This window comes from Longispora sp. NPDC051575 (genome assembly GCF_040681875.1).
GTDB lineage: Bacteria > Actinomycetota > Actinomycetes > Mycobacteriales > Micromonosporaceae > Longispora.
Window position 1 is genome coordinate 1 of the sequence record NZ_JBFAZP010000013.1, and the last position, 56,354, is coordinate 56,354.

Genomic DNA, 56,354 nt, shown 5'->3' on the forward strand with positions numbered 1-56,354 from the left:
AACTCGGGCGGGAAAGCTTTCGGCACGAAGACATCCTTCCAGGAGGACCAAGATCCTCACAGATCAAGGAGTCAACCAAACCGGGTGCAGTCCCCGCGGCCACGAACGCGTAGACCGTTCGGGGCCGGGGCCTGCCCTTGCCGCTCAACAGGTTGCTGACACTTCCCCTGGACAGCCGCTCCCCGTCACCGCCGGACTTGTCGGCCACGGTCTGGTGCGATGGCCGCCCGACCTCCCCGTAGAGGCGGTTCAGCTCGGTGAGCAGGTGGTTTGCTGGGTCGGGCGTGGTCACGGGCGGGGGCCTCCGGGCGTTCGAAGGTGCTGCGCGGCGCGGTTACAGGTAAGCATTTCCGTGACCAGTTTCGCCAGTTGTCCAGTATGGCCGGAGTGGCGGAACTGCCGTCCAGCATCGAAGTCGACCCCGTCGCGGTACACGTCAGGAGACTTTCGATGCACACGTTCGCCACCACCGTTCTGGCCGTCGCCGAGGCCGTCTGGCCCTGGTTGCCGGAGCTCACCGTCGGCCTCAAGTTCGCCAGCGCGCTCATCGGCTTCGGCATGACCGTCGCGCCACTGGCCCGCCGCCGCTAGAGCCGCCACTCACGAACGGGTGACCTCCTGGGGCAGTTCGTTTCGCGGGGTCAGCTCCCACGAGCCGTCGTCGCGGGCCGGCCGGGTGAGCAACAGGGCCAGCACCCCGCACCCGACCCCGTACCCCAGGCCCAACGGCACGAGCGAGGAGTTCTCGTCCATCGCGAACCCGGGGATGTTCGCCAGCTCGGCCGCCAGTTCGCTGACTTGGGCACTGACTAGGTACAGCAGTCCCAAGGCCGGATAGTAGGTGGTCAGGGCGATCCCGCCGTGCACCGCGAAGGACGTCATGCTGGACTCGTGCGCCGTTCGCCAGCGGGAGACGACCGCCACCCCGACCATGGCGACCGCCGTCTGGACCATGCCGAGGACGCCGATTCCGGGCTCGAACGCCATCGCGGCGGCGGACGGCAGCACCACCAGGCCCACGGCTGCGAGCAGGCGCCGCCGACCGGGGTGGTCCGTGGCGGCGAGCGCGCACCCGGTACCGAGCACCGTCAGCAGGATCGCCAGCACCAGCCGCAATGCACCCGGAACGTCGCCGGCCCCCAAGGCGGTGCCGGGCAGGAAGGCCAGCGACGTCGCGGCCGAGCCCACGACGACCAGGCCCGCCCGGCCGGAGCGCGCGGCCGTGCGGTGGCCGAGGATCCCGAGCCCCGCCAGCAGTCCGACCGCCGCGAGGCCGAGCAGCACCGCCGACTCCCGGCCGGCCACGTCGGCCCGGTCCAGCCAGATGTCGGCGACCCACCAGCCGACCGCGCCCAGCGTGCCCGTGACCATGTTGTGCCGGCTGCCCAGGCCGAGCAGCACCACGGCGCCGACCGCCAACAGGATCGCCGTCCACCTCAGGTCGCGGAGCGTGAACACCTCGTCGGTCAACGGTCCGCCCGGCTCGACCGCGGGCTGGAACCCGGCGAGACCCCAGGCCCACAAGGCCGCTCCGGCCACCCCGAGCACGCAGGCAGTGACAATCCTCAGTACGACAGGCACAGTGCGGATCCTAGGCGCCCAGCCCCGCGCCGATCGTCCCGAAAGCCAAGGACGGAACTTCCAGATCACAATCGTCAGTTGGTTACGCCGCGTTCCTCACCCGACGCGCATCGGCACTTCTGCCGTCCCGTCACCGCAGGCCATCCGGGGCGGCAGGTCACCCGGCTCAGGGCTGTCCGAGGTGTTCGACCCGCGTCTGATACTCGGCCTCCGTCAGTTCGCCCCGTTCCCGCTGCCGCCGCAGCACCGACAGGCGGGACCGGATCTCCGCCGGGGTGAGGGGAACGGGCGGGGCGGGTGGCGGGGTGGGCTCCGGGGGCGGCGGGGACGCCGGTGACCAGTCCGCCCGGGCCACGGTGACGATGCCCGCGGTACCGGCCGCGACGGCGAGCCCGATCATCAGCGCACCCTGGTTGGACTCCCATCGGCCGCGCCGGCGCTCCTGTTCGGCGATGTTCTCGTGCCCTGGCACGTACCGGATCCGGATCCGCGAGCCGACCGCCGGCCGTCCGGCCGAGTCCCGGAGCCTGAGCTCCCGGTCGAGGGGCGCCGCGACGTACACCGTGAGATGGTTGCGTGCCCGGGCGCCGTACCGCGCGGACACGACCGTCGCGTCGACGACGGTGCCGTCGCGGTCCAGCCGGTTGCGTTCCGAGATCTCGGAGGCGCCGCCCAGCGCGACGACCACGGCGGCGACACCCAGAAACAGGCCGGCACCCAGCGGATTCCACCTGGACATCCGACGATCATCCCAGCGGGCGACCGTTTCCGCTGTCCCGAACCATCGACATGCGACGCTGGTCTGCCGGGGTTCGTCGGCGGGGTCGACACCGTGCTGGACACCCCGACGGAGGTGGCCCGCAAGGACTTCCCGACGACGACAGACGCGATCCGGGAGGCCCTACGTCCTCTGTTCCGAGCGGGTGGGGAGGTGGTCCGCCGGGCAGATCGGGTGCCCGTGGACAATCCGACGGGCTCGCGGAACGCGGGCGCGACCGGGGTCGCGGAGCGGGGGCGTGGTCCGCTAGATTCGGCCGGCCTGTAGCGCAGCGACCTGGGAGAACCCGATGACCACGCCCACGCCGGAGTTCCCCCCACCGGCACAACCTTCGCAGGACCCGTTGCCACGGGCGTCCGGGGACTCCGCGGCGCCGCTCGCCGGACCCGCGATGACGGTGCCCCCGGCAGGGCCGCCGGCCGCGCCAGCCGAGCCTGCCGTGACGGCCGCGCCTGCCGTGACGGCCGCGCCGGCCGTGGCGGCCGCGCCGGCCGTGGCGGTGCCGCAGGCGGGGCCCACGATGAGCCCTGAGGCTGTGCGGCAGTCGCGCTGGGCGCGGAGGAAGAAGCCCGCCCTGATCATCGGGGGCGTGGCTGCGTTTACCGGCCTCCTGAGCGCCTACATGATTTTCGGCGGGAGCCCGGACTTCGCGAAGGTCGGTCAGTGCATGAAGGGGGAGAAGGCCGACGGCAGGGACTTCAGGGTCGTCAAGTGCGATGACGCCGCCGCGACCTGGCGGGTCGTCGGCAAGATCGACTATGTCAGTGACGTCGAGTTCGAGGTGGTCTGCAAGGACTTCCCGACTGCCGAGGGCGGCTACTCGAAATCCGGGCGCAGTAGCTACACCCTCTGCCTGGAACCGATCACGAGGTAGCGGCACTGCCGGGACGCGGGAGATGAGTCGCCCCGCGCCCCGGGGTCTCGGCGATGACGCGCCACCTGGCGTCCGAACCTCGGCGACGGCCTCATCCGTCGAGTCGCGGATGGACGGACATTTTCGTCGAAGACGCTGTGGGTGTCATCCCTGGATGACCCACCCGCCCGTCCCGGGGTTGATGGTGCGAGCGCGTCGAGGCGCGGTCCTGGTAGGACTGTGGCATGAGAACTGTGCGGCCGGTCGAGCCCGGCGAGTTGCGGATGCCCGGGATCCGGGCGGCGGTGGGTCTGGGGCTCGCGATCGGCGTACTCCTCGTCGGGGTCCTCGCTCTTGCCTCCTGGGCCATTGCGGGCTACCCGACGCTGCGCCGGGACCCCGAAGTCACCGCCGGCACCATCTTCGAGCTGCTGAAACTCGTGTTCGGCGTGGTGGCGGGGGTGGGCGGGGTCGTGGCGCTCGTGATGGCGTACCGCAAACAACGGGTCGCCGAGGCCGCCGACCAGCGCGACGCGCTCGCCTCGGGCCGCGACGGGATCCGGCTGTTCAACGAGAGGTTCGCGGGCGCGTCGGAGCAACTGGGCTCGGACAAGGCCGCCGTCCGACTCTCCGGCGTGTACGCCATGGCCGGCCTCGCCGACGACTGGCCCACCGGCCGGCAGACCTGCATCGACGTCCTGTGCGCGTATGTCCGGATGCCCTACGCCACGGCCCTCGACGACGACCACCCGGACGGTGCGGACGACCGGGTCGCGTGGGTGAAGCAGCAGCACTGGGCGCGCGGGGAACGGCAGGTCCGGCAGACCGTGATCCGGGTGATCGGCGCGCACCTCCGCGAGGGCGCGCCGGTGTCCTGGGACGGCCACGACTTCGACTTCACCGAGGCCGTGTTCGACGGCGGCGAGCTGCACCACCTGACCCTGACCGGCGGACGGCTGACGATGCGGGGCGCGCGGTTCGTGACCGGGCGGACGTCGTTCGTGGGGACGCTGTTCGCGGGGGCGGACGTGGACTTCACCGGGGCCGTCTTCAGCGGGGGCAAGGTCGTGCTGGACGACGCGGTGTTCGCACTCGGGCGGATCGCGTTCATGACGGCCGAGTTCGTCGGGGGCACGGTGAGCTTCGCCCGGGCGGAGTTCACGGGCGCGGACGTCAACTTCAACGCGGCGAAGTTCGGCGGCCGGTGCTCGGTGGGTTTCCACGGTGCGGAGTTCCGGTCCGGGGTGGTGCACTTCGAACGGGCGACGTTCGCGGCGCCGCTGGACCTGGGCGTGGCCACGGTGACCGGCACGGAGTTCCGGGGGCTGCCGGCCCGGCCCGAGAGCTGACGACCCTCATCGGGAACCGCGCGGAACCGCCTTTCGGGTGGCGCCGGCGAGAACCCCCAGGGCGACCAGTTCGGGTACGCCGAGCAGCCAGCATTCCATGTAGGCCTCTACCAGCCAGGTCACGACGAGTACGCAGAGCGCGGCGGCCGCGTAGGTGTTCCACGACCCGCGAAGGCGGATCCGGACGGCGAGGATCGGCAGCGCGACGACGGCCAGCGCGTGCGCGAGGAAGACCACGGTGGAGACCCACAGCGCGGGTTTTTCGGGATGGATCCCCTGCGCGACGAGCCCACAGCCGGAGGCGGCGCACATGGCCGCTCCGGCGAGGTGGAGGCCACGCTGCCAGGGGGTGCGGCCGTTCCGGGCGGGGGCGAAACCGGTCAGCCACCCCGCCAGGGAGATCAGGACCAGGCCCCAGGAGATCAGGGCGAGGGACAGGGCGGTGTCGGCGAGCGACGAGTCGTCGGGGGCGGTCTTGGCGACGGTCACGATGAGGCAGAAGACGAGCTGGAAGACGATCGCGAGGTTCAGCCACCGGGGGCGGGGTGATCCGGCGTTCGTGGCTGGGGTCCCGCGTCGTGCGACGGCCGGCCGGGTCGATGATGTAGCTGGCGTCGAGGGTGCCCTCTGATGCGTGACGGCCGCGATGCCGTCCCGGATCGCCTGCCGGGTCGCTTGGACCGTGATGCTCTCCCCGGTGGTGGGCTCGGGCTTCAAAGGCTCGGGCTGCACGGGCTCAGGCTGCACGGGCTCAGGCTGCACGGGCTCGGGCTGCGCAGGCTCAGGCTTCATGGACGCGGGCATCGCGGGTGCCAGTGGATCGGGTGCCAGCGGATCCGGCGCCACCGACCCGGACCGGACCCCATCGCCCGCCGGCCCGGACGACAGCACCCGCAGCCGCGCCTCCGCCTCCGCCGACACCGCCCGGCTGTCGTCCCCGCCGAGCCGCCGGATCTCGCCGGCCACCCGCTCGCGCACCATCCCGTTGCCGATCCGGTGCAGGTGCTCCAGAGCGTCCAGGGCGCCGAGCCGGTCGGCGGCGATCGGGCTGGCCAGGGCGTTGCGCACATACCCCGGCAGCGTCCAGTGCACGTTGCGCGCGATCACGATCCGGCCCTCGACGTCGTCCTGCCGCTTGGGGCGCTGCTGGGGCAGTTCGGCGGTCACCCGGTCGTGCACGTAGCTGTACAGCTCGTCGAGGGTGATGTCCCCGTCGCCGTCGAGGTCGGCTGTGCCGTCGCGCAGGCCCGCCACCAGGTGCCGGGTGAACACGGACTGGACGGCGGAACCGGTGACCTGGTCGCCCTCGAAGGCGTACTGGGTGGCGTCCGAGGCCGTCAGCACGGTCCGCCCCCGGCCGCCGAGCCGTTCCAGCGCGTGCACCTGCGGGTCGCCCTTCGCGAGCCGGCCGGCGGGGAACGCCCCGCTGTAGCAGCAGTCGAGGATCAGCACCATGCGCCGGGAGACGCAGCCCTCCATCGCCTGGTCGAGCTGCTGCGCGGACAGCGCGGTGAACAGCAGGCTGTCGCGGCGGGTGTCGGTCATCGCGAGGTACAGCCGGCCGGCGTCGTCCTTCAGGCCGTGTCCGCTGAAGTACAGCAGCGCCAGGTCGTCGTGCCGGCGGTCGCGGTAGAAGTCCCCGATGGCGGCGCCGACCCGGTGGTGCGGCTCGTCGACGAGCGTGGTCACCTCGAAGCCGGCGATCTCCGGGTCGCCGAGGACGGCGGCGAGGGCCTCGGCGTCGTTCGCCGGGGCGGTGAGCTGGCGCAGGCCGGGGTCGCTGTACTGGTGGTTGGCGATGACCAGCGCCACGCGGCGGCCCATCCGGCGTCCTCCTCAGCACGGTCGGGACGGTTGCGGGCGTCCGTCGGGCACGGTGCAGACATCGTCCTCCGGGGCCGCCGGCGATGGGGGTGCTGTGTCACGGGGCCGACAGTTGGCGCGGCGCTACCCTTCGACGCGTGACGATCCTGTTGATCAGTGGCAGCCTGCGCGCCGGTTCCACCAACGCCGCCGTGCTCGCCACCGCGCGCGACCTCGACCCGTACACGGTGATCTACCCCGGGCTCGGGGCGCTGCCGCACTTCAACCCGGACGACGACCGCCACCCGCTGCCCCGGCACGTGTACGAGCTCCGGACGGCGATCAACGTGTCGGAGGCGGTGCTGTTCTGCACCCCGGAGTACGCCGGCGCCCTGCCCGGGGCGTTCAAGAACCTGCTGGACTGGACCGTGGGCGGCATCGAGATCAACGACAAGCCGTGCGGCTGGATCAACGCCGCGCACCGGGGCGCGGCCGGCGCGCACGCGGAGCTGCGGACCGTGCTGGGCTACACGGGGGCGGATGTCGTGGCCGCCGCGTGCGCGCACGTGCCGGTGACCCAGGCCGATGTCGACCCGGACGGGGTGATCCGGGTGCCACCGGTCCGGGACAAGGTGGCGAGGGTGGTGCGGGCGATGCGGCAGTACCTGAGCTGAGGGTCTATTCGAGGTGGGCGCCCGCCGACGGGGCCGCCACGAAGCACGACGGCGGCGTGAACCGGCCCCGGGCGAAGGCCGACTCGACGGACTCCGTCACGAAGGCCACGTCCCGGGGCTCGACCAGCGCGATCACGCACCCGCCGAACCCGCCGCCGGTCATCCGGGCCCCGTGCGCGCCGGCCTCCAGCGCCGCCGCGACCGCGATGTCCAGCTCGGGCACCGTCACCTCGAAGTCGTTCTTCAGGGAGGTGTGCGACTCGGTCATCAGGGGGCCGATGTCGGTGACCTTGCCGGCGGCGAGCAGGGCGACGGTCTCCAGGACCCGGGCGTTCTCGGTGACGACGTGCCGGGCGCGGCGGCGGGTGACCGGGTCGGCGAGCCGGTCCACGTCGGACAGGTCGGCGTCGCGCAGGGCGGGGACCAGCAGTTCGCGGGCGGCGGCCTCGCAGGTGGCCCGGCGCTGGGCGTACTCGCCGTCCACGAGCCGGTGCGGCGCCCTCGTGTCGATCACGAGGATCGTGGCGTCGAACGGGATGTGCTCGGTCTCCAGGGTGCGGCAGTCCAGGAGCAGCGCGTGGCCGGCCTCGGACAGGATCGACGCCGACTGGTCCATGATCCCGCAGGGCACGCCGACGAAGGCGTTCTCGGCGCGCTGGGCGATGGCCGGGCGGTCGGTGACGGGGATGTCGAGGTCGCCGAGTTCGATGAGCGCGGTGAGGACGGCGCATTCGAGGGCCGCCGAGGAGGACAACCCCGAGCCGACGGGTACGTCGGAGGTGATGTGCAGGTCGGCGCCGGGGACCTCGTACCCCTCGTCGAGCAGTGCCCAGACGACGCCGCGCACGTAGTCGACCCAGGTGGCGGTGCCGGGGGCCGCTTCGGGCCGGCCGAAGCTGGTGGACTGGCCGGGTGCCCAGGCGGAGGTGACCGTCCACTGCTGGCGGCGGCTGCGGACCCCGGTGACGGTGGTGCGGAACGGCAGGGCGAAGGGCAGCACGAAGCCGGCGTTGTAGTCGGTGTGCTCGCCGATCAGGTTGACCCGGCCGGGGGCGCTAGCTGTTACGCGCACTGTAGAACTCCCACGCGCTGCGGATGATGTCGTGCAGGTCGGGGCGCTTGGGCTCCCAGCCGAGCTCGCGCCGTGCCTTCGCGCTGGAGGAGATGCCGACCACGACGTCCCCGGGGCGACGGGCCTGCAGTTCGACGGGTACGGGGTGCCCCGTGACCGCGCGCACCGCCTCGATCACCTCGCGGTTGCTGAACCCGTTGCCGTTGCCCAGGTTGTAGATCTCGTGCCGGCCGGGCTTGATGGAGTCCAGGGCGAGCAGGTGCGCGCTGGCCAGGTCCTCGACGTGGATGTAGTCCCGGACGCAGGTGCCGTCGGGGGTGTCGTAGTCGTCGCCGTACAGGGCGAGGGTGTCCCGCTTGCCGGCCGCGACCTGGAGCACGATCGGGATCAGGTGGCTCTCGGGGTCGTGCCGTTCGCCGAGGTGGCCGACCGCGCCGGCCGCGTTGAAGTACCGCAGGGTGACCGCGCCCAGCCCGTGCCCGGCCGCCTCTCCGGACAGCATCAGGTCCACCATGAGCTTGGTGGCCGCGTACGGGTTCTGCGGCGCGACCTCGGTCTCCTCGGTGGACGGCTCGGCGGTGGCCCGGTACATCGAGCCGGTCGAGGAGAAGATGAACCGGGGGACGCCGGCCGCGCGCACCGCGTCGAGCAGGGTGAGGGTGCCGCGCACGTTGGTGTCCCAGAACCGCTTGGGGTGCTTCACCGACTCGCCGACCTCGATCTTGGCGGCGAAGTGCAGGACGCCCTCGAAGCCGGCGTCGGGGGTGAGCACCTTGGCGACGTCGTGGATGTCCATCTGGTGGAACTCGACCCCCGAGGGGATCACGTCCGCGTACCCGCTGGACAGGTCGTCGATCACCGTCACCTGGTGGCCGGCCGCGACCAACTGGTGGACGACCACGCCCCCGATGTAGCCGGCGCCGCCCGTGACCAGCAGCTTCATAGCGAGACTCCCCGTAGTAGCCGTGCGGCCTCCTCAGGTCGCACGTCGTTGACGAACGCGCCCATCGCGGACTCGGAGCCCGCCAGGTACTTCAACTTGCCCGGCGCCCGTTGGATGCTGAACAGCTGCAGATGCAGGTACGCGACATCGCGGTCGAGCCGCACCGGGGCCTGGTGCCAGGCGGAGATGTAGGGCATGGGCTGGTCGAACAGCCCGTCGAGCCGGCGCAGCACGTCGAGGTACAGCGGCCCGAAGGCGTCGCGCTCGGCGTCGTTGAGGGCCGGGATGTCCGGCACCCGGCGGCGCGGGAACAGCCGCACCTCGTACGGCCAGCGGCTGGCGTAGGGCACGAACGCGATCCAGTGCGCGTTCTCGCCGACGATCCGGTCGCCCGCGTTCGCGATCTCGTCCTCGAACAGGTTCGGGTGCCGGCGCGCCGCCGCGCGCATGGTCCGGGTCTTCGGCGTCACGAACGGGTACGCGTAGATCTGGCCGTGCGGGTGGTGCAGGGTCACGCCGATCTGCTCGCCCCGGTTCTCGAAGCAGAACACCTGCTCGACCCCGGGCAGGGCGGACAGCTCGGACGTCCGGTCCGCCCACGCCTCCATGACGGTCCGGACCCGCTCCGGGCTGAGCTGCGCGAACGCCGTCCCGTGCTCGTCGGTGAAGCAGACCACCTCGCACCGGCCCACGCCCGGGTTCTCCACCCCGGGGGAGACCCGGTGGCTGAAGCTGGGGAACCGGTTCTCGAAGACGACCACGTCGTAGGACGGGGCCGGGATCTCCGAGAGCCGGTCGCCGGTGGACGGGCACAGCGGGCACTCGTCGGCCGGCGGCAGGAAGATCCGGGACTGCCGGTGGGTGGCGATCGCGACCCACTCGTCGAGCAGCGGGTCGTACCGCAGCTCGGACGCGTCGGGCGGGGTGGGCAACCGGCGCCGGTCGGTGACGTCGCGGGTACTGGCGTCGGACTCGTCGAAGTAGAGCAGCTCCCGGCCGTCGGCCAGGTGGGTGACCGTCCGCTTCACTGTGCGGTCACCACGATCAGCTCGCCGACTTCCTCGGCCAGCTGGGTCTGCGCCTCGGCCGACAGGCCGGAGTCCGTGATCACCACGTCCGCGTCGGCCAGCGGAGCGATGGTCGCGATGCCGACCATCTCCCACTTGGTGTGGTCGGCGATCACGATCAACCGGCGCGCGGAGTTGACCAGCAGGCGGTTGGTCTCCGCCTCCATCAGGTTCGGGGTGGTCAGGCCGGAGCGCGGGCTCATGCCGTGCACGCCGAGGAACAGCAGGTCGACGTTGAGCGACCGGATCGCGCTGTCCGCGAACGGCCCGGCCAGCGCGTCGGAGGGGGTCCGGATGCCGCCGGTGAGCACCACCGTCTGGTCGGTGCGCCCGGAACGGTAGAGCGCGTCGGCGACCGGCACGGAGTTGGTGACCACGGTCAGCCCGGGCACGTCGACCAGGCGCTCGGCGAGGGCCGCCGTGGTGGTGCCGGCGGACAGCGCGATCGCCGACCCGGGGCGGACCAGTTCGGCCGCGCGGGCGACGATCGCCGCCTTCTCGGCCTGCTGCCGGACGGACTTGGCCGCGAAGCCGGGCTCGTCGGTGGAGCCGGGGCCGATGATCGTGGCCCCGCCGTGCACCTTGGCGAGCAGGCCGCGTTCGGCCAGGGTCTCCAGGTCGCGGCGGATCGTCATGTCGGAGACGCCGAACTCGCGGACGAGCTCGCTGACCCGGACGCCACCGTGCCGGCGGACGAGGTCGAGGATGGCGGCCTGCCGCTGGGGGGCGAGCATCTAGTTCCCTACCGTTCTCATGCCCCCCATTTTCCCTCACTTTCCAACAAAGTCAAACAGCGTTCCAACTCGGCGGCCACATCCGTCAACAAGGTGTCCGGAACGATGGGTACGCCCGCCAGAGTCGTGAACAGACTCGGGAGTCCGGGAAGGGGGAAACCGTCCTCGGTGAGCACCGCGCGGCCCGCCCCGTTGCCGTTGTTGCTGAGCGACAGCGACTCGCGGGTCCGGGCCCAGGCCTCGGCGACCTCCTCCGGCGACGGTACCCCGAATCCGTGCCCCACCGGGGCGGCGTGCCGCAACCGGACGATCGCCGAGTCGCCGAACTTCAGGGCCGCCGCCGCGTGGTGGGCGAGCATGTCGTGCTGCCCGGCCGCCAGCCGCTCGGTCACGGGGCATTCGGTGCGGCACTCGGCGGCGCACACGCCCAGGGCGTGCGCGACATTGCTGTGCTGCCGGTCCAGGTACGCGCGCCAGCCGGCCGGCGGCTCCGCGGCCACCCGCAGCGCCCGCGCGCACGCCGACTTCTCGGTCCGGGTGTGCGGGCAGGTCCGGTCCTCCATCTGGCCGAACCGGCTGTCCTGGAAGTGCTGGAGCCGGGCCGGGTCGGCCGCGTGCCCGAGCACCGGTTCCCAGACGAGCATCGGCAGGTACTCGCTCGCGATGTGCACCGCCGCCACCAGCGCGGCCATTTCCCGGCGCATCCAGCGCGCCTCGATCACCTCCAGCAGTAGCCGGTAGGCGGGCCGCAGCGAGCCGAGCGCGCCCCGGGGCTGCTCCCGGGGCGACTGCGGCATCCGGGACGCCAGGGCGCGCGACTTGAGCGAGTCGACGACGTCGTACGCGCCGAAGTCCTCCGCGTCGAGTTCCAGCAACCCCTGGCCGAACTCGCAGATGCGTTCGACCCGGGGGTCGTCGACGAGCGCGGCGACGTCCCCGAAGGCGAAGCGGCGGGCGAGCGCGACCAGTACCTCGTACCCCGTTTTCATAACGGAGTTCTACCAGGACACGTAAGCCCCGCCGTTGGCGTGTAGCACCGTTCCGGTCGTGTACCCCGCCGCGGGGCTCGCCAGGTACTCGATCGCGGCGGCGATCTCGTCCGGCGTACCCGACCGCTTGACCATGGTTTCGTTGATCTTCCGCTCCAGATCGTTGACCGGCCCGGCGAAGAACTCCGTGTCGGCCACATATCCGGGGGAGACCACGTTGGAGGTGATCCCCCGCGGGCCGTGCTCGCGGGCCACGTGCGCGCTCCACGAGGTCAGGGCCGCCTTGGCCGCCCCGTAGGCCCCGTTGCCCCGGTGCGCGGCGATCGAGCTGAGGTGCACGACCCGGCCCCCGGCGGACATCTTCGGCAGGAGCGCCTCGGTGAGCAGGATGGCGGTCATCGCGTTCGCCGCGAAGGTGCGCTGCCAGTTCTCGGCCACGCCCGCGATCCCCGGGGACAGCTCGCGCCGGTCGAGTCCGCCCGCGTTGTTGACCAGGACGTCCACCCGGTCCAGCCGGTCGGCGAACCCCTGCACGGCGTCCGGGTCGGTCAGGTCGATCTGGTACCACGCCCCCGAGCCGATGTCCTCGACGGCGCGGTGGAGCACCTCGGCCCGGCGGCCGAGCAGGATGACGTGCTCTCCGGCGCGGGCGAACCGGTGGGCCGTGGCCAGTCCGATCCCCGTCCCGCCGCCACTAATCACTACTGTGCGCATCAGGCTAGCCTTGCACGCATGGGGATCCGTGATGAAGAGCGTGAGGTCGACCTCACCGACGATGACGCTCCGCTGTTGCCGGAGCAGACGAGCGACGACACCGCCTCGGGCTGGGGCGAGCGCTCCGACCGGGACAGCAACGACGACCGGTTGATCCAGGACCGCCCGCCGCACTGGGACTGATTTACCCTTTTCTGTACCCTGGGCGGATGCTCAAGGGTTTCAAGGACTTCATCACCCGCGGAAACGTCGTCGACCTGGCTGTCGGTGTCGTGATCGGCGCAGCGTTCGCCGCGGTCGTCAAGGCGTTCACCGACGCGTTCGTCAACCCGTTGATCACGCTGGTCACCGGTGGCGCGACGACCGGCGGCAAGTTCACGATCAACGGGGTCGCGTTCGACTACGGCTCGTTCATCAACGCGATCATCACGTTCCTGCTGACCGCGGCGGTCGTGTACTTCGTGATCGTGCTGCCGATGAACAAGTACAACGAGTACCGCAAGCGCAACGACGAGGAGGTCGTGGAGAAGCTGTCCGCCGAGGTCACGCTGCTCCAGGAGATCCGCGACGAGCTGCGCCGCCGCTAGACCACTTCGATGGGTACGGGGAATCCCGTACCCATCGCATGATCTTGACCTGCGGTTTTGTTAGCTGGAGGCTGCCGGGGCGGCGGCCGGCGCCGGGGTCGACGGCTTGGACTCGCCGCCCTGCTTCGGCGTGGAGCCGGTCGACGGGGCGGCCGGGGTCGACGCGGAGGAGCTGCCGCGCGAGTCGGTCCGGTAGAAGCCGGAGCCCTTGAACACGACGCCGACGGCCGAGAAGAGTTTGCGCAGCTTGCCGGTGCACTCCGGGCAGGTGGTCAGGGCGTCGTCGCTGAACGACTGCACGGCCTCGAGCTGGTGACCACACTCGGTGCACGCGTACTGATAAGTGGGCACGTCCGCCTCCGTCTGGCACTCCGACACTGCGAGTGCCAATATTGCGTCAGCGTACCCGACTTCGTCTAGTCGACGTGAGGCAGAAGACACTCAAATCCCCCACTGGGGGTGATAACTCCGGTCACCGGGCGGTCGTGCGGCTCGGCCGGCACCCGGGACAGCAGCTCGTCGTCATAGACGATCGCCACCACCGGCACCCCCGGCCGGACCCGCGCCAGCGCCCGGTCGTACGAGCCGCCGCCCTTGCCGAGCCGGCCCCCGGCACGGTCCACGGCCAGCGCCGGGACGATCACCAGGTCGGCCGTGCCGATCGCGTCCACCCCGAGCCGTGGGCCCGACGGTTCGAGCAGGCCGCGCGGGCCGGGCACCAGTTCGCCGCCCGCCCAGTCGAGATCCATGTCATCTAACAACACAGGCAGTAACACTCGGGTACCCAGAGCGTTAGGCAACTCGGGTCCACCGGGCTCGCTGCCGACGGGGACGTAGCCGGCGACCGTTCCCGGACGTACCGTCACCAACAGCTCAGCCACCGCGGCCAGAATCCGTTCCGCGGTGAAAGACCTGGCAGTGGCCGGTGTGGCTCTCCGCACGGAGAGCAGGGTGGTGCGCAGCGCCGTCTTTTCCGCCAACATGGTGCCAAGCATGGCAGGCCCGGCACGCGGCACGGGCCCACGGCGGAGAGCCCGGACGGCACAGGGGGAGGACCGGTGACGCTACGGGCGCGACTGACCGCGGCCTTCCTGGCCGTCGTGCTCGGTCCGGTCCTGCTCGGCGCCGTGTTCGTCGGCGGTGCCGTCGCCGCCGTCGGCCGCAGCCGGTCCGCCGAACGCCTCGAACTCGCCGACTCCACCGCGCGGACCACCATCGAGGCCCTGTGCGTGAAGCTCCGGTCCGCCGCCGAGAGCGCCGCCGTGCAGTCCCACGGCGGCCGGACCCCCGGCGCCGCCGCCCAGCTCGTGGAGACCGGCCGGGCCGCCGGGGTGCGGATCCTCGACTCCGAGGGCGCGACCCTGGACAGCGCCGGCGCGCTGCCCGAGCCGTGGTCGGTGTGCGGCGCCGTCGAACCCCAGCTCACCGGCTCGCTCAACGCCCTGGTCGCCTGGGTGCCGATCCGCGACTCCACCGGCAAGGCCCTGGGCACCGCCATCGCCGCCGAACCCCTCGACCAGGCGTTCGTCAACCGGCTCGCCGCCGCCACCGGGGTCGGGGTCACCCTGCTCGACGACCGGGCGCTGAGCACCGCCCGGGAACAGCAGCGCGCCGAGATCCGGGCCGTGCACCGGCCCGGGGGCACGGTGGAGACCGCCGGCGGGCTGTACGTGCACCTCCTCACCGGCTCCCGCCAGCTCCCGCTCGCCCTGTTCGTGGAGCACTCCGACCCCCAGGGCCTGTACGCGGCCCTGTTCGGCATCGTCGCCGTGGCCGGCCTGCTGTCCGTGGTGGTCGCGTGGCTGCTGGCCCGCAGTACCACCCGGCCGCTCGTGGAACTCGCCCGCGCCGCCGACCGGGTGGCCGACGGCGACCTGGACGCCCGGGTGCCCGCCCGGGGCGACGACGAACTCGGCCGGCTGGCCACCGCGTTCAACCGGATGACCCGGGAGACCCAGGGCTACGTCGCTGCCCTCACCGCCAGCCGTGACCAGCTCCGCGAGGCCATGCGGCTGTCGCGGACCGACCCGCTGACCGGGCTCGCCAACTACCGGCACCTGGAGGAGTCGCTGCGCTGGGAGGTGGAGAAGACCACCCGGTACGCGAAGCCACTCTCCGTGATCGCGCTCGACCTGGACCTCTTCAAGGAGGTCAACGACACCTACGGCCACCCGGCCGGCGACGCCGTACTCGTCGAGGTGTCCCGCCGCCTGGAGGGCGAGATCCGCGACCTGGACCGCGCGTTCCGCCAGGGCGGCGAGGAGTTCGTGCTCCTGCTGCCCGAGACCGACCTGACCGGGGCCGTCAGCGTCGCCGAACGGCTCGGCTCCGCACTGCGCGACACGGCGGTGATCGTGGAGCCGCACGGGCACGCGATCAAGGTGACGGTGTCGATCGGCGTCGCGGTGTACCCGGAGCACGGCGACACGGGCCCGAAGGTCCTCGCCGCCGCCGATGACGCACTGTACGCGGCCAAGGCCGCCGGGCGGGACACGTACCGAATCGCGCGTGGCGGTGCGCTCAGCTGACCTTCCGGCCGATAGTCTCGGCACATGTCCGAGCAGCCGAACACCCCCAGTGCCCCCGTGGCGCACCGGCGCGCCGTCAAGGCGGTCATCCCCGCCGCAGGAATGGCCACCCGCTTCCTACCAGCGACTAAGGCCGTCCCCAAAGAACTCTTCCCCGTAGTCGACCGTCCGGTCCTGGAGTACATCGTGGGTGAGGCGGCCTCCGCCGGCATCCGCGACGTGCTCCTCGTGACCGGCAAGGGCAAGACGGCGATGGTCGATCACTTCGACCGGCGCGCCGACGCCGAGGAGCGGCTCCTCGCGAAGGGCGACCTCGTCCGGCTGGCGGCCGTGCGCCGCCCCGAGGAGCTCGCCGACATCTACACCTGCCGCCAGCCCGAACCCCTCGGGCTCGGCCACGCCGTCGGCTGCGCCGAGTCCCACGTCGGCGACCAGCCGTTCGCGGTGCTGCTCGCCGACGAGTTCACCGACGAGGGCGACCCGCTGCTCTCCGACATGATCGAACTCCAGGCCGAGAAGGGCGGCATCGTGCTCGCCTTCATCGAGGTCCCCTGGGAGGAGGTCAGCCGGTACGGCGTGGCCTCCGTCGAACCGACCGACACCCCCGACGTCGTCAAGGTGACCGGCCTGGTGGAGAAACCCTCCAGGGAGGACGCCCCCAGCAACCTCATCGTCGTCGGCCGGTACGTGCTGCCGTCGACCATCTTCGAGGCGATCCGCAAGACCGAGCCCGGCGCGGGCGGCGAGATCCAGTTGACGGACGCCATGGTGCGGCTGCTCGACGAGGGCACGCCCGTGCACGGCATCGTGTTCCGGCGGATCCGGCACGACACCGGCCAACCGGTCGGCTACCTGCAGGCACTCGTCCGCCTCGCCTGCCAGCGGGAGGACATCGGCCCGGAACTACGGGGCTGGCTGAAGAATTTTGTGAACACGGAGCTCTCATGACCCGTACCACCGAGCTGGTGCCACTCGCCGACTACCTGTACGGCGTGATGGCCCGGCTCCGCCCGCTGCCGCCGCTGGAGGTCGACCTGACCCAGGCGTACGGCAACGTGCTCGCCGAGGAAGTCACGTCCCCCGGACCGCTGCCCGCGTTCGACCACGCGGCGATCGACGGTTACGCGGTCCGGGCGGAGGACCTGCTCGGTGCGACCGCGACCAGACCGGTCCGGCTCAACGTCGTCGGCGACCTGTCGGCGTCCAGTTGGCGGCCGGTCCGGTTGACGGCGCACGCCTGTTTCTCGGTCGCGGCCGGCGCCCCGTTGCCGGCCGCGGCCGACGCGGTCGTCCCCCTGGACTGGACGGACCAGGGCATGGCCGTCGTCGAGGTGTACGACGCGGCCAAGCGCGGCCATGGCCTGCGCCGCGCCGGCGAGGAGATCACGGCCGGTTCCGTGATCGCCCGCGCCGGAGTGCAGATCACCCCGCCGATGGTGGCCCTGCTGGCGGCCTGCGGCATCGGCCACGTCGTCGTCCGGCCCTGCCCGCGCGTCGTGGTCCTCGCCACCGGTGACGAACTGGTCGAGGCCGGCCGGTCCAGTCAGGCCGGTCAGATCGTGGACGCCAACTCCCACGCGCTCACCTCGGCCGCCGCCGAGGCCGGCGCGCACGCCTACCGGGTCGGGATCTGCGACGACGACCCCGAGGCGCTGCGGGCCCTCGTGGACGACCAGACCCTGCGCGCCGACCTGATCATCACCACCGGGGGTACCGGCACCGGCCCCGGCGACATGGTGCGCCGCATCCTCGGCCGCGACGGCGTGCAGTTCACCGACCTCTCGGTGTACCCGGCCGGCTCGCTCGGCTTCGGCACGATCGGCCCCGAGGAGGTACCCATCGTGTGCCTCCCCGGCGACCCGGGCACCGCCCTGATGAGTTTCGAGATGCTCGCCCGCCCCGTGATCCGGCTGCTCGCCGGTGCCGAGCCCGTGTTCCGGCCCAGCATCAAGGCCCACCTGCTGGAGACCGTGGCCTCCCCGGTCGGGGTCCGCGAGTTCCGCCCCGCGCACGTGGCCGAGCGGCGCGGCGGGGGCTACACCGTGCAGCCGCTCGCCGGCGGCCCGTACACCCTGTCGGGTCTCGCCGAGGCCAACGGCGTGCTCGTCCTCGGCGAACGCGTCACCACCGCCGCCGCCGGCTCGACCGTCGACGTGCTGCTCGTCGACCGGCGGCGGTGACCCGTCGGATGCCACCCGGCTGGCCAGCCGTCCTGCGCGAGGGCGACGTCACGATGCGCCCCTACAAGCGGGGCGACGCGAAGGCGTGGAGCGAGTCCCGGCGCCGCAACGAGGAATGGCTGACCCCCTGGGAACCCACCCCGCTGGGCCCCTGGCAGGACGTGCACTCGCCGGCCGCGTTCCGGGGCCTGCACAAGGCGCTCAAGCGCGCCGGTGACGCCGGGAGCGCGATGCCGTTCGCGATCTGCCACCAGGGCGTCTACGTCGGCCAGCTGACCATCGGCAACATCGTCCGGGGCGCGTTCTGCTCCGCCTACGCCGGTTACTGGGTCGACGCCCGGGTGGCCGGGCTGGGCATCACGCCCACGGCCCTGGCCCTGGCCGTGGACCACGCCTTCGGGTCGGGTGGCCTGCACCGGATCGAGGTCAACATCCGGCCCGACAATCTGCCGTCCCGCAGGGTGGTGGAGAAGTTGGGCTTCCGGGAGGAGGCCTTCCACCCCCGGTACCTGCACAGTGGGGGCGCCTGGCAGGACCACATCGGGTACGCGTTGACCATCGAGGATGTGGCGGCCGAGGGTGGGTTGCTGGCCCGGTGGCGCAGGACCCGCACAATCTGACGGGTACTGGCTGGCGCGCGCCTCTGGTGGCCTGCCTCGGGGCGCGGGCCGGGGCACGCGGTCGTGGCGGTGGCCCGAGTGGTCGCGACCGCCCCTGGTGGCGCAGGACACGCCTGTTTGACGTCGCGTATCCGACCGCACGGTGTGGCTTCCCCGTTATTACCCAACGGCAACATAACCTTGGGTAACTAAGTGCGACGACTGTGAACGGGAGGGGTGAGGGTGCCGACTTCGGTGCTCCTCGCTGTCCTCGCCGCGGCCGGGTTGCTCGCGCTCGCACCGGCTCTCGTTCGCCGGTACGACGCCACCGAGCGACTCGTCGCCGAGAGGGCACTGTCGACGGCGCGGGTGATCAGTCGCCAGCGCCGCCGTCGTACTGTCCCGACCCGGCGCGGCTACCCCGACCCGGCCAGCCTCGTCCCCGCCCCCCGCCAGTCCTCAGCCCTCTCCCCGACGGCCCTCGCGGCGGCCCGGGCGGAACGCGCGCGCCTGTGGCGGTACCGCCGCCGTCGCCGGGTGCTGTCCGCCCTCCTCCTGCTCAACGTCGTGGAGCTCGTCGGGGTCGCGGTCTTCGACCCGGGACTCTGGATCGGCTTCGCGGTGTCCTCCCTGCTCCTCGTCGCGTACACGATCAGGCTCCGCAACCAGGTCGTCGCCGAACGCCGCAAGCGCCGGCTCGCCATCGTCCGCGCCCGCGAGTCCGCCCGCCGCGAGGCCGAGCGCCTCGCCTTCGAACGCGCGGAGCTGCTGGCGGCCGCCGAGCAGGCAGCGGCGGCGGCCCGCCGGGGCGCGGCGGCGTACCGGTCGTACCGGCGTCGGGTCGTCGCCCAGGAGCCCCGGCGGCTGTCGCCAGTGCGGGGTGAGGCTTATGAGGCCCGTGCGGTGAACTTCTGAGGTGCGTGCTAGGATTTTTTTCGACCCGAGGGGCTGTGGCGTAGTTGGTAGCGCGCCTCGTTCGCATCGAGGAGGTCAGGAGTTCGAATCTCCTCAGCTCCACTTCAGGTCAGGGGCGGTTCCCGGTAACGGGAACCGCCCCTTTCGCATCCGTACAGCCGCGAGGTACAGCCACGGCGGGTCACATCGCCCAACAGGCTCACACTGACGCGCTGCGGTTAGAACACCGCAGGGGGCCTGTTCAGTGCCTTTCTGGGATGCCTGGGAGGCCGGCTCGGGTGAGGGTGTTCTTGGCGGTGGTGTAGTCGGGGCAGGGCCAGTGGGTGCGGCAGCGTCGGCAGCGGCGGAGGAGCCACCAGGCGGGTCGGTGCATGAGGAGTTCCCCGAAGGCGTGGGCGAGGGTGTAGGGGTGGGGTTCGGCGCGGAGGTGTGCGGGGTTCATCGTTGCCACCATTCGAAGCGGGTGTTTTGGGCCTGGTAGGTCGGGCAGGGAAACCGGTATCGGCAGCCGAGACACAGACCGATCAAGACCAAGGATTCGATGTGTACTGGCAGGGGCGCGGTCATCGGGCGCCTCAGACGTGGGCCGGCAGGTGTCGCAGGGGCGTGAAGCCTCGGGGGATGGCGTGTTCGGGGAGCAGGTCGCCGAGGACGCGGTACATGGTGCGGCCGCCGGTGTAGGCGCGTCTGCCGTGCAGCATGCGGTGGTTGGCGATGGCGTAGCCCTGGCCGGCTTGCAGGGGCAGGACCTTCGTGTGGCGGGTGATGGCGTCGCGGAGTTCGGGGAGGCGCTGGTCGATGCCGGGGGTGAAGCGGGCGAGTTCGTCGAGGCGGAGGCGGATGGTCAGGCGGTCGGGGGCGGGGTGTTCGAGGACGGAGCCGAGGTGGCCGGGGCCGGTGCCGAAGTAGGCGGAGTGCGCCTGGTCGAGTACCCCCAGGAGGTCGGGGTTGTTGGTGGCGAGGTCGGCGTGCAGGGCGCGGCCGTCGACGATGAGGGACTCGCCGCCGCTGATGCCGGGGCGGGCGCAGACGAGGACGACGACCTCGGGCGGGTGCCGCACCGCCGAGCAACTCGTGTGCGGGGTCAGGGGGCCGGTTCCGAAGCAGGCATGCCCAGCTTTGCGGGCGAGGTCGCCGCGGTCGGTTATGAACGTGACTCCGTCAGGATCGGCGTCGCGATGTTCCACGATCAACATGAGGCGGCCGGCGAGTCGGAGGCTTTCGCCGCGGCCGAAGACGCCGTCGAACGTGGCCAGGCCGTCGCGGGCGAGCGCGGCCGCGAGTTTGTCGGCGGCGTCGGCGGTCGTGATGTTGACCCGGTGCTGGTCGAACGCGCTGAGCATCTCGTCACCCTTCGAAGTCTGTTGGTGACATGAGCGTCGGCCCGGTCGGAGGCATTCGTCCAGTGACAGGTTGTCAACATGCGGTGCCCGTTGCGACGGGTTTAGGCGTGTTAGCTTCCGAACAGATCAGTCCTCACGCGACAGGTGGGCCATGACTTACCAACCTCACGCCTTCCCCGTTTCCGTCAAGGGCGTCGTCGTCCAGCACGGCAGAGTGTTGCTGCTGAAGAACGAGCGCGACGAATGGGAGCTGCCCGGTGGCAAACTCGAACTCGGCGAGGCCCTCCCGGAGAGGTTGCGGGTGAGAATCGCTCAGGAATCCGGATGGCAGGTGACTGTCGGTCCGATCCTGGATTCGTGGCAGTACCACATCCGTGAGGGTGTCGATGTGCTGATCGTGACCTACGGAGCACACGTCGACTCGGATGCGGTTCCGACCCTTAGCGGTGACTATCCGGAAGCCGCGTTGTTCGATGAGTCTGAGGTCGCATGCCTCAACATGCCCGAACCCTACAAAAGATCCATTGCTGATTGGTACGGGCGGCTGCGCGAGTCGGTGCGGTAGCCGTGAAGTGCGAGGCGTGCGGGGCCAGCGTCAGTGGGTGGGGTGTGTCGCCGCTGTGTCCAGCGTGTCATGTGGTTGCTGGTGCGCCGCTGCCTGTGTCATCTCCCGTCGGAAATGGTTCGCCGTTGTGGTTGTGGACCGCGCCGGCCGCCCGCGCGGCTATTGCTACGCGCAATCTGGCGGTCATTCTGCGGACCTACCGGGCGGCGACGGGGCAGAGCCAGCGTGCCTTGGCGGAGGCGCTCGGGTATGACCCGACCTACGTGTCGATGATCGAGACGGGCCGGCGCGACATCACCGACGTTGGAACTCTGCGCCGGTTCGCCCGCCATCTCGGGTTGCCGCCGCACAGTCTCGGTGTCACCGATGCGGAGGCGGCCGACTTCGCTGCAATGTTGCAGTTCGGGGAGTCCACGATCCGGCTCGCTGGCCTGGCCAGGGAGTCAGGCCACGCAGCGAGTGCGGTCAACGAACTCTGGCCCTTGATCGCCCGACTCGAAGCCCGAACGGCCGACGGGGACGCTGACCGCGATGTCCTACTGCTCCTGGGCCGGGCCAGAGCCATGCTCGGGGTCGCACTGGGAGATGTGCTGCCTGAGGAAAGGTTGAACAGCGCCGCACAGTGGACCGGGCGCGCGCTCCGGATCGCCGAACGGCTCGATGATCCGGAGCTGCTGAGTCACACGCTCCGGGTGCACGGCAATGAACTGCGAAAAGTCGGCCGGAAGGCTGCTGCGGCTCTGCGGCTCCAACATGCGGCGTATCTGGCGCCGGACGGCGAGCGGGGGGCCGCGCTCATCCAACTCGCGCGAGTAGCAGGTGACCTTGGTGATCGGGAACTGTTCGACTCCGTGCTCCCTGACCTGCTCCGGTTCGTAGATGAGGCACCGCCCACGCTCATGGTCAATCCGTTCGCTGCCCGAGAGGTCCACCTACGCGGCCTCGTCAGCACCGGCCGTGCTGCCCTGGCCGCTCAACTTCTTCAGAGGCCCTCGATAGGCCCCGGCATCGCAGCGCCCACGTGGCGAGCCATCGAACGCGTCACCGCCGCCGAGGTATTCCGCGCCCAACGCGACACCGACGGAGCCGAAGCCGCACTCCGCGAAGCCATCACCACCGCCGTGACCTACCGCCTCCCACACCAGATCCAACGAGCCATCCGCGCAGCCAAAGACACACTCCCGACCATCACGGAACTGGGAGAAACGGCCCTCGCCGACCTCCGGCTATCGTTCCCAGCAAAGACCTGAGCCAGCGGGACAGTTGCCGAATTGTTCTCTACGGGATCAGGGCCGCGCCTCGCGGCGCGGCGGCCGGTGCGGCGGGCCGCCCGGCGGCAACCGCGCCCTGGCTCTCCCTCCGGTCGGCCGGCGCACGGGAAGCCGCCGAAGAACCGGCTGTGAGCCACACCGGCCCCCGCGATCAGCCGCGAGACGACACGGGGTCCTTCATCTTGAAAACCGGCTGGGGTGGCCGCCACGCCTGCCCGCTCCGACTGGTCATTCTCGGCGGTGCGAAGCCGCGGGCGGCCTGCCACGTCGACCGTAGTGGGCACGGTCAGGCCAAGACGCGAGGACGAAGAGGCCCGCCGTATTGGGGTCTGAGAGCGGCGGACAAGCTGTGCGAGTGGATCTAGCAGGCACGGGGCATGCTTCTCATTGACGTTTCGCAACGAACGCATGGGGAGCCCATGGAGAACGCGCGTCGGAACCCTCTCGTGAGGGTCCGGGTGGGAATCGGCCACAAGGAATGGCCAGGGGGTGCGCCTCAGGATCTGTACTACATCGAAGTGACGCTGCCCTATTCCGAGGCCAACGCCTTCAGGGAGGATCTCCGCGAGGTTGCAGCCGCAGAGTGTCCTGGTCGTCACGTCATGCAGGAATCGGCCGGCTACACGAGCTGGGGTGGGTCCGGGGGTGAGTACCTTGCGATTGCGTTGTGGCTCACTACCGTTCCGTTGGAGATTGTCGTCCACGCGGCCTATGCGCGACTGCGGGCAAGACTGGCTGCTGAGTCAGCTGCTCCCGCAGGTCGACAGTACAGCCGGCAGGAAGCGACGGAGTTCGCTCGGCGCACCGTCGTTCACGAGTTCGCGAGGCTGCCCGGTAGCGAGGACTCGGTTGACGCTGGCGAACTGGAAGTCGTCAGCCAGGAGCATGACCACGACAAGGGCAGCTGGACTGTCGTGCTGAGAAGCGCTGAGAAGGTGCACTATGAGGTGTCGACTGTCATCCTCGAAGGTCTGCCGGTTGCGACGCGAACCAAGCGCACGGCAGCTGAATCGCTGTAGTGCGTACAGCCACGGAGTACAGCCACGGCGGTAGCCGGGTTCGGCTGTAGATGGCCATCGACAGCCCGCTGACCTCGTGTTCGGCCAGGATCGTCGGCCCTGCGCCGAATTCGCATCGAGGAGGTCAGGAGTTCGAATCTCCTCAGCTCCACTTCAGGTCAGGGGCGGTTCCCGGTAACGGGAACCGCCCCTTCCACGTGTTGAGGCGTAAGTCCGACGCGCGTCGTGAACGGCGGTCTTTCGGACACCAGCTTCGCGGCCTGTGAAGCTGGTGTCACGGGCCGCCCAGCGTTCCACTGCGTCCGCGAGCCAGAGCGGGACCGTGCCGGGGAGGGCTTCCGCCCGTCGTTATCGTTGCGGTCATGAACGTCGAGGCCGTGACCGCCGAGCGGGCCTTTCTCGTGGCAGAGGTGTCCGACCCGGAGGACACCGGCTCGTGCAAGCTGACTCTGCGCCTCGACCAGCCCGTCTTCGTCTGGTCCGGCGACACGTGGTGGGTCGAGGACGACAGGCTGATGGTCCGGCGCGGTGACGGATCGACGAAGGCGCACCCGGGGGTGGTCGGGTATGAACGGCGGAACTGAACGCGCAGGTCAGGGGCCGTTGCCAAATGTCGGGCTAGGCTCGGCGGGTGGGTGAGGGCGCGCAGTACGCGAGGTACCGGGGCGATGCTGAGGTGCTCGCGCGGATCGGGACGCACGTCGCCGAGCAGGTCGGTCCGATCACCGTGCGGATTCCCCGGACCGTGGCCGATGCCGCCGTGGCAGCCTGGAACCGTGACGAGCTGGAGGACCTGGACGACGAGACCCCCGCGCAGGCGGAGCTCCGGGACCGGGCCGCGACCCTCGCCCTGATCGGCCTCGCGATCACCGAACGGGGCGTGCCGGACGGAGACGACCTCGTCCTGGACCTGGAGGTCACCGACCTCGGGGCGGCCATCCGCGCGGCCCAGAGCGCGGCCGACCCGCGAGTCTGAACGCCGGCAAGGCCGTCGGTGCTGGCCGAACGGGGGACCGGTGGGTCGGAGGAAGCTGTCAGATTTTGGGGACAATTTTCGTAAAGGTGCGCTTCCAGGCCTTAAACCTCGGCGCGTCGGGGTACCGACGTTGGGTGAACCCGACTCGACCTGGCAGCCTTGGGTCCGTGAAGGCCCCGTCGTACCGCAGGAGCCCCCGCAGGGCGCGTCTCATCGCCCTCGCGGTCGTCCTCGCCGTCATGGGCCTGGCCGCCGCCAGCCAGGCGCTGCCGCAGACCGCGCCCCACCAGCCGACCACCCTCGCACGCCCAGGGGCCGAGACCGGGCCGCCCGGAACGCAAACCGGAGCCAGGGACGGAGCCAGGGACGGTGCCCGGGACGGCGCCGGAACCGGAGCCCGGGACGGAGACGGAACCGAAACCGGGGCCAGGAGCGGACCCGACTCCGCACCCGTCACCTACCCACCCCGGGGCGCGGGCACCTTCGCCGTCGCCCAGGGTGACGGCCCCCCGCTCGGCCACGCGGGCCCCCTGCTCCGTTTCCAGGTGGTCGTGGAGAACGGCATCGGCAACCTGGACCCGGCGACCGCCGCCGTCACGGTGGAGGCGACCCTCGGTGACCGCCGGGGTTGGACCGCCGACGGCAGGTGGACCTTCCAGCGGGTCGGGCCGAACCAGACCCCGGACTTCATCGTGTACGTGGCCACGCCCGAGACCCGCGACGACCTCTGCGGGATGGGGCCGGACGGCTACACCTCCTGCCGGAACGGGGACCGCGTCGTGCTCAACGTGGCCCGCTGGGTGGAGGGCGTGCCGGGGTACGGGGCGCCGGTCGGGCAGTACCGGGAGTACATGGTCAATCATGAGGTCGGGCACCGGCTGGGCTTCGACCACGAGCTGTGCCCGGGGGCGGGCAAGCTGGCGCCGGTCATGCAGCAGCAGACCCTCGGGCTCCAGGGCTGCCTGCCCAACTCGTGGCCCCACCAGCCGGCCGGCTGACCGGGCCCCGGCCAGCCACTTCTAGCGCAACGGTGGCTGCTCCGCGCGCGGTTGCACCAGGAACGGTGCCGTCACCGGCCCGAACCGCGCCCCGGCCACGGACTCGGCCCGTAGGCTCCGTACCCCGAGCGGGTCGTGGTCGAAGACGAGTACCTGGGCGGTGAAGGTGCCGTTGGCGTCCACGGTCGCGGTACCCGGCGTGCGGTTGATTCCGTTTGTCCACGGCAGCCGGACCTGCGCGCCGGGCGGGAAGTCGGTGCCCCGGGCGTACGCGACCCGGCCGGGGCGGTCGCCGAGGTTGACGACGAGTACCGGCTGTTTCACGACGATCGGGGTGGTGGCCACGTTGTTGGCCGGGTTCGGGTCGGTGGTCGCGCTGGTCACCGTGCCGGTTCCGGTGCTGGTCAGAGCGATTTTGGGGGGTACGGTCACCCGCACCGTCGCCGTCCCGCCCGCGGGCAGGTCGCCGAGCGCGCACCCGGTCGGCTGGCAGGTGGCCGGGGTGACGGCGGTGGCCGGCAGCAGGGCGGCCGGCAGCGTGATGGTCAGGCGGACGTCCGCGAGCGGGATCTGCGAACCGTTGACCACGGTGAACTCGACCACGAGGGGGTCGCCGCCGACGTACCCGGGAGTGGGGGTCGCCGACGCCACGACGGCCAGGTCCTTGAAGGGTTCGCCGACGGTCACCCGCGCGGTGGCGGAGTCGTCGTCGGGCTGGCCGTCGGGGATGGAGCTGGTGGCGGTGCCCACGGCGTCGTGCGGGCCCTGGGCGGTGCCCTGCGCGGTCACGGCCACGGCGACGGTCTCGCCGGGGGCGAGGGCGCCCAGGTCGCAGCGGGCGGTCGGGACGTCGCAGGTGCCCCGGGCCGGTTGGAGCGCCGTCGCCTTCAGGCCGGGCAGGGTGAACACCGCCCCGGTGCCGGGCGCGGGGACCGGGCCCAGGTTGGTGACCGTGAACTCCAGGGTGGTGGCGCCCAGGAACGGGATCGTGGGCGGTGCGGCGGCGAGGGTGACGCGCAGGTCCGGTACCCGCTGGTAGACGGGTTGGGCCACGTCGCCGGGTGACGTGACGAGGTCGGTGGGCGCGCCGCCACCGGCGGGGACGGTCTGGATCACCGACGGGTACGTCTCGGTGGCCAGGCACTCGCAGGAGTACTCCTCCACGCTCGTGAACGCGATCGTGCCGCCGTCGGGGGACCAGGCCGGGTCGTGCACCCGGTCGGGGTGGTTGTCCGTGACCACCTCCCGGGACCGGCCGCCCGCCACGGGCAGCACACAGATCCCCCAGCCCTCGCCCTCGGTGTCGAACGCCAGCGACAGGCCGTCGGGGGACCACGCGGGGTGCTGGTGGTTCCCGTACTCCTCGCAGTCCCCGCTCGCGATCCTGGTGATCAGGTCGATCTGGTCCGTGACGCCGACCCGGCCGCCGGTCACGTCGAGGCTGGCCACCCAGATCCGGGTGTAGCCGGTCCGGGTGGGGTCGTACACGGTGACCTCGGCGGTGTCGGTTCCGGTCAGCCCGGCCGCGTCCGTCGCGGAGCACCGGAGCGGGGTCACCCCGACCGGGAAGGTCGCCCCGGAGGCGTGGTCGCAGGTCACCGGCAACGTGCGCCCGGCGGAGTCGGTGGCCGTGGCGGGGTACTGCACCGCCGCGCCGGCCTTGGTGCCCTGGGCGAGCTGGTCGTCCACGACCACGATCGGGGCCGCGTCGACCACGGCCACCCGGATCACCTGGAGGTAGTGGCTCGCGGTCGCCCCGTTCGCCGGCTCGGGCGTCAACGCGTAGTCGAGGACGCAGGTGCCGGACGCGGTCGCCGCCACCTTCGGCTCCACGTTGGCGTGGTACGCGGACGGGATGATGCCGCCGCCCGGGGGCGGGGTCACGGTGATCCCCGGGTCGCAGCGCGCCACGCTCGCGGTGAGCCTGCCCGCGGACGAGGGCAGGCCCCGCACGCCCGTCCGGAAGCCGATCGTGACCCCCGACCTGACCTGCCGGTCGACCCGGTTCGGGAAGACCCCCGCCGGGTAGACCGGGTCGGCGGGGAGCGGGATGAACGGGCCGCCGTCGTCCGGGGCCACGTTGACGATGACCGGGGGCGGCGGCGGGGGGCTCACGTCGTAGGGCACCACGGTCCGGGCGAAGGCGATCCGGGTACCGTCCGGCGACCACGCGGGCGAACGGTCCGAGCCGACGGAGTGCCGGGGCATGGGGATGGCGCCCACGACCGCGCGGTCGGCCACCCGGGCGATCCGGACCTGGCCGGCGGGGTCGAGTTCCCCGTCGCCGCTGACGACGAGGTTGTCGCCCACCACCCGGTTGCCGTTGCCGGAGACCCGGTTGTTGTTGCCGACCACGATGTTGTTCGCGCCGGTCACGGTGTTGCCGTCACCCGTGGCCGTGTTCGCGTTGCCGGAGACGTAGTTGTGGGAGCCGGTGATCTGGTTGGCGTGGAAGTAGTCGTAGTAGCTGCCGATCCGGTTGTCCTCGCCGGTGATGGCGTTCTGGCCGCCGTAGATCGTGTTCGAGCCGCCCGCGACCACGTTGTTGCTGCCGTTCACGCTGGTCGTGCCGTGCTCGGACGGGAGGCTGAACACGCTGTTCTCGTCGCCGGAGATGGACAGGCTTCCGCCCCGGGCGATGTTGCTGAACCCGTAGACCGCGCCGCTGTCCGAGACGTTCTGCGGACCGGGGACCGTGTCGGGCACCCGGGACTCCACATAGGCGATCATCGTGCCGTCCGGGGACCAGGCGGGCTCGGTGGCGGTGACCCCGGCGCGGTACGCGGTGAGTTCGCGGGCGTTCGCGCCGGACGCGTCTGCCACCAGGATCCGGCTCTGCGGGGAGCCGTCGGGGGCGGTGCGCCACTCGGTGTAGGCCAGCCGGGCGCCGTCGGGGGAGTACGCCGGGTCCTGTTCGCGGCCGTTCTGGCGCGCCGTCAGGTCGACCGGGTGCTCGCCGCGCTGGTCGGCGCTCCACACGTCGGTGCCCGGGCCCCAGGACCGTCGACTGTAGACGACCGTGGTCTCGGTCTCGCCGTCCCACTCGTAGCTGTACCAGCTCGGCCGGGTCTCGGCGAACCCGCGCAGGGTGCCGACCTTCTGGGGGGCGCCGCCCGCGACGGGGGCCGCGTACACGTCGCCCGCCTGGCCTTTCGCGATGTCCTTCGGGTTGTCGTCCTTGCGGGTCACGAACGCGATCCGGGCGCCGTTGGGGGACCAGGCGGGGTCGGCCGAGTCGCCCCAGCCGGCCGGCAGCAACCGGGTGGCCGTGCCGCCGGCCGCCGGCATCACGAACACGTCGGGACCGTTCACGAACGCGATCCGGGTACCGTCCGGCGACTGGGCCGGCTGGCCGCCCGCGCCGAGCCGGCGGTCGTCGGTGCCGTCCCGCTTCGCCGAGTGCACCGCGCCGTCGAGGCCGAACAGCAGCCGGGTGCCGTCCGGGGACCAGGACGGGTCGTTGCCCCGGGTGACGGTCTGGCCGTCCGTGCCGTTGGGCCGGATCAGCCGGATCTCGCCGTCCTGCTCGTAGGCGATCCAGCGGCCGTCGGGGGACAGGGTCGGGTGGCGCTGGACGGCGTCGTCGTCGGTGACCCGGCGGGGGGCGGAGTCCGAGCCCCGGTACCAGATCTCACCATCCGTCTCCCTGGCGTCACCACGGGTGCTGATCCAGGTCAGGGTGCCGGTCGGGTCGTTCCAGGCCGCGTCGTAGTCGTTGGCGGGCTCGACCACGTCGTCGACATAGGGCTCGCCGGGTACCGACGACACGATCGCCGACTCCTCCGTGCCGGTGTACCCGATCCGGGAGCCGCTCGGCGGGGCCGGGTCGGCCGCCGACACGGAGGGATCCGGGCCGGGGACCACGGTGAGGAGCCCCAGTGCCAGTACGACGACGGTCAGCCTGGTTGCGCGCACGAATGTTCTCCCCGCCCGTAGGTTCCCCCACGGTCTCCCGAACTCCCCGGCAGGTCAGGATCGTGCTGGGCAGCCGTTCGGGCGCCGACGGTTGCCCCAGAGTGCAGCTTGCCCCGCTCACGTAAGGTGGGTCCGGAATCGATCACCCCTGAAGAGAGTTGCCGATGCGGACCCGACGCGACCAGGTGCAGGCGTACCGGTTCGTGACCCGCCGGCTCGTCTCGGCCATGCTGTCGGGCGAACCGGAGACGACCAACCTCCCCCTCCGCAGGCTCCTGCTGGCCGCGATCGGCAGCGTCATGGTCGCGGTCGTCGTGTTCGCCGGGGTCGGGGCCTACGGGCTGTTCAACCCGGGCGGCAAGGAGTCCTGGAAGAAGGACATGACGCTCGTCATCGAGCGGGAGAGCGGCGCCCGGTTCGTCTACCTCCAGGGCAAGCTGTTCCCGGTCCTCAACTACGCCTCGGCCCGCCTGATCATCGGCTCCGCCAAGCCCGTCCAGGAGCTGGCGTCGCGCAACTCCCTCGCCGACACCCCGCGCGGCCGGCCGGTCGGGATCGAGGGCGCGCCCGACGCGCTGCCCGACCCGAAGGCCCTGCTCGGCCTGCCCTGGTCGGTGTGCAGCGCCCCGAAGGTCGCCGACACCGCCGACCTGGCCACCCACCTGGTGATCGGCTCGTCCCTGACCGGCGGCTCCCCGCTCGGCACGGAGGGCCTGCTGGTGTCCAGCGGCTCCGCGACCTACCTGCTGTGGGGCGACCGCCGGCTGAAGGTGCCGGACCGGACGGCCCTCGCCGCGCTCGGCATGACCATGACCCCGATGCCGGTCGGCCAGGCCCTCGTCGACGGCATCACCGCTGGCCCCGACCTCGCCGCGCCCGGCATCCCCGGCGTCGGCGGCGAGGGCCGCAAGCTCGGCACCCAGACCTCGAAGATCGGCGCGGTGTACCAGAGCGGCAGCCAGTACTACGTGATGCTCGCCGACGGCCTGGCCCCCGTGCACGAGGTGACCGCCAACCTGCTCAACTCCGAGGCGCGCACGTTCATCCAGATCTCGCCCGCCGAGGCCGCCTCCGCGAGCTCCGCCACGAAGATCGAGCCCGACGGGCTGCCGCACACCGCGCCCAAGCTCCGCGCGATGGACGGCGGCACCCAGCCGGCCGTGTGCGCCGGTTACCGAGGCGAAACCGACAAACCCGTCACCATCGAGGTGTACGCGAAAGCCCCCGAGCAGTTCGCCAAGCCCCAGGAGCCGGCCGTCAGCACGGGCCGCGACTCCGTGCGCACCGCCGACCGGGTCGTCATGCCCGGCGGTCGCGGCGCGCTCGTCCAGGTGCAGCCCGCGCCCGGGGTGCCCGCGTCCGGCACGGTGTTCCTCGTGACCGACCAGGGCATCAAGTACGGCCTGGCGGGCAACGCCCAGGAGGCCCTCGGGTACGGCGGCGTCAAGGTGATCGGCGTCCCCGCCGCCCTGCTGGCCCTGGTGCCCACCGGCCCCGGCCTCGACCCGACCGTCGCGCAGACCGCCGTCGGGGGCGCGACCCCGGCCCCGGGCGCCTCCGCCCCGGCCGCCCCCGCCCCGGTCCCGGTCCCCGAACCGACCCCCACGCCGACCCCCACCCCGAGCGCCAAGCCCTCGGCGACGGCGACCCGCAGCCCCACGCCGACCCCGAAGAAGACCTGACATGCGCCGGCTCGCGTTCTGTCTCGCGGCGGGTGCGCTCGCCGCCCTCCTCGCGGTGCCCGCCCCGGCCCAGGCCGCGCCCCGGCCCAACAAGGACTGCGGCGTGGCCAACCCGAACGCCCACCCGCTGACCCAGAAGCCGTGGCCGCTGCGCCGGCTCGCGCCCGCCAACGTGTGGGGTTTCAGCCGGGGCCAGGGCGTCACGGTCGCCGTGATCGACTCGGGCGTGTCCCCGGACCACCCGAAGCTGAACAACGGCAAGGTGCTGCAGGGCCAGGACTTCATCGAGCCCGGCCCCGGCGGGGACTGCGACGACCACGGGCACGGCACGTTCGTCGCGGGCATCATCGCGGGCTGGGAGAGCCGGAACGACAGCGACAGCCCGTACACCGGGATCGCCCCCGACGCGCGGATCCTGCCGATCAAGGTCATGAAGGGCGAGGAGCACCTCAGCGTCGAGGAGGGCCGCAGGCGCGCCGACCTGGTCGCCGGTGCCGTGGACTTCGCCGTGCAGAAGAAGGTCCAGGTCATCAACATGTCCCTGGTCCTGGACAACACCCCGGCGCTCGCCGCCGCCATCGACCGGGCGCTGAAGGCGAACATCGTGGTCGTCGCGGCGGCCGGCAACACGGGGGACTCGCCCGAGGCGGCCGGCAAGGACCTGTTCCCGGCGGCGTACGACGGGGTGCTCGCCGTCGGCGGCGTGGACGAGGCCGACCAGCACGCGCCGTCCTCCACCCCGGGCAAGTACGTGGACATCGCCGCGCCCGGCGTCAACGTGGACGGCCCCACCCTGCACGGCGGCGGCTACGTCACCGAGAGCAAGGGCACCAGCTACGCCGCCGCGTACGTGTCCGGCGTCGCCGCCCTGCTCCGGGGCTACTACAAGGACATGCCCGCCACCGAGATCGTCAACCGGCTGGTCAAGACGGCGGACCGCCCGGCGCTCGGCAAGGACAACCTGGTCGGCTACGGCGTCGTCAACCCGTACCGGGCGATGACCGCGATCCTCGACCCGACCGCCGAGCAGGCCAGACCCGTCGAGGGGGGCATCGCCCGGCCCGCCGCCCGGGAGGATCCCCTGCACGCGGCCAAGACGTACGGGCCGGCGCTCGCGGGCGGGTGCCTCGGGGCGACGGCGCTACTGGCGGTGCTGGCGTTCGCGTTCCCCCGGGGCGCGCGCCGGGGCTGGCGGCCGGGGCGGGCGGTCCGCGCGAAGGACGCGACGGCGACCGCCGAGGACTGACACTCCGACCATCGCGCGGCCGGAATCGTGGCCGACAACGCACCCGGCACGCGCGGACTTCCGGCCCGGCGACCGCAGCTCGGGCCCCGGCGACCGCAGCGCTCGGCGCGCAGGTGCCAGGGTCAGTGGACGCCGAGGCGGCGCCAGGACATCCCGTCCGGGCTGAACGCCGTCCAGTCCATCCCCCACACCCCGAACGCCACATACCCCGCGCCCGTCCGGTGCACCCTACTGACCTGCGGCAACGCGGTCACCTTCGTGCCGCCCTGCTGCCCGGAGGCGGCAACCCACCACGTGCCCGGGTCGGTGTCCACGGCGGTGAGCACCCGGCCGTCGGGCAGGGGCACCAGGTCCCCGGCGGCGGCGGGCGGGAAGCCCTCGAACAGGGAGAAGGTCTGGCCGTTGTCGGTGGACCGGAACAGCCCGAGGATGGGGCTGGCGGCCTGCCGGGTGCCGTCGGCCGTGGTCCGGCCGGTGACGACCGCGTAGATCTGGTCCTTGCCGACGGCGACCCGGATGCCGCCGACCACGCCGCTCAGCACGGACACGGGCGTGAGCTGCCAGGACCGGCCCGCGTCCCGGCTGACCGCGATCTGGGGCTTGCCGCCGCTGAAGCCGGTGACCCACCAGGCGCCGTCCCGGGAGGGGCCGGGCGCGGCCCAGTTGACGGCGAACCCGGACGGCAGGGTGCCGAGCTTGGCGGCCCGGCCACCGGCGGCGGCCTGCCGGACCCGGAGGCCGTCGGGGGCCAGGAACAGCCGGCTGTTGGCGGGGATCGCGGTCAGGGGCGCGTCGTCGACCGGGGTGGCCGCCCAGGTCCGGCCGCTGTCGGGGCTGTGCCACGCGCCGCCGAGCACGAGCTCGGTGCCGTTGAGGACCATCAGGTCGGGCAGGGTCTCGGGGGTGGCGGACGGGACCGGGGTCTGGAGGGTCTGCCACTCGTCGCCGCCGTCGTCGCTGCGCGCGAGGGTCAGCGTGCAGGTGGGCAGGGCGTGGCAGTCGGCCGCCAGCGCGTACCCGTGGCGGTCGTCGGCGAACTCCACGTCGTAGAGCAGGCCGGGCACGTTGAGGGTCGGCCGGTCGGGGGCGAGCACCTCGATGCCCTCGCCGGACCAGGTGGAGGTGTGGCTGGTGACGGAGGTGTTGATCGCGTACTGGTTCGGCGCGGCCGGGCCGGGCGTCGGCTCGCCGGGGGTGGACGCCAGCCGCACCCCCGTGATGGTCAGGACCGCGAGTGCCGTGCCCCCGGCGGCGGCGAACAGGCGGCGACGGCGACGGACGGCGTCGGCGCGCGCGGACACGAAGCCGAGACCCGGCTGGGGGATGTTGCCCAGCAGGTGGGAGCGCGATTCTGCGAGGGCCCGTTCGATCCGGTCATCGGGCTCAAACGGGTCGAGTAACTCAGGCATGGCGGGACGTCTCCGCCTCGGCCGGCCGGAGTCTGGTGGCCAGTGCGGTGCGCCCGCGCGACAGCCGGGACTTCACGGTGCCGACGGGGAGGTCGAGGGTCGTGGCGACCTCGTCGACGGGGAGGTCGGCCAGGTGGTGCAGGACGATCACCTCCCGGTACGCCTGGGGGAGCTGGGCGAGCGCCGCGAGCAGGTCGGTCCGGTCGGGCTCGGGGCCGGGCTCGACGGTGCTGGTGACCGGGCGGGTCCGCATCATGATCGTGTCGAACAGGCGGCGGCGGCGCCAGCGGCGGCGGACCAGGTTGACGGCGACGGTGCGCAGCCAGGCTTCCGGGTTCTCGATGTCGGAGATGTGCTTCGGGCGGGCCAGCGCGCGGGCGAACGCCTCCTGGACGGCGTCCTGCGCCTCGGCCAGGTCACCCGTGAACGCGTAGAGCTGCGTCACGAGCCGCCGGTAGCAGTCGTCGTACAGGTTCGCGATCGCCACTTCGCCGTTGTTGCTGCCCACCAGGACACCTCCATGCCGACTGTTCACCGAGCCCGGGGCGGTCAGGACCCCTGCGCGGTGACTCGAGAGTACAGAGTCGCCACCGGGTCGGCGGGTTCCGGATCGGAGCTGACAGAATCGACGGCATGCCTCGTGTCCTGTCCGGAATCCAGCCGACCGCAGACTCCTTCCACCTGGGTAACTACCTGGGTGCCGTGCGTAACTGGGTGGCCCTCCAGGAGACGCATGACGCCTTCTACTGCGTCGTGGACCTGCACGCGATCACCAGCGGCCACGACCCGGCCCTGCTCCGGCAGCGCACCCGGGTGTCGGCGGCCCAGCTGCTCGCGATCGGGATCGACCCGGAGCGCTCGACCCTGTTCGTGCAGTCGCACGTGCCGGAGCACGCCCAGCTCGGCTGGGTGATGGGCTGCATCACCGGGTTCGGCGAGGCGTCGCGGATGACCCAGTTCAAGGACAAGTCGGCCAAGCAGGGTACCGACCGGGCGAGCGTCGGCCTGTTCACGTACCCGATCCTCCAGGTCGCCGACATCCTGCTCTACCAGGCCGACGAGGTGCCGGTCGGCGAGGACCAGCGCCAGCACATCGAGCTGACCCGCGACCTCGCGCACCGGTTCAACACGACGTTCGGCCAGACGTTCACCGTGCCCAAGCCGCACATCCTCAAGGAGACGGCGAAGATCACGGACCTGCAGGACCCGACGGCGAAGATGAGCAAGTCCGCGTCGAGCCCGAACGGCATCATCGAGCTGCTGGACGAGCCGAACAGGTCGGCCAAGAAGATCCGCAGCGCGGTCACGGACACGGGCCGCGAGGTCGTGTTCGACGCGGAGAACAAGCCCGGGGTCTCCAACCTGCTGACGATCTATTCGGCGCTCACGGGTGAGACGATTGCGGCACTCGAGACGCGTTACGCCGGCCGCGGGTACGGTGACCTGAAGAAGGAACTCGGTGAGGTGGTGGCGGAGTTCGCCCGGCCGATCCAGGAACAGACCAAGAAATACCTGGACAATCCAGGCGAGCTCGATGAGATCCTGGCAGTCGGGGCCCGCAAGGCCCGGGCCGTCGCGTCGGAGACCCTCCGGACGGTCTACGACCGGATCGGTTTCCTGGCGTCCACCGCCAGCTAGGACGGCACGGTAGGGACGTCGACGGGAGGCGCGGTGAGTCAGACCATCGGGGTCGCCTTCCCGATTCCGGAACCCTGGGCCGCCGAGCTGGCCCGGGCCCGGGAGGCGGCGGGTGACCCGCTGGCCCGGTTCGTCCCGCCGCACCTAACCCTGATCGGCCCGACCGAGGTCCCCGCAGGGGAGCGGTCGGGCGTCGAGGACCACCTGCGCCGGGTCGCGGCCACCGGCACGCCGTTCACGCTGCACCTGCGCGGCACGGGCACGTTCCGGCCGCTGACCGACGTGGTGTTCGTGATGGTCGCCCAGGGGATCAGCGAGTGCGAGCGGCTGGAGGAGGCGCTGCGCAGCGGCCCGCTGGCCCGGGAGCTGCGGTTTCCGTACCACCCGCATGTGACCGTCGCCCACGACGTGTCGGCGCCGGCCCTCGACCGCGCCTTCGACGACCTGGCGGGTTTCGACGCGGCCTTCGAGGCGGCCGCGTTCACGCTCTACGAGCACGGCGACGACGGGATGTGGCGGCCACAGCGGGACTTCCCGCTGGTCGGCCCGTGAATCCGATCACCGTCGTCATGGGGTGGTGGGACCGCTCGATCGCGGCCCTGCGCCGCTGGTCCCCGAAGTTCGACCACTTCTGGCGGACCAAGGAGCGGTACGCCGACGTGCACGCCGGCCGGATGGCCGCCGCGATCTCCTACTACGGCTTCTTCGCCTGTTTCGCGCTCGCCCTGCTGGCGTTCTCCGTGCTCGGCTTCATCCTGGACAACAACAAGGACGTCGTCACGGCCGTGGAGAACTGGCTGCGCGCCAACCTGCCGTTCCTGGAGGTCGCCAGGATCACGGACGCGAAGGGCGCGGTGGGTACCTTCGCGCTGGCCGGCTTCCTGCTCACCGGCATCGGCTGGGTGGAGGCGATGCGGGCCTCGATCCGGGCCGTCTGGCTACTGGACCAGGAACCGGGCAACTACTTCATCCGTCGCGGCGTGGACATCCTCGTCCTGATCGGCCTGGGCCTGCTGCTGGCGCTGTCGATCGGGTTCTCGGTCGGCGCGCAGGCCGGGATCGGCTGGCTCAAGGGCCATATCGACATCGGTCCGGCGTTCGACGACCTGCTCGGCGTGCTGGGGGTCGGGGTCGCGGTCTTCATCAACTGGGTACTCGCGGCGGCCATGCTCACCGGCCTGCCCCGCCTGAAGATGCCGCTCGGCCGCTGGCTCCCGGCGGGGCTGCTCGTCGCGGTCGGGTTGGAGCTGCTCAAGACGGTCGCGCAGTTCTACATCATGAGGGTGAACCAGAACCCGGCGTACACCGTCGTGGCCGGCGCCGTGGGTCTGCTCGTCTTCCTGAACTTCTTCAGCCAGCTGCTGCTGTGGGGCTCCGCCCTGGCGGCGACCTCGGACCGCGGTGCGGTCCGCGACCTCGCGGCGGGGCCCGAGCAGGCGCTCGCCGAGGAGGAGGGATGATGGCCGGTATGGGAGCCATCGTGACGCTTGACCTGCCGGACGACTCGCCGGCATATGACCTGCCCTGGATCATCACCTTCGGCCCGGCGTCGGACGACGAGGACGAGGTGTGGGAGCCGGTCGTCTGCGGGCCGTACTCCCGCGAGCACGCCCTCGCCGTCGCCAACGCCGTGGTGACCGACGAGGAGCTGCTGGCGGTCGTGGAGCCGCTGCAGCCGCACACCGAGATCGACGCGATCAAGGCCGAGATCGCCAAGGCGAAGGAGCTCGCCGCGTCCTACGACGACGAGGACTTCGCCGAGGACGACCACGAGGGCCACGACCACGGCCCCGACGGTCACGACCACGACCACGACGACGACCACCTCGCGCTGCCGGAGCCCTCGGCGCTGCCGACGGCCGCCGAGCTGAAGGCCGGCTTCACCGCGATCGCCGCCCGCCTGTCCGCCTAGTCCTCCGATGCCCGCGCCCTGTCGGGGCGCGGGCATCTCCGTGTCCGGGACCCGCCTGCGAGAGCCTCGGCGGCCCGCGCCCGCTTGGCGGGGCGGCCACTCATCGAGCCGTGCCGGCCGCGCGGGCGGGCGCTCTGCCTGCGGCGGTGTGCCCCGCCGAACATGAACCGACAGGGCGTCGGGAACCCATCTTCGACCGTGCGTAGAATCTCGCCCGTGGTGTTGTCCCGGGCCTGGTCGGCCTTTCTCGTCGGCGTCGGTGTGTGGAGCTGGATCATCTGGCCGCGGTTCGCGGTGGCGATCTGGCGGGACCCGCGTGCCTGGACAGGTGACACGCCCACGTCGTTCCTCTGGGTGCACGCGCTGCTGATCGCGGCGTCGCTGGCCATCGGGACGACGGTCGGTGTACTCGGCATCCGGGGCTGGCGCGCGGCCAGCCGGACCAGAAAGGTTTGAGCCTGTGGAAGCCCTGCGGCGAATTCTGCTGTTTGTCCACCTGATCGGCTTCGCGCTGCTGTTCGGCGGCGTCGTGGTGCAGTACCTGTCGGGGAGGATCCGGATCAACACGGCGATGCTCGCCGGCTCGGCGGTGCAGCTGCTGACCGGGGTCGCGCTGGCCGCTCCGTTCAAGCGCGAGGTGGACCTGGACCCGGCCAAACTGGCCGTCAAGGGCGTACTCGCCCTGCTGATCTTCATCATGGTGTGGGTGGTCCGGAAGAAGGAGTCGGTCGCGACCGGCCATTTTCTCGCCATCGGCGGTATGACCTTGATTAATGCCGGCGTCGCGACGTTCTGGCACTAGATCCTGTCGGGCGCGGGTTTTCTCACAGCGCAATGCGTCCAAATCGCCTAAACCCGTCATGATCGCACAGTAAAGTCACAGTCAAATAACGGATCGATAACAGCGGGAACGTCGTACGGCCGCGTGCGTGCGCTACTGGGCGGTAGAACCCGCTAGTCTCCGTCCGTTGAGATCACCGCGGATTCCTGCGGTGGAACCTGTGTGGAAGGAGACCGCCTTGCGCCGAGTGCGTGGGATGAGGGTCGTCGCCGTACTGGCGATCGGTGGCCTCGCTCTGTCCGCTGCTGCCTGCGGCAGCAAGCCGGAGAGCAACAACGGCTCGTCGAGCGGCAAGAAGTACAAGGCCTGCATGGTCACCGACACCGGGGGCATCGACGACAAGTCGTTCAACACCTCCGCGTGGGCCGGTCTCAAGGCCGCCGAGAAGGACAACTCGGCGATCGAGACCAAGTACGTGACCTCGGCCGCCGAGACCAACTACGAGCCGAACCTGAACGCTCTGGTCGCCGAGAAGTGTGACCTCGTGGTCGCCGTCGGCGGTCTGATGGGCGACGCGACCAAGGCCGCGGCGGGGAAGAACCCGAACCAGAAGTTCGCGATCATCGACTCGAAGATCGATCTGCCGAACGTCTACTCGATGCAGTTCAACACCGCGCAGGCCGGCTTCCTCGCCGGTTACCTCGCCGCGGGCACCAGCACTTCGGGCAAGGTCGCCACCTGGGGCGGTCTGAAGATCCCGCCGGTGACCATCTTCATGGACGGCTTCGCCGAGGGTGTCGCCGAGTACAACAAGGTCAAGGGCAAGACGGTCACCGTCCTGGGGTGGAACAACAAGACCCAGGAAGGCACCTTCGCGGGCAGCTTCACCGACCAGAACAAGGGCAAGCAGATCACGGACGGTTTCGTCGCCCAGGGCGCCGACGTCGTGATGCCGGTCGCCGGTGGCGCCGGGCTGGGCACCGCCGCGGCCGCGCAGGCCTCCGGCGGCAAGGTCAGCGTCATCTGGGTGGACCAGGACGGCTGCGAGTCGGTCAAGCAGTACTGTTCGGTGTTCCTGTCGACCGTCGTGAAGAACATCTCCGACGCCGTCAAGGACGCCGCGCTCAAGGGCGCCAAGGGCGAGGGCCTGACCGGCGGCTTCGCCGGCACGCTGTCCAACAACGGCGTCTCGCTGGCCCCGTTCCACGAGTTCGACAGCAAGGTCTCGGCCGAGCTGAAGAAGGAGCTGGACCAGCTGAAGACGGACATCGGCTCGGGCAAGATCAAGATTGAGTCCCCGGCACAGCCGAAGTAGTACCAGAATGTGAGCAGGGGGTGCCGGGACAACCCGGCACCCCCTGTATCCGGTGAGGAGGACGATGAAACTCGAACTGCGCGGCATCACCAAGACGTTCGGTGAGCTGGTCGCCAACGATCACATCGACCTCACCGTCGAGCCCGGCGAGATACACGCGCTGCTCGGAGAGAACGGCGCCGGCAAGTCCACCCTCATGAACGTCCTCTACGGACTGCTCAAGCCCGACTCGGGCGAGATCCTCGTGGACGACAAGCCCCTCACCCTGAAGTCGCCCGGCGACGCCATCGCGGCCGGCATCGGCATGGTGCACCAGCACTTCATGCTCATCCCCGTCTTCACGGTCGCCGAGAACATCATGCTCGGCGCCGAGGACACCCGGCTCGGCATGCTCGACCGCGCCAAGGCCAGTAGGCACGTCGTCGAGGTGTCCAAGCGCTACGGCCTGCCGGTCGACCCCGACGCGATCGTCGAGGAGCTGCCGGTCGGCATCCAGCAGCGGGTCGAGATCGTCAAGGCGCTCACCCGCGACGTGGACCTGCTGATCCTCGACGAGCCGACCGCCGTGCTCACCCCGCAGGAGACCGACGAGCTGCTCGAGGTCATGCGCGGGCTCAAGGCCGCCGGCAAGTCGATCGTCCTGATCACCCACAAGCTGCGCGAGGTCAAAGCCATCGCGGACAAGATCACGGTGATCCGGCGGGGCAAGGTCGTCGGCACCGCCGACCCCGGCGCCAGCCAGGACGAACTCGCCGCGATGATGGTCGGCCGGCACGTGAAGCTCACCGTGGACAAGGCCCCCGCACAGCCGGGCGAGCCGGTCCTGGAGATCGCGAACCTGACCGTCGTGGACGAGCGCGGCCACCGGGCCGTGGACGGCGTGGACCTGACCGTGCGGGCCGGCGAGGTGCTCGGCATCGCCGGGGTGCAGGGCAACGGGCAGACCGAGCTGGTCGAGGCCGTGATGGGCCTGCGCGCGGTACTGGAGGGCACGATCACGCTCCAGGACCGGGACCTGCACGGTCGTACCCCGAAAGAGGTGTTGGAGGCCGGGGTCGGCTACGTCCCCGAGGACCGCAGCACCGACGGGATCGTCAAGGACTTCTCGGTCGCCGAGAACCTCGTGCTCGACCTGTACGACCGCGAGCCGTTCGCCAAGGGGCTGGTGTTCCGGCCGGCCGAGGTGCAGCGCAACGCGGCCGAGCGGATCGCCGAGTTCGACATCCGGACCCAGTCGCCGGACGAGGCGGTCGGCTCGCTGTCCGGCGGCAACCAGCAGAAGGTCATCGTGGCCCGGGAGATGTCCCGGCCGCTGAAGCTGCTGGTCGCCTCGCAGCCCGCCCGGGGCGTGGACGTCGGCTCGATCGAGTTCATCCACAACCGGATCGTCCGCGAGCGCGACCAGGGCGGTGCCGTCCTGCTCGTGTCCACCGAACTGGACGAGATCCTGGCCCTCGCCGACCGGATCTCCGTGATGTACCGGGGCAAGGTCATCGCGACCCTGCCGGCCGCCGAGGCGACGGCGGAGAAGCTGGGACTGCTCATGGCTGGAGTGACTGGTGACTGACCCGACCAAGGACGAGCCGCAGCCGCCCCGCGAGGGGGAGGCGACGCCGGCCGGGGCGCGGGCCGAGCGCCCGGCGGCGGACGGCGCGGGGTCGGACGCGGCCCCCAAGGCCGGCCCGGATTCGGCGAAGGCTGACAGCTCGGCGGCGAAGGCTGACGACCCGGCGGCGGGCGCTGTCCCGGCCGCCGCCGCGAAGAAGGACGAGCCGCCCGCGAAGCGCTCCCTCGGCCGGCTGTTCGTCGAGGAGCTGACCACCGCGAACTCGTTCATGGTCACGTTCCTGGCCATCGTGCTCGCCATGGTCGTCGGCGGACTGCTGATCATCATCGTGGACGCCGACGCGCGTGAGGCCTGGGGCTACTTCTTCTCCGCCCCGGGCGACGCGATCAGTTTCAGCTGGTACGCGGTCCGCGACGCGTACGTGGCCCTCTTCCAGGGCGCGGTGTTCGACCCGTCGACCCTGTCGGGCGGCAGCGCGTCGCAGATCTTCTACCCGATCACCGAGACGCTCACGTACGCCGCGCCGCTGATCTTCACCGGTCTGGCCGTGGCGCTGGCGTTCCGGGCCGGCCTGTTCAACATCGGCGCCGAGGGCCAGGTGATCTTCGGCTGCATCGGCGGGGCGGTCGCCGGCTTCGCGGTGCCGCTGCCGTACGGACTGCACCTGGTCTTCGCGCTGCTCGCGGCGGCCGTGTTCGGCGCGCTCTGGGGCCTGATCCCCGGCTTCCTGAAGGCCAAGACCGGCGCGCACGAGGTCATCACGACCATCATGCTCAACAACGTGGCCGCGATCTTCCTGGTCTGGCTGGTCACCCAGAAGGGCGTCCAGGACCCGTCGCGGACGGACGCGATCAGCAAGAAGGTCGACGAGACCGCCAAGCTGCCGCACATCTTCGGGGACGCCTACCGGCTCAACCTGGCCATCATCCTGGCCATCGCTGCGGCGTTCGGGGTGTCCTGGCTGCTGAACCGGTCGACGCTGGGCTTCGAGTTCCGCGCGGTGGGCGCGAACCCGGACGCGGCGCGGACGGCGGGCATGAGCATCTCCAAGGCGTACATCCTGGTGATGGTCGTCGCGGGTGCGCTCGCGGGCCTGGGCGGCGGCAGCGTCCTGCTCGGGACCGCGCACGCGCTCACCCCGTCGGTGAGCGCCGGGATCGGCATCGACGGCATCACCGTGGCCCTGCTGGGCCGGGCGAAACCGTGGGGCGTCGTCGGCGCGGCGCTCCTGATCGGCGGGTTGCAGGCCGGGGCCGTGAAGATGCAGGCGGCGGCCAACATCCCGATCGACATGGTCAACGTGCTCCAGGCCCTGATCGTGGTGTTCATCGCCGCGCCGGCCCTGATCAAGGCCATCTTCCGACTCCGCGCGGTCACCACGAGCGGGACCACGACGACCCTGGCGAAGGGGTGGTGACCATGGGCTTCTGGAACCGCTCCCGGAAGGCCGGGGCCGTCTACGTTGTACTCGGACTGTTCGCGTTCGCGTTCTTCGGGCTGATCAAGCCGGCGACCGAGCAGGTGGTGCTCAAGTTCACCGACGACACGTCGCTGACGTTCGGTCCCCGGGCCGTGATCCTGGTCCTGGGCCTGCTCACCGTCGCGGCGGGCGGGGCGCTGCTGGCCGGCCGCGACTGGTTCCCGACGGCCACGGCGGTCGCGCTGCTCGGCTTCGTGGGCGCGTTCATGCTGTGGGCGGTGTCGCTGGCCAAGGTCGGGCACACGATCTACGCCGTGGACCTGGTCAACGGCACCCTGATCGCCGCGCTGCCGCTGATCTTCGGTTCGCTCGGCGGGGTGCTGTGCGAGCGGTCCGGCGTCGTGAACATCAACATCGAGGGCCAGCTGCTGATCGGGGCGTTCGGCGGGGCGCTGGTCGGGACGCTGACCCAGAACGTGTGGGCCGGGATCGTCGCGGGGGCCGTGTTCGGCGCGCTGATGGCGGCGCTGCTCGCGGTGTTCGCGATCAAGTACCTGGTGGACCAGGTCGTGCTGGGCGTCATCCTGAACGTGCTCGCGATCGGCATCACCGGCGTGATCTACGAGCGCCTGATGCAGCCCGAGGCGACCACGTACAACCAGCCGCCCAAGCTGGACAACTGGAACATCCCGCTGCTGTCGGACATCCCGTTCCTCGGCCCGGCGCTGTTCCGGAACAACGTCTTCGTGTACCTGGCGCTGATCCTCGTCGGCGTGGTCACCTTCGCCCTGTTCCGCACCCGGTGGGGGCTGCGGACCCGGGCGGTCGGCGAGCACCCGACGGCGGCGGACACGGTGGGGATCAAGGTGCGCGCCGTGCGGTACCGCAACGTGATCCTCGGTGGTCTCGTCGCCGGACTCGGCGGCGCGGCGCTGACCCTGGGCTCCGGTCTGGCGTTCAACAAGAACATGACCGCCGGCAAGGGCTTCATCGCCCTGGCGGCCGTCATCTTCGGCCGGTGGAGCCCGACGGGCGCGCTGGGCGCGGCGCTGCTGTTCGGGTTCGCCGACAAGCTCCAGACGGTGCTCAGTTCGACGCAGAGTCCGATCCCGTCGGACTTCCTCCGGATGGCTCCGTACATCGCGACGTTGTTCGCCGTGGCCGGCCTGGTCGGCAAGGTGCGCGCCCCGGCGGCGGACGGGAAGCCGTATGTCAAGGGCTGAGATCGACTGGGACGCGCTGCGGACGGCGGCCCGGGACGTGATGACCAGGGCGTACGCGCCGTACTCGAAGTTCCCGGTGGGGGCCGCCGCGCTGGTCGACGACGGCCGGATCGTGGCCGGCTGCAACGTGGAGAACGCGTCCTACGGCCTCACGCTGTGCGCGGAGTGCGGCCTGGTGGGCGCGCTGCACGCGACGGGCGGCGGCCGGCTGGTGGCGATGTCGTGCGTGGACGGCGCGGGGGAGGCGCTGATGCCGTGCGGCCGGTGCCGGCAGCTGCTGTTCGAGCACGGCGGCCCGGACTGCCTGATCGACCACCGGGACGGCCCGATCCCGATCCGGGACCTGCTGCCGCACGCGTTCACCTTGTGATTTTCCGCCCATCTGGGACGAAGGCGCGCGAATTTTGTCCGTAATGCATAGGTAAGCGGGTGCCGATAACCCCGTGATCCCCACAGGGCCGCCCCCACGCGTGGATAGGCTACTCACCGTGATGAACGCTGTGGACGTGATCCGGACCAAGCGGGACCGGCAGGCCCTGACCGACGAGCAGATCGACTGGGTGATCGACGCCTACACCTCGGGCGTCGTGGCCGACGAGCAGATGTCGGCCCTGGCGATGGCGATCCTGCTCAACGGCATGACGCCCCGCGAGATCGCCCGGTGGACGGCCGCGATGATCGCCTCGGGCGAGCGGCTGGACCTGTCGAGCGTTTCCCGCCCGACCGTGGACAAGCACTCCACGGGCGGCGTCGGCGACAAGATCACGCTGCCGCTGACCCCGCTGGTCGCCGCGTGCGGCGCGGCCGTGCCGCAGCTGTCCGGCCGGGGGCTCGGGCACACCGGCGGCACCCTGGACAAGCTGGAGACCATCCCCGGCTGGCGGGCGAAGATCTCCAACGCCGAGTTCCTCCGCCAGCTCGGCGAGTCCGGCGCGGTGATCTGCGCGGCCGGCGACGAGTTGGCCCCCGCCGACCGCAAGCTCTACGCGCTCCGCGATGTCACCGGCACCGTCGAGGCCATCCCGCTGATCGCCTCCTCGATCATGAGCAAGAAGATCGCGGAGGGTACGTCGGGCCTGGTCCTGGACGTGAAGGTCGGCTCGGGCGCGTTCATGAAGGACCTGGGCACCGCCCGCGAGCTCGCCCGGACGATGGTGGAGCTCGGCACCGCGCACGGCGTCGATACGGTCGCGCTGCTCACCGACATGTCCGTCCCGCTCGGCCTCAAGATCGGCAACGCGCTGGAGGTCGAGGAGTCCCTGGAGGTCCTCCAGGGCGGCGGCCCGGCGGACGTCGTCGAGCTGACCCTCGCCCTCGCGCGCGAGATGCTCGCCCTGGCCGGGATCGACGCCGACCCGGAGAAGGCGCTGAAGGACGGCCGGGCCATGGACGCCTGGCGCGCGATGATCGCCGCGCAGGGCGGCGACCCGGACGCGCCGCTGGCCCAGGCCCCGGTCACCGAGACCGTGAGGGCGACGGAGTCCGGCGTGCTGGCCGGCCTCGACGCGTACCAGGTCGGGGTCGCAGCGTGGCGGCTCGGCGCGGGCCGGGCGCGCAAGGAGGACCCGGTGTCGGCGGGCGCGGGCATCGTCATCCACCGCAAGCCCGGCGACCGGGTCGAGGCCGGCGACGTGCTGCTCGAACTGCGCGCCGACGACGAGAGCCGGCTCGCCGGGGCGCACGAGGCGCTCGAGGGTGCCTGGACCATCGGCGCCACCGGACAGTCCCCTTCCCTGATCCTGGAGAAGATTCATGCCTGAGCTGATCAAGAGCCCGACCCGCATCCCGGTACCGGGCGGCAAGGTCATCGACGAGTACGTCGGACGCGTCAACACCGGTCACGAGGCCGTGTCCGTCGCGCACATGATCGCCCCGGCCGGCTGGGACGAGCCCGCGCAGACGCCCGAGTTCGACGAGATCACGGTCGTCCTGAAGGGCACCGTGCGCGTGGAGCACGACGGCGGGGTGCTCGACGTGGCGGCCGGTCAGGCGGTGGTCACGAAGGGCGGCGAGAAGGTGCGGTACACGGCGCCCGAGGGGGCCGAGTACCTGGCGATCTGCCTGCCGGCGTTCAGCCCGGACGCGGCACACCGGGACGAGTAGCACCCGTGGACCCAGCCGCCCTCCGGTCCGAATCCGTGCTCGAACTCCGCCGGCTCGGGGCACCCGCCCCCGGCCGCCGGTACCCGCTGACCTACCGGCCCGGCGCGTCGATCGGCGTGCGCCCCGTGGCCGAGCTGGAGGCCCGGGTGGCCGTCCTGCACATCGCCTACGCCCGCACGCTGGGCATGCCCACCGAACGCGCGATGGACTGGCTGCTCGACGCGCACATCCTGCGGTTCGTCGAGCAGGGCGAGTGGCGGTTCATCGTGCACGGCGACGGGGACAGCCGGGAGCACGCGGCCGGGATCGAGGCCGCCGCCGCCCTGTGCTGGGTGCTCGGCCTGCGCGACGACCTCGACCCGTTGGCCCGCGCGGACGGCCGGGGCCTGCCGGACCTGCGCGGCGGGGAACGCTACGCCGACTGGCGGTCGCGGACCCTGACGGCCGTGCGGGAACCGGCGGAGGCGGCGGCGCTGCTGGACCTCTACTCGTGCCTGGACTGGTCCTGCCACGAGGCGCGGACCCCGGGGCTGGACCCGGTGCTGGTGGCGCGGCGGTTGGGGGCGCTGGAATGGGCGGTCACGTTCGACCAGTACCCGTCGGACGGGGTCGATCGGGCCCCATAATGAGCACGTGACCTCGCCCTACCACCTCGAACCGCCGGCCGACCGGGTCTCCAACCTGGAGCTGTTCTTCGACCTGGTGTTCGTCTTCACGATCACGCAGCTCACCACGAAACTCGCCGCCGACCTGACCTGGCTCGGCTTCGGCCGGGTGACGCTGCTGCTGTTCATGATCTGGTGGATGTACAGCGGCTACGCCTGGGTCACCAACTCGGTCCGGGTGCACTCGATGCCCCGCCGGGTGCTGCTGATGACGGCCATGACCGCGTTCCTGGTGCTGGCGCTCGCGCTGCCCGGGTCCTACGCCGACACCGGCCTGTACTTCGGCCTCGCGTACTTCGTCATCAACGCCGTCCACTCCGGACTGTTGTTCCTCGGCGGCGGCCGGAACGTGGCCCGCACCATGGCCTGGATCGGCCCGCTGAACCTGGCCTCGGCCACCCTGGTGCTCGTCGGCGGCTGGCTGCACCTGCCATGGCTGTGGGTCGCGGCGGCGGCCCTCCAGTTCTGCACCCCGTACCTGCACCCGGTCAGCGGTTTCGACGTGCGGGCCGGCCACTTCGCCGAACGGCACAGCCTGGTCCTGATCATCGCGCTCGGCGAGTCCGTCGTCGCGATCGGCGTCGGCGCCGCGAGCAACGAGCACCTGACCTGGGCGACGGTGGGGGCCGCGGCCCTGGCCCTGACCCTGGCCTACCACCTGTGGTGGGCCTACTTCGCGGGCGACGAGAACCGGGCCGAGCACGCCCTGGAGGCCATCGCGGACCCGGCGCGGCGGTCCCGGCTGGCCCTGAACGCCTTCGGCTACGCGTACCTGCCGATGCTGCTCGGGATCGTCGCCATGTCCGCCGGGGTGAAGAAGGCCCTGGCGCACCCGACCGACCACGCGCACCTCGACGCCGCGCTCGTGCTGGCCGGCGGGGTCGCGCTGTTCCTGGTCGGCGAGGCGCTGTTCCGCGGCGTGCTGCGGATCGGGCTGCCCGTCTGGCGGCTGGTCGGCGCGGCGGCGGCGATGGCCACCGTCCCGATCGGCACGGCGCTCAACCCGCTGGCCCAGCTCCTGGCCCTGATCGTGGTGTTCGTGGCCGTGTTCGTCACCGAGGAAGTGGCGCGTAGAGGGCGCACCGCACAGCCAGCGTCACACTGACCCGCTCCGGCAGCTCCGCCAGCCCGACCGCCTCGGTGTGGTACGCGCTCGGCCCCATCCCGACCAGATCCGCGACGGCCGCGTGGTCCAGATCCAGGGACAGAACCAGATCCTCAGAACCGACAACCTCGAAATCCTTGTCGGTTACGGATGCCATGCGCTCGGCCTTCGTAGGATCCACGGCCAACATGCCCAACGGCTCCCGGATCTCCGCCAGGTGCTCCGGCAGCGGGGTCACCACGGCCAGCCGGCCACCCGGGCGCAGCACCCGGCGGAACTCGGGCACGTTCCGGGGCGCGAACACGTCCAGCACCAGGTCGACGCTGCCGTCGGCCAGCGGGAGCTTCCCCCAGCAGTCGGCCACCGCCGCCATGGCGTGCTCGTGCACCCGGGCGGCCCTGCGGGCCGCGTACACCGACAGGTCCAGGGCCAGGCCCTCCGCCCGGGGTGAGCGGTCGAGGACGCGGGACAGGTAGTACCCGGTGCCCGCGCCGACCTCCACGACCACGCCGCCCGGGGCCGCCGGCAACAGGTCGGCGACCGGCTCGTAGTAGCCGGCGCCGAGGAAGGCGGCCCGGTGCGCGATCATCTCGGCGGTGTCCCCGGTCCCGGGGTCCTTCCCGGCCAGCAGGTTCACGTAACCCTGCCGGGCCCGGTCGAAGGCGTGCCCGTTCTCGCAGGTCAACCCCCCGGCCCGCTCCGCGGCCCGGGCCTGCCGGACGAACTCTTCCCCGCACACGGGACACCGCATCGCACCGATCAGCATGCGGACCATCATCCTCGGGCCCCGACGCCGGTCGCGCCCGAGGCGGCCGGAACGCGAAAATGCGCCCGACGGACTCGGTACACACCTATAGCGTTTGATTCTGGTTCTTCTCTATCGTTTCCTGTGCGGGCCGCCCCTTCCGGTTGGGTAGGCCGGTACTTCCCGCCGACAGCCCCTGCGCCGAACTGGTCGATAAACGCACAGGCACCGGCAGGGGCGGCCCGCACCCGGGTACGACTCATGGATTTAACAATCGGGAAATGGTCGGGAAACCGGGTCCGGGAACCCTCAGGGTGTAGCCGCCACCCACGCAGGGATAGGACTTCGCACATGGTGTTCAAGGCCGAGTACATCTGGATCGACGGCACCGAGCCGACCGCCAAGCTCCGCTCGAAGACGCGGGTCCTGGCCGACGGGGCGGAACTCCCGCTGTGGGGCTTCGACGGCTCCAGCACCAACCAGGCCCTGGGCTCGGCCTCCGACTGTGTGCTCAAGCCCGTGTTCAGCTGTCCGGACCCGATCCGGGGCGGCGACAACCTGCTGGTGCTGTGCGAGGTGCTCGACACGGAGATGGCCCCGCACCCGACGAACACCCGGGCCCGGCTCACCCAGGTCGCCGAGCAGTTCGCCGACCAGGAGCCGATCTTCGGGATCGAGCAGGAGTACACGTTCTTCGCGGACAACCGCCCGCTGGGCTTCCCCGTCGGCGGCTTCCCCGCCCCGCAGGGCGGCTACTACTGCGGCGTCGGCTCCGACGAGATCTTCGGCCGGGCCATCGTCGAGAAGCACCTCGACCACTGCATCGCGGCCGGCCTGGCGATCTGCGGCATCAACGCCGAGGTCATGCCCGGCCAGTGGGAGTTCCAGATCGGCCCCGTCGACCCGGTCACGGCGTCCGACCACCTGTGGGTCGCGCGCTGGCTGCTGTACCGCACGGCGGAGGACTTCGGCGTCGCCGCCACCCTGGACCCGAAGCCGGTCCGGGGCGACTGGAACGGCGCGGGCGCGCACACCAACTTCTCCACCAAGGCCATGCGCGAGGGGTACGCCCCGATCATCACCGCGTGCGAGGCGCTCGGCGAGAACGTCCTCGAGCACGTGCACAACTACGGCGCGGGCATCGAGGGCCGGCTCACCGGGCAGCACGAGACCGCCCCGTGGAACGTGTTCAGCTACGGCGTGTCCGACCGGGGCGCCTCGGTGCGGATCCCGTGGCAGGTCGAGGTCGAGCAGAAGGGCTACCTGGAGGACCGGCGGCCGAACGCGAACGCCGACCCGTACACCGTGACCCGGCTCGTGGTCAGCACCTGCTGCGCAGCGCTGGAGAAGTCCGGCCAGGTCTAGGTCCGACTCCGGCCGACTGTAGGGCCGTGCTCACACCGCGTGCGTGAGTTGTCTCGCTATCGCAGGTGCGGGCACGGCCCGAGCACTAAAGTCTGACCATGGCACCGACGTATGAGGACATTCGTTCCGCTCCCAAGGCCCTGCTCCACGACCACCTCGATGGCGGCCTGCGTCCCGCGACGATCATCGAGCTGGCCGCCGGGATCGGGCACCAGCTGCCGGCCACCGAGCCCGAGGCGCTGGGCCGCTGGTTCGTGGACGCGGCGAACTCCGGTTCGCTGGTCCGCTACCTGGAGACCTTCGACCACACCGTGGCCGTCATGCAGACCGCCGACGCGCTGCGCCGGGTGGCCCGGGAGTGCGCCGAGGACCTGGCCGACGACGGCGTCGTCTACGCCGAGGTCCGCTACGCCCCCGAACAGCACGTCTCCCAGGGCCTGAGCCTCAACGAGGTCGTCGAGGCCGTGCTGGAGGGCTTCCGGGAGGGCACCGCCAACGCGGCTGACCGGGGCCGGCAGATCCGGGTCGGCACCCTGCTCACGGCCATGCGGCACGCGGCCCGGTCGATGGAGATCGCCGAACTTGCCGTGCAGTACCGCGACTCCGGGGTCGTCGGGTTCGACATCGCCGGGGCCGAGGCCGGGTTCCCGCCCACCCGGCATCTGGACGCGTTCGAGTACCTCCAGCGGGAGAACTCGCACTTCACCATCCACGCCGGCGAGGCGTTCGGCCTGCCGAGCATCTGGGAGGCCATCCAGTGGTGCGGGGCCGACCGGCTCGGGCACGGGGTGCGGATCGTGGACGACATCGTCGACGGGCAGCTCGGCCGGCTGGCGTCCTACGTCCGGGACAAGCGGATCCCGCTGGAGCTGTGCCCGTCCTCGAACCTGCAGACCGGCATCGCCGACACGATCTCCGAGCACCCGATCGGGATGCTGCACGACCTGCGGTTCCGGGTCACGGTCAACACCGACAACCGGCTGATGAGTGGTACGAGCATGTCGCGGGAGATGAGCCTGCTCGTGGACGCGTTCGGCTACGGCTGGGGTGACCTGCAGTGGTTCACGGTCAACGCGATGAAGAGTTCGTTCATCCCGTTCGACGAGCGGCTGGTGCTGATCAACGAGGTCATCAAGCCGGCGTACGCCAAGCTGATCGCGGGCTGATCCGGGGCTGGCTCCGGGCCGGCCGGGTTTACCCGGGCTGGCCGGGCGGCCCGGGCCGATCCCGGCGTGGCTCCGGGGCGGCCGGCTTTCGGGCCGGCACCCGGGTCCGCGGTCGCTTCGGGCCGGCGCCTGGCGGCGCCGGCCCGAAGCCTCACACCCTGTCCCGCTCCTGCGCCCGCAAAGCCCGCACCACATCGTCCCGACCCTCGATGAGAATCCGCCGCAACGCCGGCGCCGGATCGTGCTCCGCCAGGAACGCGTCCGTCTTGTCGATGGTCGACTGCTCGATCCACAGCCGCGGGTACAGCCCGTTCACGAGCAGCCGGGAGATCTCCCCGGCCCGGCCGGCCCACACGGCGGGCAGCGCCGCGAAGTACTTGTCGACGTAGCCGCTGAGCAGGTCCCGCTGGCTGGCCTGCATGAACCCGCCGCCCGCCCCGCCCCGGAAGCCGATCACGGCCTCCTGGGTCCCGTTGGGCAGGTCGGAACGGTCGATCACCGAGGCCCACGCCTCGGCCTTGGCGCCCGCGTCGGGCAGGGCCGCCAGCGCGCCGGCCGCGTTCTGCCGGCCCGCCGTGGTCTCGTCCGACGCCAGCTCGGCCTCGATCTCGGCCCGCCCGACCCGGCCGTTGCGGGCCAGCGCGGACAGCAGCGCCCAGCGCAGGTCCGTGTCGACCGCGAGCCCCGCGACGACCACCGAGCCGTCGAGCAGGGCGGCCACGTGGTCGAGGTCCGCGTCGCGGCCGGCGACCCGGGCGAACAGCCGGGCCCAGGCGAGCTGGTGGTCGCTGCCCGGTGCGGCGGTGTCCAGGTGGCCGCGGGCAGCGTCGGCGACGAGCCCGGCCGGGGCGTCGGTGGTCACGTACCGCTCCAGGGACGTGACGAGGGAACGGAGCAGTAGCTCGACCACGCCGATGTCCGTCTCGCGCCCGATGCCGTTCAGCACGAGCCGGATGTAGTCGCGGGCGGCCAGTTCCCCGCTGCGGACCATGTCCCAGGTCGCCGTCCAGCACAGGGCGCGCGGCAGCGACTCGGCGAACTCGCCGATCCCGGTGATCAGGGTGTCCAGCGAGCGCTCGTCGAACCGGATCTTCGCGTACGTCAGGTCGTCGTCGTTCAGCAGCACCAGGTCGGGCTGCGGCTGGCCGACGAGGGCCGGGACCTCGGTGACCGGGCCGGTGACGTCGAGCTCGATCCGGTGGGTGCGGCTGAGGCCGAGCGGGCCGCGCTCGTACAGGCCGATGGCGATCCGGTGCGACCGCAGGGTCGGGTGCTCCTCGGACGCCTCCTGCTCGACGACGAAGCTCTCGAACAGCCCGGACGGGCCGGTGCTGAACCGGGGCCGCAGCGTGTTCGGGCCGGAGGTCTGCAGCCACTCGGCCGACCAGGTCGACAGGTCCCGGCCGGAGGTCTTCTCCAGGGCCTGGAGCAGGTCCGTCAGGGTGGTGTTGCCCCAGGCGTGCCGGTCGAAGTAGTGCCGGATGCCGGCGAAGAACTGCTCGCTGCCGACCCACGCGGCGAGCTGCTTGAGGACGGCGGCGCCCTTGGCGTAGGTGATGCCGTCGAAGTTGGTCAGCAGGTCCATCAGGTCGCGGATGTCGGCCACGATCGGGTGGGTGGACGGGAGCTGGTCCTGCATGAGGGCCCAGGACTTGTCGTCGTTGGCGAAGTTCGTCCAGGCGCCGGGCCACTTGGTGACCTCGGTCAGGGCCCGGACGGAGACGTAGGTGGCGAAGGACTCCTTCAGCCACAGGTCGTCCCACCAGCGCATCGTCACCAGGTCGCCGAACCACATGTGCGCGAGCTCGTGCAGGACGGTCTCGGCGCGCTGCTGGCGGCGGGTGTCGGTGACCTTGGAACGGAACACGTAGTTCTCGTTCAGGGTCACGCAGCCGACGTTCTCCATGGCCCCGATGTTGTACTCGGGCACGAAGATCTGGTCGTACTTCTCGAACGGGTACGGCTGGTCGAACGTCCGGGTGAAGTAGTCGAAGCCCTGCTTGGTGACCTCGATGATCTCGTCGGCGTCGAGGTGGGCGCCCATCGAGGCCCGGCAGGCCACGGCCAGCGGCACGACCTGGCCGGACGCGAGGGTGTGGCTGTCCCGCACCACGTGGTACTTCCCGGCCACGACCGCCGTGATGTACGTCGAGATCCGGGGCGTCGGCCCGAACTTCCACACGCCGTCGACGGGCTCGGGGGTGGTGGAGTTGGAGAACACCTCCCAGTCGGCGGGCGCGGTGACCGTGAACGTGAAGGCACCCTTGAGGTCGGGCTGCTCGAAGGTGGTGAACACCCGGCGCGCGTCGGGGACCTCGAAGTGGGTGTAGACGTAGACGTTGCCGTCCACGGGGTCGACGGTGCGGTGCAGGCCCTGGCCGGTGTTCGAGTACCCGCAGTCGGCGACGACCCGCAGCTCGTTCGTGGCGGCCAGGTCGGGCAGCAGCACGCGGCCGTCGGCGTAGTGGGTGGCGACGTCGAGGGACCGGCCATTGAGGACGATCTCGTGCACCCGGGGGGCCTCGAGGTCCGCGAACGACGAGGCGCCCGTCTCCCGGGCGGAGAAGCGGATCACCGTGGTGGAGGTGAAGGTCTCCGGTCCCTGGGTCAGGTCGAGCTGCACGTCGTAGGTGTCCACGTGGAGCAGGTCGCCCCGTTCGCGGGCCTCGTCGCGGGAGAGGTTGAGTCCAGGCATGAACAAGACGGTAGCCGCTGCTCCATTACGGCGGGATACCAGTTATCGTTCGGTCTAGTAGAAAGATTGTTCGGTTTAGAGGAGTGATTGTGGCGCACGACACTACACCGGCCGAGCTCGACCGGATCTGCCGCGCGGCGGCCGGCGCTACGGCCGGGTTCGCCGCGCTCCCGCTCGCCCAGCGGGCCGACCTGCTACGCACGGTAGCCGCAAAACTACGCGAGAACGGTGCCGCGATCATCGAGCGGGCCGACGCGGAGAGCCACCTGGGTGTGCCGAGGCTCACCGGCGAACTGGAGCGCACCTGCGTGCAGCTCGAACTGTTCGCCGACGCCGTCGACGCCGGCGCCTTCCTCGAAGTGATCATCGACCACGCGGACCCGGCCGCCAAGCCCGCCCCGCGCCCCGACCTGCGCCGGATGCTCGTCCCGCTCGGCCCCGTCGCCGTGTTCGCGGCCAGCAACTTCCCGCTCGCGTTCTCCGTCGCGGGCGGCGACACCGCCTCCGCGCTCGCCGCCGGCTGCCCGGTCGTCGTCAAGGCCCACCCGGGCCACCCCGACACGTCCGAGCTCGTCGCCGCGATCCTCACCGAGGTGCTGCCCGAGGGCGCGTTCGCGCTGGTCGAGGGCTTCGCGGCCGGCCAGGCGCTCGTCGGGCACCCGGCGATCACGGCCGTCGGCTTCACCGGCTCCCTCGGCGGCGGCCAGGCCCTCCTCGACCTGGTCAACGCCCGCCCGAACCCGATCCCGTTCTACGGCGAACTCGGCGCGCTCAACCCGACCGTCGTCACCCCGGGCGCGCTCGCCGAGCGGAGCGCCGAGATCGTGGCGGGGTTCGTGGCCTCGTACACGATGGGGTCCGGGCAGTTCTGCACCAAGCCCGGGCTGCTGTTCCTGCCCGCCGGCCACGGACTGGACGAGGCCCTGGCCGGCGCGGCCGCCGCCGCCAACACCGGGCGACTCCTCACCGAGAACATCCAGAAGGGGTACGAGCAGGGGCTCGCCCGGTTCGCGGCCGCCCCCGGCGTGCGGGCGCTCGCCGGTCCCGCGCCGGCCCTGTTCGCCGTCGCGGCCGGTGACCTGCGCGGGGAGCTGCTCGACGAGTGCTTCGGCCCGGCGGCGCTGGTCGTGGAGTACTCCTCGACGGCGGAGCTCGCCGCCACGGTCCGCGACCTGCCCGGCAGCCTGACCGCGACCGCGCACCTGGCCGCCGACGACGACCTGGCCCCCGAACTGCTGCCGCTGCTCGCACGGGTCGCCGGCCGGGTGATCGTCGACGGCTGGCCGACCGGGGTCGCGGTCACCGCCGCGATGCAGCACGGCGGGCCGTGGCCGGCGGCGACGTCGTCGATGTACACGTCCGTGGGGGAGACGGCGGTCCGGCGGTTCCTCCGCCCGGTCGCGTACCAGAACGTGCCGGACGCGCTGCTGCCCGAGCCGCTGCGGGAGGCGAACCCGCTGGGGATCCCGCGCCGGGTGTCCTGACCCGGGTTCCCCGCCGGGTGTCCTGACCCGGGCTCCACGCGGGAGGCCGTCGCCGGTGCGGTGCGGCGGCGGGCCGCGTGCCGGGTTCCACGCGCGGCCGCCCCGGGCCCCGATGTTCATAGGGAGGTCACCGGTCACCGGTGACCTCCCGTTCCGTCGGGGTAGTGTCCGGCGGGTGGAGTTGCTGATCGTCGTGTGCGCCGCCTCCCCGGCCGGGAGCGTCGGCGAGTTGATCAGGGCCGCCCAGGACGACGGGTGGACCTGCCGGGTGCTCGCCACCCCCAGTGCGCTGCGGTTCCTCGACGTGGCCGCCATCGAGGCCCTCACGAAGGAACCGGTCCGGCACGCCTACCGGGCCCCGGACGAGCCGAAGACCACCGTGATCCCGGATGTCGCGATCGTCGCGCCCGCCACGTTCAACTCGGTCAACAAGCTGGCGGCGGGCATCACCGACACCTACGCGCTGGGCGTACTCGCCGAAGTCGTCGGTCTCGGGGTGCCCACCGTGGTGGTGCCCTTCCTGAGCACGGTGCTCGCCGGTCGGCTGCCGTTCCGCAACGCCGTCGAGAGTCTGCGGGCGGAGGGCGTGACGGTGCTGGTGGCCGAGCACCCGCACGGGGAGGGCGGCTCGACCGCGTTCCCGTGGCGGGCCGCCCTGGCCGAGGCCACCAGACCCTGACCGCCGCCGCCGGTCGGAGCCACAGCCCGCTCTGACCGACACCGCCTGGCCGGATCCACAGCCTGCTCCGACCGTCACCGCCTGGCCGGATCCACGGCCGGCTCTGACCGACGCGGCCCGGCATGAGCTCCAGCCGGCCGGGCCGCGTGCCGGACTCAGCCCCGGCGCCAGCGCTGGTTGTCCTGCCCGTTCGGGTTGCAGTCCCACAGTTGGAGCAGCGCCCCGTCCGCGGGGTTCCAGTCCGCGACGTCCACGCACCGCCCCGACACCGGGTTGACCAGCTGCCCGGCCCCGTTCAGCGTGAACTTCTGCGCCGCGTTCCCGTTGCAGCCCACCACCTGGATGGCCGTGCCGTTGGCCGTGCCCGCGCCGGCCGCGTCCATGCACACGCCCATCGAGCGGACCGTGCCGTCGGCCTCGAAGGACCACTTCTGGTTCGCGCCGTCGTGACAGCCCCACAGGTGCAGCCGCTCGCCGTCGGAGGGCGAGCCGCCGGGGATGTCGATGCACTTACCCCCGAAACCGATCAGACGGGTACCTGTCGGGGTGCCGCCGTACGTCTGCACCCGGACGTAGTCGACGACCATCTGCTGGGGGAAGGCGGTGCTCGCGTCGGGGTAGCCCGGCCAGTCCCCGCCGACGGCCACGTTCATGATCATGAAGAAGGGGTGGTTGAACACCCAGGTCCTGCCGGGGATCGC

General features: G+C 71.4%; 56 protein-coding genes, 1 tRNA gene and 1 pseudogene (1 of these 58 running past the window's edge). 39 read left to right on the forward strand and 19 right to left on the reverse strand.

Features of this window, described 5'->3' with window-relative positions; translation table 11 throughout:
- Positions 1-450: 450 nt before the first annotated feature.
- Positions 451-591, forward strand: coding sequence for a hypothetical protein (locus tag AB0M43_RS34085; RefSeq protein WP_363730613.1), 141 nt, complete (start codon positions 451-453; stop codon positions 589-591).
- A gap of 9 nt (positions 592-600) precedes the next feature.
- Here the strand turns inward: AB0M43_RS34085 and AB0M43_RS34090 are convergent, their stop codons facing one another.
- The gene (locus tag AB0M43_RS34090; protein ID WP_363730616.1) at positions 601-1,581 is read right to left on the reverse strand and encodes a hypothetical protein; all 981 of its coding nucleotides are present in this window, start codon (positions 1,579-1,581) and stop codon (positions 601-603) included.
- A gap of 166 nt (positions 1,582-1,747) precedes the next feature.
- A complete protein-coding gene (locus AB0M43_RS34095) occupies positions 1,748-2,320 on the reverse strand; it encodes a hypothetical protein (RefSeq protein ID WP_363730619.1) in 573 nt (190 codons plus the stop codon).
- Between the two features lie 328 nt (positions 2,321-2,648).
- On the opposite strand from AB0M43_RS34095, the gene AB0M43_RS34100 reads away from it, so the two are divergent.
- Both AB0M43_RS34100 and AB0M43_RS34105 read left to right on the forward strand, forming a co-directional pair.
- The gene (locus AB0M43_RS34100; protein ID WP_363730621.1) at positions 2,649-3,233 is read left to right on the forward strand and encodes a hypothetical protein; all 585 of its coding nucleotides are present in this window, start codon (positions 2,649-2,651) and stop codon (positions 3,231-3,233) included.
- 224 nt (positions 3,234-3,457) lie between these two features.
- Complete coding sequence (locus AB0M43_RS34105) at positions 3,458-4,561, forward strand: hypothetical protein (RefSeq protein WP_363730623.1); 1,104 nt, start codon at positions 3,458-3,460, stop codon at positions 4,559-4,561.
- A gap of 6 nt (positions 4,562-4,567) precedes the next feature.
- Here the strand turns inward: AB0M43_RS34105 and AB0M43_RS34110 are convergent, their stop codons facing one another.
- Positions 4,568-6,385 carry a caspase family protein gene (locus tag AB0M43_RS34110; RefSeq protein WP_363730626.1) on the reverse strand — a complete coding sequence of 606 codons (1,818 nt, stop codon included), beginning with the start codon at positions 6,383-6,385 and terminating at the stop codon, positions 4,568-4,570.
- A gap of 137 nt (positions 6,386-6,522) precedes the next feature.
- Here AB0M43_RS34110 and AB0M43_RS34115 point away from each other — a divergent pair, with 137 nt between their 5' ends.
- Positions 6,523-7,038 (forward strand): NADPH-dependent FMN reductase, encoded by a 516-nt coding sequence (locus AB0M43_RS34115; protein WP_363730628.1) that lies wholly within the window; start codon positions 6,523-6,525, stop codon positions 7,036-7,038.
- 4 nt (positions 7,039-7,042) lie between these two features.
- Here AB0M43_RS34115 and galK read toward each other — a convergent pair whose 3' ends face one another.
- Genes galK through AB0M43_RS34145 form a run of 6 tightly spaced genes read right to left on the reverse strand, consistent with a single transcriptional unit; the run spans position 7,043 to position 12,557 of the window.
- A complete protein-coding gene (gene galK / locus AB0M43_RS34120; RefSeq protein WP_363730630.1) occupies positions 7,043-8,110 on the reverse strand; it encodes a galactokinase in 1,068 nt (355 codons plus the stop codon).
- Entirely contained in the window at positions 8,094-9,053 is a 960-nt protein-coding gene (gene galE / locus AB0M43_RS34125) for a UDP-glucose 4-epimerase GalE (protein WP_363730632.1), read from the reverse strand. The genes galK and galE overlap by 17 nt, the downstream gene beginning before the upstream one ends.
- Complete coding sequence (galT, locus tag AB0M43_RS34130; protein ID WP_363730634.1) at positions 9,050-10,081, reverse strand: galactose-1-phosphate uridylyltransferase; 1,032 nt, start codon at positions 10,079-10,081, stop codon at positions 9,050-9,052. Before galT ends, galE begins: the two co-directional genes overlap by 4 nt.
- A complete protein-coding gene (locus tag AB0M43_RS34135; protein ID WP_363730636.1) occupies positions 10,078-10,854 on the reverse strand; it encodes a DeoR/GlpR family DNA-binding transcription regulator in 777 nt (258 codons plus the stop codon). The genes galT and AB0M43_RS34135 overlap by 4 nt, the downstream gene beginning before the upstream one ends.
- A gap of 17 nt (positions 10,855-10,871) precedes the next feature.
- Positions 10,872-11,843: a hypothetical protein gene (locus AB0M43_RS34140; protein WP_363730639.1), complete on the reverse strand. Its 972-nt coding sequence runs from the start codon at positions 11,841-11,843 to the stop codon at positions 10,872-10,874.
- A 9-nt stretch (positions 11,844-11,852) separates the two neighbouring features.
- The gene (locus tag AB0M43_RS34145) at positions 11,853-12,557 is read right to left on the reverse strand and encodes an SDR family oxidoreductase (protein ID WP_363730643.1); all 705 of its coding nucleotides are present in this window, start codon (positions 12,555-12,557) and stop codon (positions 11,853-11,855) included.
- A gap of 18 nt (positions 12,558-12,575) precedes the next feature.
- On the opposite strand from AB0M43_RS34145, the gene AB0M43_RS34150 reads away from it, so the two are divergent.
- Entirely contained in the window at positions 12,576-12,740 is a 165-nt protein-coding gene (locus tag AB0M43_RS34150) for a hypothetical protein (RefSeq protein WP_363730646.1), read from the forward strand.
- A gap of 26 nt (positions 12,741-12,766) precedes the next feature.
- Positions 12,767-13,144, forward strand: a complete 378-nt coding sequence (mscL, locus tag AB0M43_RS34155; protein WP_363730649.1) for a large conductance mechanosensitive channel protein MscL — start codon at positions 12,767-12,769, stop codon at positions 13,142-13,144.
- Positions 13,145-13,204: 60 nt separating this feature from the next.
- Here mscL and AB0M43_RS34160 read toward each other — a convergent pair whose 3' ends face one another.
- Complete coding sequence (locus AB0M43_RS34160) at positions 13,205-13,495, reverse strand: FmdB family zinc ribbon protein (protein WP_363730651.1); 291 nt, start codon at positions 13,493-13,495, stop codon at positions 13,205-13,207.
- A 65-nt stretch (positions 13,496-13,560) separates the two neighbouring features.
- Positions 13,561-14,139 (reverse strand): 5-formyltetrahydrofolate cyclo-ligase, encoded by a 579-nt coding sequence (locus AB0M43_RS34165; RefSeq protein WP_363730654.1) that lies wholly within the window; start codon positions 14,137-14,139, stop codon positions 13,561-13,563.
- A gap of 63 nt (positions 14,140-14,202) precedes the next feature.
- Between AB0M43_RS34165 and AB0M43_RS34170 the strand changes: the two genes are divergently transcribed.
- The 6 genes from AB0M43_RS34170 to AB0M43_RS34195 all read left to right on the forward strand — a co-directional run bounded on the left by AB0M43_RS34170 (position 14,203) and on the right by AB0M43_RS34195 (position 19,468).
- Positions 14,203-15,672, forward strand: a complete 1,470-nt coding sequence (locus tag AB0M43_RS34170) for a diguanylate cyclase (RefSeq protein WP_363730657.1) — start codon at positions 14,203-14,205, stop codon at positions 15,670-15,672.
- A 24-nt stretch (positions 15,673-15,696) separates the two neighbouring features.
- On the forward strand, positions 15,697-16,620 hold the full coding sequence (locus AB0M43_RS34175; RefSeq protein ID WP_363730659.1) for a UTP--glucose-1-phosphate uridylyltransferase: 924 nt from the start codon (positions 15,697-15,699) through the stop codon (positions 16,618-16,620).
- Positions 16,617-17,852 carry a gephyrin-like molybdotransferase Glp gene (glp, locus tag AB0M43_RS34180; protein ID WP_363730661.1) on the forward strand — a complete coding sequence of 412 codons (1,236 nt, stop codon included), beginning with the start codon at positions 16,617-16,619 and terminating at the stop codon, positions 17,850-17,852. Before AB0M43_RS34175 ends, glp begins: the two co-directional genes overlap by 4 nt.
- An 8-nt stretch (positions 17,853-17,860) precedes the next feature.
- A complete protein-coding gene (locus AB0M43_RS34185; RefSeq protein ID WP_363730664.1) occupies positions 17,861-18,472 on the forward strand; it encodes a GNAT family protein in 612 nt (203 codons plus the stop codon).
- Positions 18,473-18,694: 222 nt separating this feature from the next.
- Positions 18,695-19,366 (forward strand): hypothetical protein, encoded by a 672-nt coding sequence (locus AB0M43_RS34190; RefSeq protein ID WP_363730666.1) that lies wholly within the window; start codon positions 18,695-18,697, stop codon positions 19,364-19,366.
- Between the two features lie 29 nt (positions 19,367-19,395).
- Positions 19,396-19,468: transfer RNA gene (locus AB0M43_RS34195), tRNA-Ala, on the forward strand.
- Positions 19,469-19,607: 139 nt separating this feature from the next.
- Here the strand turns inward: AB0M43_RS34195 and AB0M43_RS34200 are convergent.
- Both AB0M43_RS34200 and AB0M43_RS34205 read right to left on the reverse strand, forming a co-directional pair.
- A complete protein-coding gene (locus tag AB0M43_RS34200) occupies positions 19,608-19,808 on the reverse strand; it encodes a hypothetical protein (RefSeq protein ID WP_363730668.1) in 201 nt (66 codons plus the stop codon).
- 133 nt (positions 19,809-19,941) lie between these two features.
- A complete protein-coding gene (locus tag AB0M43_RS34205; protein WP_363730671.1) occupies positions 19,942-20,709 on the reverse strand; it encodes a TauD/TfdA family dioxygenase in 768 nt (255 codons plus the stop codon).
- Between the two features lie 151 nt (positions 20,710-20,860).
- On the opposite strand from AB0M43_RS34205, the gene AB0M43_RS34210 reads away from it, so the two are divergent.
- From AB0M43_RS34210 to AB0M43_RS34235, 6 genes are all read left to right on the forward strand, one after another.
- Positions 20,861-21,274 (forward strand): NUDIX domain-containing protein, encoded by a 414-nt coding sequence (locus tag AB0M43_RS34210; protein ID WP_363730674.1) that lies wholly within the window; start codon positions 20,861-20,863, stop codon positions 21,272-21,274.
- Positions 21,275-21,399: 125 nt separating this feature from the next.
- Complete coding sequence (locus tag AB0M43_RS34215; RefSeq protein WP_363730677.1) at positions 21,400-22,524, forward strand: helix-turn-helix transcriptional regulator; 1,125 nt, start codon at positions 21,400-21,402, stop codon at positions 22,522-22,524.
- A gap of 398 nt (positions 22,525-22,922) precedes the next feature.
- Positions 22,923-23,564 carry a hypothetical protein gene (locus tag AB0M43_RS34220; RefSeq protein WP_363730679.1) on the forward strand — a complete coding sequence of 214 codons (642 nt, stop codon included), beginning with the start codon at positions 22,923-22,925 and terminating at the stop codon, positions 23,562-23,564.
- A gap of 362 nt (positions 23,565-23,926) precedes the next feature.
- On the forward strand, positions 23,927-24,148 hold the full coding sequence (locus AB0M43_RS34225) for a hypothetical protein (protein ID WP_363730682.1): 222 nt from the start codon (positions 23,927-23,929) through the stop codon (positions 24,146-24,148).
- A gap of 47 nt (positions 24,149-24,195) precedes the next feature.
- Complete coding sequence (locus AB0M43_RS34230) at positions 24,196-24,540, forward strand: hypothetical protein (RefSeq protein ID WP_363730685.1); 345 nt, start codon at positions 24,196-24,198, stop codon at positions 24,538-24,540.
- A gap of 167 nt (positions 24,541-24,707) precedes the next feature.
- Entirely contained in the window at positions 24,708-25,538 is an 831-nt protein-coding gene (locus AB0M43_RS34235; protein WP_363730687.1) for a DUF3152 domain-containing protein, read from the forward strand.
- 21 nt (positions 25,539-25,559) lie between these two features.
- On the opposite strand, the gene AB0M43_RS34240 is transcribed toward AB0M43_RS34235, so the two are convergent.
- A complete protein-coding gene (locus tag AB0M43_RS34240) occupies positions 25,560-29,453 on the reverse strand; it encodes a hypothetical protein (RefSeq protein ID WP_363730690.1) in 3,894 nt (1,297 codons plus the stop codon).
- Positions 29,454-29,617: 164 nt separating this feature from the next.
- On the opposite strand from AB0M43_RS34240, the gene eccB reads away from it, so the two are divergent.
- Together eccB and mycP are read left to right on the forward strand one after the other, a co-directional pair.
- Positions 29,618-31,135 carry a type VII secretion protein EccB gene (eccB, locus tag AB0M43_RS34245; RefSeq protein WP_363730694.1) on the forward strand — a complete coding sequence of 506 codons (1,518 nt, stop codon included), beginning with the start codon at positions 29,618-29,620 and terminating at the stop codon, positions 31,133-31,135.
- Position 31,136: 1 nt separating this feature from the next.
- Entirely contained in the window at positions 31,137-32,381 is a 1,245-nt protein-coding gene (gene mycP, locus AB0M43_RS34250; protein WP_363730697.1) for a type VII secretion-associated serine protease mycosin, read from the forward strand.
- A 122-nt stretch (positions 32,382-32,503) separates the two neighbouring features.
- On the opposite strand, the gene AB0M43_RS34255 is transcribed toward mycP, so the two are convergent.
- A complete protein-coding gene (locus AB0M43_RS34255; RefSeq protein ID WP_363730700.1) occupies positions 32,504-33,790 on the reverse strand; it encodes a sialidase family protein in 1,287 nt (428 codons plus the stop codon).
- On the reverse strand, positions 33,783-34,298 hold the full coding sequence (locus AB0M43_RS34260) for a sigma-70 family RNA polymerase sigma factor (protein ID WP_363730703.1): 516 nt from the start codon (positions 34,296-34,298) through the stop codon (positions 33,783-33,785). The genes AB0M43_RS34255 and AB0M43_RS34260 overlap by 8 nt, the downstream gene beginning before the upstream one ends.
- Before the next feature lie 125 nt (positions 34,299-34,423).
- Here AB0M43_RS34260 and trpS point away from each other — a divergent pair, with 125 nt between their 5' ends.
- From trpS to AB0M43_RS34335, 15 genes and pseudogenes are all read left to right on the forward strand, one after another.
- Positions 34,424-35,428 carry a tryptophan--tRNA ligase gene (gene trpS, locus AB0M43_RS34265; protein WP_363730706.1) on the forward strand — a complete coding sequence of 335 codons (1,005 nt, stop codon included), beginning with the start codon at positions 34,424-34,426 and terminating at the stop codon, positions 35,426-35,428.
- Positions 35,429-35,461: 33 nt separating this feature from the next.
- Complete coding sequence (locus tag AB0M43_RS34270) at positions 35,462-35,980, forward strand: 2'-5' RNA ligase family protein (protein WP_363730709.1); 519 nt, start codon at positions 35,462-35,464, stop codon at positions 35,978-35,980.
- Positions 35,977-36,888 carry a YihY/virulence factor BrkB family protein gene (locus AB0M43_RS34275; protein ID WP_363730712.1) on the forward strand — a complete coding sequence of 304 codons (912 nt, stop codon included), beginning with the start codon at positions 35,977-35,979 and terminating at the stop codon, positions 36,886-36,888. The genes AB0M43_RS34270 and AB0M43_RS34275 overlap by 4 nt, the downstream gene beginning before the upstream one ends.
- An 8-nt stretch (positions 36,889-36,896) precedes the next feature.
- Positions 36,897-37,340 carry a hypothetical protein gene (locus tag AB0M43_RS34280; RefSeq protein ID WP_363730714.1) on the forward strand — a complete coding sequence of 148 codons (444 nt, stop codon included), beginning with the start codon at positions 36,897-36,899 and terminating at the stop codon, positions 37,338-37,340.
- Positions 37,341-37,556: 216 nt separating this feature from the next.
- On the forward strand, positions 37,557-37,796 hold the full coding sequence (locus tag AB0M43_RS34285) for a hypothetical protein (protein WP_363730716.1): 240 nt from the start codon (positions 37,557-37,559) through the stop codon (positions 37,794-37,796).
- A 4-nt stretch (positions 37,797-37,800) separates the two neighbouring features.
- A complete protein-coding gene (locus AB0M43_RS34290) occupies positions 37,801-38,142 on the forward strand; it encodes a hypothetical protein (protein ID WP_363730718.1) in 342 nt (113 codons plus the stop codon).
- A 235-nt stretch (positions 38,143-38,377) separates the two neighbouring features.
- Positions 38,378-39,436, forward strand: coding sequence for a BMP family ABC transporter substrate-binding protein (locus AB0M43_RS34295; RefSeq protein ID WP_363731142.1), 1,059 nt, complete (start codon positions 38,378-38,380; stop codon positions 39,434-39,436).
- A gap of 64 nt (positions 39,437-39,500) precedes the next feature.
- Positions 39,501-41,003, forward strand: a complete 1,503-nt coding sequence (locus tag AB0M43_RS34300; RefSeq protein WP_363730720.1) for an ABC transporter ATP-binding protein — start codon at positions 39,501-39,503, stop codon at positions 41,001-41,003.
- 232 nt (positions 41,004-41,235) lie between these two features.
- Positions 41,236-42,420, forward strand: a complete 1,185-nt coding sequence (locus AB0M43_RS34305) for an ABC transporter permease (RefSeq protein ID WP_363731145.1) — start codon at positions 41,236-41,238, stop codon at positions 42,418-42,420.
- Between the two features lie 2 nt (positions 42,421-42,422).
- Positions 42,423-43,646: an ABC transporter permease gene (locus AB0M43_RS34310; protein ID WP_363730723.1), complete on the forward strand. Its 1,224-nt coding sequence runs from the start codon at positions 42,423-42,425 to the stop codon at positions 43,644-43,646.
- Positions 43,633-44,013: pseudogene (locus tag AB0M43_RS34315) on the forward strand (cytidine deaminase); the annotation flags it as partial. The gene AB0M43_RS34310 and the pseudogene AB0M43_RS34315, both read left to right, overlap by 14 nt.
- A gap of 124 nt (positions 44,014-44,137) precedes the next feature.
- Positions 44,138-45,406 carry a thymidine phosphorylase gene (locus AB0M43_RS34320; RefSeq protein WP_363731147.1) on the forward strand — a complete coding sequence of 423 codons (1,269 nt, stop codon included), beginning with the start codon at positions 44,138-44,140 and terminating at the stop codon, positions 45,404-45,406.
- Entirely contained in the window at positions 45,399-45,749 is a 351-nt protein-coding gene (locus AB0M43_RS34325; RefSeq protein ID WP_363730726.1) for a cupin, read from the forward strand. The genes AB0M43_RS34320 and AB0M43_RS34325 overlap by 8 nt, the downstream gene beginning before the upstream one ends.
- Positions 45,750-45,754: 5 nt before the next feature.
- Positions 45,755-46,375 (forward strand): DUF4272 domain-containing protein, encoded by a 621-nt coding sequence (locus tag AB0M43_RS34330; protein WP_363730728.1) that lies wholly within the window; start codon positions 45,755-45,757, stop codon positions 46,373-46,375.
- Positions 46,376-46,382: 7 nt separating this feature from the next.
- A complete protein-coding gene (locus AB0M43_RS34335) occupies positions 46,383-47,519 on the forward strand; it encodes a low temperature requirement protein A (protein WP_363730731.1) in 1,137 nt (378 codons plus the stop codon).
- Here AB0M43_RS34335 and AB0M43_RS34340 read toward each other — a convergent pair.
- Positions 47,467-48,294, reverse strand: a complete 828-nt coding sequence (locus AB0M43_RS34340; RefSeq protein WP_363731150.1) for a putative RNA methyltransferase — start codon at positions 48,292-48,294, stop codon at positions 47,467-47,469. The genes AB0M43_RS34335 and AB0M43_RS34340 overlap by 53 nt on opposite strands.
- A gap of 321 nt (positions 48,295-48,615) precedes the next feature.
- Here AB0M43_RS34340 and glnII point away from each other — a divergent pair, with 321 nt between their 5' ends.
- Positions 48,616-49,629 carry a glutamine synthetase gene (gene glnII / locus AB0M43_RS34345; RefSeq protein WP_363730733.1) on the forward strand — a complete coding sequence of 338 codons (1,014 nt, stop codon included), beginning with the start codon at positions 48,616-48,618 and terminating at the stop codon, positions 49,627-49,629.
- 98 nt (positions 49,630-49,727) lie between these two features.
- Positions 49,728-50,795, forward strand: coding sequence for an adenosine deaminase (locus AB0M43_RS34350; protein WP_363730736.1), 1,068 nt, complete (start codon positions 49,728-49,730; stop codon positions 50,793-50,795).
- Between the two features lie 151 nt (positions 50,796-50,946).
- Here AB0M43_RS34350 and pepN read toward each other — a convergent pair whose 3' ends face one another.
- Entirely contained in the window at positions 50,947-53,490 is a 2,544-nt protein-coding gene (gene pepN, locus AB0M43_RS34355) for an aminopeptidase N (RefSeq protein ID WP_363730739.1), read from the reverse strand.
- Between the two features lie 89 nt (positions 53,491-53,579).
- On the opposite strand from pepN, the gene AB0M43_RS34360 reads away from it, so the two are divergent.
- A complete protein-coding gene (locus AB0M43_RS34360) occupies positions 53,580-54,974 on the forward strand; it encodes an aldehyde dehydrogenase (NADP(+)) (protein WP_363730742.1) in 1,395 nt (464 codons plus the stop codon).
- Between the two features lie 175 nt (positions 54,975-55,149).
- Positions 55,150-55,653: a flavoprotein gene (locus AB0M43_RS34365; RefSeq protein WP_363730744.1), complete on the forward strand. Its 504-nt coding sequence runs from the start codon at positions 55,150-55,152 to the stop codon at positions 55,651-55,653.
- Positions 55,654-55,808: 155 nt separating this feature from the next.
- Here the strand turns inward: AB0M43_RS34365 and AB0M43_RS34370 are convergent, their stop codons facing one another.
- Positions 55,809-56,354 carry the end of a family 16 glycosylhydrolase gene (locus tag AB0M43_RS34370; RefSeq protein ID WP_363730746.1) on the reverse strand. Its footprint extends 762 nt past the window's final position, so 546 of the gene's 1,308 nt are visible here — the last part of the coding sequence; its start codon lies beyond the right edge, outside the window; its stop codon occupies positions 55,809-55,811.

Coding starts and splice junctions, on each gene's coding strand:
- AB0M43_RS34085 (WP_363730613.1), top strand. CDS start 451: ATGCACACGTTCGCCACCACCGTTCTGGCCGTCGCCGAGGCCGTCTGG.
- AB0M43_RS34095 (WP_363730619.1), bottom strand. CDS start 2,320: ATGTCCAGGTGGAATCCGCTGGGTGCCGGCCTGTTTCTGGGTGTCGCC.
- AB0M43_RS34100 (WP_363730621.1), top strand. CDS start 2,649: ATGACCACGCCCACGCCGGAGTTCCCCCCACCGGCACAACCTTCGCAG.
- AB0M43_RS34105 (WP_363730623.1), top strand. CDS start 3,458: ATGAGAACTGTGCGGCCGGTCGAGCCCGGCGAGTTGCGGATGCCCGGG.
- AB0M43_RS34110 (WP_363730626.1), bottom strand. CDS start 6,385: ATGGGCCGCCGCGTGGCGCTGGTCATCGCCAACCACCAGTACAGCGAC.
- galE (WP_363730632.1), bottom strand. CDS start 9,053: ATGAAGCTGCTGGTCACGGGCGGCGCCGGCTACATCGGGGGCGTGGTC.
- AB0M43_RS34135 (WP_363730636.1), bottom strand. CDS start 10,854: ATGCTCGCCCCCCAGCGGCAGGCCGCCATCCTCGACCTCGTCCGCCGG.
- AB0M43_RS34140 (WP_363730639.1), bottom strand. CDS start 11,843: ATGAAAACGGGGTACGAGGTACTGGTCGCGCTCGCCCGCCGCTTCGCC.
- AB0M43_RS34145 (WP_363730643.1), bottom strand. CDS start 12,557: ATGCGCACAGTAGTGATTAGTGGCGGCGGGACGGGGATCGGACTGGCC.
- AB0M43_RS34150 (WP_363730646.1), top strand. CDS start 12,576: ATGGGGATCCGTGATGAAGAGCGTGAGGTCGACCTCACCGACGATGAC.
- mscL (WP_363730649.1), top strand. CDS start 12,767: ATGCTCAAGGGTTTCAAGGACTTCATCACCCGCGGAAACGTCGTCGAC.
- AB0M43_RS34165 (WP_363730654.1), bottom strand. CDS start 14,139: ATGCTTGGCACCATGTTGGCGGAAAAGACGGCGCTGCGCACCACCCTG.
- AB0M43_RS34175 (WP_363730659.1), top strand. CDS start 15,697: ATGTCCGAGCAGCCGAACACCCCCAGTGCCCCCGTGGCGCACCGGCGC.
- glp (WP_363730661.1), top strand. CDS start 16,617: ATGACCCGTACCACCGAGCTGGTGCCACTCGCCGACTACCTGTACGGC.
- AB0M43_RS34185 (WP_363730664.1), top strand. CDS start 17,861: ATGCCACCCGGCTGGCCAGCCGTCCTGCGCGAGGGCGACGTCACGATG.
- AB0M43_RS34200 (WP_363730668.1), bottom strand. CDS start 19,808: ATGAACCCCGCACACCTCCGCGCCGAACCCCACCCCTACACCCTCGCC.
- AB0M43_RS34205 (WP_363730671.1), bottom strand. CDS start 20,709: ATGCTCAGCGCGTTCGACCAGCACCGGGTCAACATCACGACCGCCGAC.
- AB0M43_RS34210 (WP_363730674.1), top strand. CDS start 20,861: ATGACTTACCAACCTCACGCCTTCCCCGTTTCCGTCAAGGGCGTCGTC.
- AB0M43_RS34220 (WP_363730679.1), top strand. CDS start 22,923: ATGCTTCTCATTGACGTTTCGCAACGAACGCATGGGGAGCCCATGGAG.
- AB0M43_RS34225 (WP_363730682.1), top strand. CDS start 23,927: ATGAACGTCGAGGCCGTGACCGCCGAGCGGGCCTTTCTCGTGGCAGAG.
- eccB (WP_363730694.1), top strand. CDS start 29,618: ATGCGGACCCGACGCGACCAGGTGCAGGCGTACCGGTTCGTGACCCGC.
- mycP (WP_363730697.1), top strand. CDS start 31,137: ATGCGCCGGCTCGCGTTCTGTCTCGCGGCGGGTGCGCTCGCCGCCCTC.
- AB0M43_RS34255 (WP_363730700.1), bottom strand. CDS start 33,790: ATGCCTGAGTTACTCGACCCGTTTGAGCCCGATGACCGGATCGAACGG.
- trpS (WP_363730706.1), top strand. CDS start 34,424: ATGCCTCGTGTCCTGTCCGGAATCCAGCCGACCGCAGACTCCTTCCAC.
- AB0M43_RS34280 (WP_363730714.1), top strand. CDS start 36,897: ATGGGAGCCATCGTGACGCTTGACCTGCCGGACGACTCGCCGGCATAT.
- AB0M43_RS34295 (WP_363731142.1), top strand. CDS start 38,378: ATGAGGGTCGTCGCCGTACTGGCGATCGGTGGCCTCGCTCTGTCCGCT.
- AB0M43_RS34300 (WP_363730720.1), top strand. CDS start 39,501: ATGAAACTCGAACTGCGCGGCATCACCAAGACGTTCGGTGAGCTGGTC.
- AB0M43_RS34310 (WP_363730723.1), top strand. CDS start 42,423: ATGGGCTTCTGGAACCGCTCCCGGAAGGCCGGGGCCGTCTACGTTGTA.
- AB0M43_RS34320 (WP_363731147.1), top strand. CDS start 44,138: ATGAACGCTGTGGACGTGATCCGGACCAAGCGGGACCGGCAGGCCCTG.
- AB0M43_RS34325 (WP_363730726.1), top strand. CDS start 45,399: ATGCCTGAGCTGATCAAGAGCCCGACCCGCATCCCGGTACCGGGCGGC.
- AB0M43_RS34340 (WP_363731150.1), bottom strand. CDS start 48,294: ATGGTCCGCATGCTGATCGGTGCGATGCGGTGTCCCGTGTGCGGGGAA.
- glnII (WP_363730733.1), top strand. CDS start 48,616: ATGGTGTTCAAGGCCGAGTACATCTGGATCGACGGCACCGAGCCGACC.
- AB0M43_RS34350 (WP_363730736.1), top strand. CDS start 49,728: ATGGCACCGACGTATGAGGACATTCGTTCCGCTCCCAAGGCCCTGCTC.
- pepN (WP_363730739.1), bottom strand. CDS start 53,490: ATGCCTGGACTCAACCTCTCCCGCGACGAGGCCCGCGAACGGGGCGAC.